The 56,887-nt window shown below is 40.7% G+C and carries 54 protein-coding genes and 1 pseudogene; 24 read left to right on the top strand and 31 right to left on the bottom strand.

Annotated features, from left to right (window positions below; all coding sequences use genetic code 11):
- The 4 genes from CYP05_RS01955 to CYP05_RS01940 form a co-directional block, all read right to left on the bottom strand.
- Positions 1 to 668: cache domain-containing protein (locus CYP05_RS01955; protein ID WP_181001150.1), on the bottom strand; the 668-nt coding region annotated here is incomplete at its 3' end.
- A 96-nt stretch (positions 669 to 764) separates the two neighbouring features.
- The gene (locus CYP05_RS01950; protein WP_103641836.1) at positions 765 to 1,961 is read right to left on the bottom strand and encodes an MFS transporter; all 1,197 of its coding nucleotides are present in this window, start codon (positions 1,959 to 1,961) and stop codon (positions 765 to 767) included.
- A 1-nt stretch (position 1,962) separates the two neighbouring features.
- Positions 1,963 to 3,165 carry a copper resistance protein NlpE gene (locus CYP05_RS01945; protein ID WP_103641835.1) on the bottom strand — a complete coding sequence of 401 codons (1,203 nt, stop codon included), beginning with the start codon at positions 3,163 to 3,165 and terminating at the stop codon, positions 1,963 to 1,965.
- A gap of 48 nt (positions 3,166 to 3,213) precedes the next feature.
- Entirely contained in the window at positions 3,214 to 3,642 is a 429-nt protein-coding gene (locus tag CYP05_RS01940; protein ID WP_103641834.1) for a copper resistance protein NlpE, read from the bottom strand.
- Positions 3,643 to 3,722: 80 nt separating this feature from the next.
- On the opposite strand from CYP05_RS01940, the gene CYP05_RS01935 reads away from it, so the two are divergent.
- Both CYP05_RS01935 and CYP05_RS01930 read left to right on the top strand, forming a co-directional pair.
- Positions 3,723 to 4,637, top strand: coding sequence for an SPFH domain-containing protein (locus CYP05_RS01935; protein ID WP_009294606.1), 915 nt, complete (start codon positions 3,723 to 3,725; stop codon positions 4,635 to 4,637).
- Entirely contained in the window at positions 4,634 to 5,026 is a 393-nt protein-coding gene (locus CYP05_RS01930; protein WP_103641833.1) for an NfeD family protein, read from the top strand. Before CYP05_RS01935 ends, CYP05_RS01930 begins: the two co-directional genes overlap by 4 nt.
- A gap of 20 nt (positions 5,027 to 5,046) precedes the next feature.
- On the opposite strand, the gene CYP05_RS01925 is transcribed toward CYP05_RS01930, so the two are convergent.
- A complete protein-coding gene (locus CYP05_RS01925) occupies positions 5,047 to 5,259 on the bottom strand; it encodes a hypothetical protein (RefSeq protein WP_021084729.1) in 213 nt (70 codons plus the stop codon).
- A 132-nt stretch (positions 5,260 to 5,391) separates the two neighbouring features.
- On the opposite strand from CYP05_RS01925, the gene CYP05_RS01920 reads away from it, so the two are divergent.
- Genes CYP05_RS01920 through recG form a run of 3 tightly spaced genes read left to right on the top strand, consistent with a single transcriptional unit; the run spans position 5,392 to position 9,472 of the window.
- Positions 5,392 to 6,438, top strand: a complete 1,047-nt coding sequence (locus CYP05_RS01920; RefSeq protein ID WP_103641832.1) for a dehypoxanthine futalosine cyclase — start codon at positions 5,392 to 5,394, stop codon at positions 6,436 to 6,438.
- Complete coding sequence (locus CYP05_RS01915) at positions 6,439 to 7,668, top strand: M16 family metallopeptidase (protein WP_103641831.1); 1,230 nt, start codon at positions 6,439 to 6,441, stop codon at positions 7,666 to 7,668.
- Positions 7,658 to 9,472, top strand: a complete 1,815-nt coding sequence (recG, locus tag CYP05_RS01910; protein ID WP_103641830.1) for an ATP-dependent DNA helicase RecG — start codon at positions 7,658 to 7,660, stop codon at positions 9,470 to 9,472. Before CYP05_RS01915 ends, recG begins: the two co-directional genes overlap by 11 nt.
- 361 nt (positions 9,473 to 9,833) lie before the next feature.
- Here recG and CYP05_RS01905 read toward each other — a convergent pair whose 3' ends face one another.
- The 4 genes from CYP05_RS01905 to CYP05_RS01890 all read right to left on the bottom strand — a co-directional run bounded on the left by CYP05_RS01905 (position 9,834) and on the right by CYP05_RS01890 (position 13,096).
- Positions 9,834 to 10,145 (bottom strand): hypothetical protein, encoded by a 312-nt coding sequence (locus tag CYP05_RS01905; protein WP_103641829.1) that lies wholly within the window; start codon positions 10,143 to 10,145, stop codon positions 9,834 to 9,836.
- 111 nt (positions 10,146 to 10,256) lie between these two features.
- Positions 10,257 to 11,030 (bottom strand): ABC transporter ATP-binding protein, encoded by a 774-nt coding sequence (locus CYP05_RS01900; RefSeq protein WP_012001386.1) that lies wholly within the window; start codon positions 11,028 to 11,030, stop codon positions 10,257 to 10,259.
- Entirely contained in the window at positions 11,030 to 12,037 is a 1,008-nt protein-coding gene (locus CYP05_RS01895; protein WP_103641828.1) for a FecCD family ABC transporter permease, read from the bottom strand. Before CYP05_RS01895 ends, CYP05_RS01900 begins: the two co-directional genes overlap by 1 nt.
- A 3-nt stretch (positions 12,038 to 12,040) precedes the next feature.
- The gene (locus CYP05_RS01890) at positions 12,041 to 13,096 is read right to left on the bottom strand and encodes an ABC transporter substrate-binding protein (protein WP_103641827.1); all 1,056 of its coding nucleotides are present in this window, start codon (positions 13,094 to 13,096) and stop codon (positions 12,041 to 12,043) included.
- A 175-nt stretch (positions 13,097 to 13,271) separates the two neighbouring features.
- Here CYP05_RS01890 and CYP05_RS01885 point away from each other — a divergent pair, with 175 nt between their 5' ends.
- Entirely contained in the window at positions 13,272 to 15,503 is a 2,232-nt protein-coding gene (locus tag CYP05_RS01885) for a nitric-oxide reductase large subunit (protein ID WP_103641826.1), read from the top strand.
- A 71-nt stretch (positions 15,504 to 15,574) separates the two neighbouring features.
- Entirely contained in the window at positions 15,575 to 16,129 is a 555-nt protein-coding gene (locus CYP05_RS01880; protein ID WP_103641825.1) for a DUF1523 family protein, read from the top strand.
- Between the two features lie 13 nt (positions 16,130 to 16,142).
- On the opposite strand, the gene ybeY is transcribed toward CYP05_RS01880, so the two are convergent.
- Positions 16,143 to 16,580 (bottom strand): rRNA maturation RNase YbeY, encoded by a 438-nt coding sequence (ybeY, locus tag CYP05_RS01875; RefSeq protein ID WP_103585628.1) that lies wholly within the window; start codon positions 16,578 to 16,580, stop codon positions 16,143 to 16,145.
- A 24-nt stretch (positions 16,581 to 16,604) separates the two neighbouring features.
- On the opposite strand from ybeY, the gene queC reads away from it, so the two are divergent.
- On the top strand, positions 16,605 to 17,303 hold the full coding sequence (queC, locus tag CYP05_RS01870; protein WP_107969206.1) for a 7-cyano-7-deazaguanine synthase QueC: 699 nt from the start codon (positions 16,605 to 16,607) through the stop codon (positions 17,301 to 17,303).
- 56 nt (positions 17,304 to 17,359) lie between these two features.
- Here the strand turns inward: queC and CYP05_RS01865 are convergent, their stop codons facing one another.
- Positions 17,360 to 18,004, bottom strand: coding sequence for a flagellar biosynthesis protein (locus CYP05_RS01865; protein WP_103641823.1), 645 nt, complete (start codon positions 18,002 to 18,004; stop codon positions 17,360 to 17,362).
- Positions 18,005 to 18,224: 220 nt separating this feature from the next.
- Here CYP05_RS01865 and hcp point away from each other — a divergent pair, with 220 nt between their 5' ends.
- Positions 18,225 to 19,553, top strand: a complete 1,329-nt coding sequence (hcp, locus tag CYP05_RS01860) for a hydroxylamine reductase (protein ID WP_021087657.1) — start codon at positions 18,225 to 18,227, stop codon at positions 19,551 to 19,553.
- 33 nt (positions 19,554 to 19,586) lie between these two features.
- Here the strand turns inward: hcp and CYP05_RS01855 are convergent, their stop codons facing one another.
- Genes CYP05_RS01855 through mobB form a run of 5 tightly spaced genes read right to left on the bottom strand, consistent with a single transcriptional unit; the run spans position 19,587 to position 24,063 of the window.
- On the bottom strand, positions 19,587 to 20,564 hold the full coding sequence (locus tag CYP05_RS01855) for a hypothetical protein (protein ID WP_009294591.1): 978 nt from the start codon (positions 20,562 to 20,564) through the stop codon (positions 19,587 to 19,589).
- Positions 20,565 to 22,487, bottom strand: coding sequence for a methionine--tRNA ligase (gene metG / locus CYP05_RS01850; protein ID WP_103641822.1), 1,923 nt, complete (start codon positions 22,485 to 22,487; stop codon positions 20,565 to 20,567). It lies immediately after the preceding gene.
- Positions 22,488 to 22,502: 15 nt separating this feature from the next.
- Positions 22,503 to 22,721 carry a hypothetical protein gene (locus CYP05_RS01845; RefSeq protein ID WP_002940116.1) on the bottom strand — a complete coding sequence of 73 codons (219 nt, stop codon included), beginning with the start codon at positions 22,719 to 22,721 and terminating at the stop codon, positions 22,503 to 22,505.
- Positions 22,721 to 23,584: a class 1 fructose-bisphosphatase gene (locus tag CYP05_RS01840; RefSeq protein WP_103641821.1), complete on the bottom strand. Its 864-nt coding sequence runs from the start codon at positions 23,582 to 23,584 to the stop codon at positions 22,721 to 22,723. The genes CYP05_RS01845 and CYP05_RS01840 overlap by 1 nt, the downstream gene beginning before the upstream one ends.
- Entirely contained in the window at positions 23,584 to 24,063 is a 480-nt protein-coding gene (gene mobB / locus CYP05_RS01835; RefSeq protein ID WP_021092954.1) for a molybdopterin-guanine dinucleotide biosynthesis protein B, read from the bottom strand. Before mobB ends, CYP05_RS01840 begins: the two co-directional genes overlap by 1 nt.
- A 121-nt stretch (positions 24,064 to 24,184) precedes the next feature.
- On the opposite strand from mobB, the gene CYP05_RS01830 reads away from it, so the two are divergent.
- Positions 24,185 to 24,664 carry a hypothetical protein gene (locus CYP05_RS01830; protein WP_103641820.1) on the top strand — a complete coding sequence of 160 codons (480 nt, stop codon included), beginning with the start codon at positions 24,185 to 24,187 and terminating at the stop codon, positions 24,662 to 24,664.
- Here the strand turns inward: CYP05_RS01830 and CYP05_RS01825 are convergent.
- From CYP05_RS01825 to gltX, 3 genes are read right to left on the bottom strand one after another with little or no spacing between them, the layout of a single operon-like run.
- On the bottom strand, positions 24,585 to 26,222 hold the full coding sequence (locus tag CYP05_RS01825) for a lytic transglycosylase domain-containing protein (protein ID WP_103641819.1): 1,638 nt from the start codon (positions 26,220 to 26,222) through the stop codon (positions 24,585 to 24,587). The genes CYP05_RS01830 and CYP05_RS01825 overlap by 80 nt on opposite strands.
- A complete protein-coding gene (locus tag CYP05_RS01820) occupies positions 26,200 to 26,493 on the bottom strand; it encodes a YggT family protein (protein WP_021084756.1) in 294 nt (97 codons plus the stop codon). Before CYP05_RS01820 ends, CYP05_RS01825 begins: the two co-directional genes overlap by 23 nt.
- Before the next feature lie 8 nt (positions 26,494 to 26,501).
- Complete coding sequence (gltX, locus tag CYP05_RS01815) at positions 26,502 to 27,797, bottom strand: glutamate--tRNA ligase (RefSeq protein ID WP_103558577.1); 1,296 nt, start codon at positions 27,795 to 27,797, stop codon at positions 26,502 to 26,504.
- A gap of 146 nt (positions 27,798 to 27,943) precedes the next feature.
- Between gltX and mscL the strand changes: the two genes are divergently transcribed.
- The 6 genes from mscL (at position 27,944) to CYP05_RS01785 (ending at position 32,807) form a co-directional block, all read left to right on the top strand.
- On the top strand, positions 27,944 to 28,351 hold the full coding sequence (gene mscL, locus CYP05_RS01810; protein WP_103641818.1) for a large-conductance mechanosensitive channel protein MscL: 408 nt from the start codon (positions 27,944 to 27,946) through the stop codon (positions 28,349 to 28,351).
- 98 nt (positions 28,352 to 28,449) lie between these two features.
- Positions 28,450 to 29,088 (top strand): Crp/Fnr family transcriptional regulator, encoded by a 639-nt coding sequence (locus CYP05_RS01805; RefSeq protein ID WP_103597354.1) that lies wholly within the window; start codon positions 28,450 to 28,452, stop codon positions 29,086 to 29,088.
- Positions 29,089 to 29,208: 120 nt separating this feature from the next.
- The gene (locus tag CYP05_RS01800) at positions 29,209 to 29,781 is read left to right on the top strand and encodes a cytochrome c3 family protein (protein WP_009294580.1); all 573 of its coding nucleotides are present in this window, start codon (positions 29,209 to 29,211) and stop codon (positions 29,779 to 29,781) included.
- A gap of 9 nt (positions 29,782 to 29,790) precedes the next feature.
- Complete coding sequence (locus CYP05_RS01795) at positions 29,791 to 31,161, top strand: multiheme c-type cytochrome (protein WP_103641817.1); 1,371 nt, start codon at positions 29,791 to 29,793, stop codon at positions 31,159 to 31,161.
- Positions 31,162 to 31,389: 228 nt separating this feature from the next.
- Entirely contained in the window at positions 31,390 to 32,475 is a 1,086-nt protein-coding gene (locus tag CYP05_RS01790; RefSeq protein WP_103641816.1) for an MBL fold metallo-hydrolase, read from the top strand.
- A gap of 44 nt (positions 32,476 to 32,519) precedes the next feature.
- On the top strand, positions 32,520 to 32,807 hold the full coding sequence (locus CYP05_RS01785) for a hypothetical protein (protein ID WP_103641815.1): 288 nt from the start codon (positions 32,520 to 32,522) through the stop codon (positions 32,805 to 32,807).
- Between the two features lie 14 nt (positions 32,808 to 32,821).
- Here CYP05_RS01785 and CYP05_RS09880 read toward each other — a convergent pair whose 3' ends face one another.
- From CYP05_RS09880 to mnmG, 5 genes are all read right to left on the bottom strand, one after another.
- Positions 32,822 to 32,965, bottom strand: coding sequence for a hypothetical protein (locus tag CYP05_RS09880; RefSeq protein ID WP_181001149.1), 144 nt, complete (start codon positions 32,963 to 32,965; stop codon positions 32,822 to 32,824).
- Positions 32,966 to 33,574: 609 nt separating this feature from the next.
- On the bottom strand, positions 33,575 to 34,615 hold the full coding sequence (locus tag CYP05_RS01775) for a c-type cytochrome (RefSeq protein WP_103641813.1): 1,041 nt from the start codon (positions 34,613 to 34,615) through the stop codon (positions 33,575 to 33,577).
- A 2-nt stretch (positions 34,616 to 34,617) separates the two neighbouring features.
- Positions 34,618 to 35,862 carry a cytochrome b gene (locus CYP05_RS01770; protein WP_002939231.1) on the bottom strand — a complete coding sequence of 415 codons (1,245 nt, stop codon included), beginning with the start codon at positions 35,860 to 35,862 and terminating at the stop codon, positions 34,618 to 34,620.
- A gap of 10 nt (positions 35,863 to 35,872) precedes the next feature.
- Positions 35,873 to 36,376, bottom strand: coding sequence for a ubiquinol-cytochrome c reductase iron-sulfur subunit (gene petA, locus CYP05_RS01765; RefSeq protein WP_002939267.1), 504 nt, complete (start codon positions 36,374 to 36,376; stop codon positions 35,873 to 35,875).
- Between the two features lie 364 nt (positions 36,377 to 36,740).
- Entirely contained in the window at positions 36,741 to 38,603 is a 1,863-nt protein-coding gene (mnmG, locus tag CYP05_RS01760; protein WP_103641812.1) for a tRNA uridine-5-carboxymethylaminomethyl(34) synthesis enzyme MnmG, read from the bottom strand.
- A gap of 171 nt (positions 38,604 to 38,774) precedes the next feature.
- Here mnmG and CYP05_RS01755 point away from each other — a divergent pair, with 171 nt between their 5' ends.
- The 6 genes from CYP05_RS01755 (at position 38,775) to CYP05_RS01730 (ending at position 46,102) form a co-directional block, all read left to right on the top strand.
- On the top strand, positions 38,775 to 42,227 hold the full coding sequence (locus CYP05_RS01755) for an acyl-[ACP]--phospholipid O-acyltransferase (protein ID WP_103641811.1): 3,453 nt from the start codon (positions 38,775 to 38,777) through the stop codon (positions 42,225 to 42,227).
- 142 nt (positions 42,228 to 42,369) lie between these two features.
- Entirely contained in the window at positions 42,370 to 43,149 is a 780-nt protein-coding gene (locus tag CYP05_RS01750; RefSeq protein ID WP_103641810.1) for an amino acid ABC transporter substrate-binding protein, read from the top strand.
- Positions 43,150 to 43,158: 9 nt separating this feature from the next.
- The gene (locus tag CYP05_RS01745; RefSeq protein ID WP_103641809.1) at positions 43,159 to 43,911 is read left to right on the top strand and encodes an amino acid ABC transporter substrate-binding protein; all 753 of its coding nucleotides are present in this window, start codon (positions 43,159 to 43,161) and stop codon (positions 43,909 to 43,911) included.
- A 9-nt stretch (positions 43,912 to 43,920) separates the two neighbouring features.
- Positions 43,921 to 44,673 carry an amino acid ABC transporter substrate-binding protein gene (locus CYP05_RS01740; protein WP_021088117.1) on the top strand — a complete coding sequence of 251 codons (753 nt, stop codon included), beginning with the start codon at positions 43,921 to 43,923 and terminating at the stop codon, positions 44,671 to 44,673.
- 23 nt (positions 44,674 to 44,696) lie between these two features.
- Complete coding sequence (locus tag CYP05_RS01735; protein WP_103641808.1) at positions 44,697 to 45,365, top strand: amino acid ABC transporter permease; 669 nt, start codon at positions 44,697 to 44,699, stop codon at positions 45,363 to 45,365.
- Complete coding sequence (locus CYP05_RS01730; protein ID WP_103641807.1) at positions 45,365 to 46,102, top strand: amino acid ABC transporter ATP-binding protein; 738 nt, start codon at positions 45,365 to 45,367, stop codon at positions 46,100 to 46,102. The genes CYP05_RS01735 and CYP05_RS01730 overlap by 1 nt, the downstream gene beginning before the upstream one ends.
- A gap of 29 nt (positions 46,103 to 46,131) precedes the next feature.
- Here CYP05_RS01730 and fldA read toward each other — a convergent pair whose 3' ends face one another.
- The 4 genes from fldA to CYP05_RS01710 form a co-directional block, all read right to left on the bottom strand.
- Positions 46,132 to 46,623, bottom strand: a complete 492-nt coding sequence (fldA, locus tag CYP05_RS01725) for a flavodoxin FldA (protein WP_103641806.1) — start codon at positions 46,621 to 46,623, stop codon at positions 46,132 to 46,134.
- An 11-nt stretch (positions 46,624 to 46,634) separates the two neighbouring features.
- Entirely contained in the window at positions 46,635 to 47,348 is a 714-nt protein-coding gene (locus CYP05_RS01720; protein ID WP_103641805.1) for a UDP-N-acetylmuramate--alanine ligase, read from the bottom strand.
- Between the two features lie 3 nt (positions 47,349 to 47,351).
- On the bottom strand, positions 47,352 to 47,663 hold the full coding sequence (locus tag CYP05_RS01715; protein WP_002939277.1) for a DUF2325 domain-containing protein: 312 nt from the start codon (positions 47,661 to 47,663) through the stop codon (positions 47,352 to 47,354).
- Positions 47,664 to 47,799: 136 nt separating this feature from the next.
- Positions 47,800 to 48,966: a sugar transporter gene (locus CYP05_RS01710; RefSeq protein WP_103641804.1), complete on the bottom strand. Its 1,167-nt coding sequence runs from the start codon at positions 48,964 to 48,966 to the stop codon at positions 47,800 to 47,802.
- 156 nt (positions 48,967 to 49,122) lie between these two features.
- On the opposite strand from CYP05_RS01710, the gene nifJ reads away from it, so the two are divergent.
- Positions 49,123 to 52,674: a pyruvate:ferredoxin (flavodoxin) oxidoreductase gene (gene nifJ, locus CYP05_RS01705; protein ID WP_103641803.1), complete on the top strand. Its 3,552-nt coding sequence runs from the start codon at positions 49,123 to 49,125 to the stop codon at positions 52,672 to 52,674.
- A 31-nt stretch (positions 52,675 to 52,705) separates the two neighbouring features.
- On the opposite strand, the gene CYP05_RS01700 is transcribed toward nifJ, so the two are convergent.
- Positions 52,706 to 53,137 (bottom strand): hypothetical protein, encoded by a 432-nt coding sequence (locus tag CYP05_RS01700; RefSeq protein ID WP_181001148.1) that lies wholly within the window; start codon positions 53,135 to 53,137, stop codon positions 52,706 to 52,708.
- A 94-nt stretch (positions 53,138 to 53,231) separates the two neighbouring features.
- On the opposite strand from CYP05_RS01700, the gene CYP05_RS01695 reads away from it, so the two are divergent.
- Positions 53,232 to 53,732 carry a DNA-deoxyinosine glycosylase gene (locus tag CYP05_RS01695; protein WP_103641801.1) on the top strand — a complete coding sequence of 167 codons (501 nt, stop codon included), beginning with the start codon at positions 53,232 to 53,234 and terminating at the stop codon, positions 53,730 to 53,732.
- Between the two features lies 1 nt (position 53,733).
- Here CYP05_RS01695 and CYP05_RS01690 read toward each other — a convergent pair whose 3' ends face one another.
- Positions 53,734 to 56,325 carry a retention module-containing protein gene (locus CYP05_RS01690; RefSeq protein ID WP_103641800.1) on the bottom strand — a complete coding sequence of 864 codons (2,592 nt, stop codon included), beginning with the start codon at positions 56,323 to 56,325 and terminating at the stop codon, positions 53,734 to 53,736.
- Between the two features lie 160 nt (positions 56,326 to 56,485).
- Positions 56,486 to 56,812 (bottom strand): annotated as a pseudogene (locus CYP05_RS01685) (Sua5 YciO YrdC YwlC family protein); the annotation flags it as partial.
- Positions 56,813 to 56,887 lie beyond the last annotated feature (75 nt).

Raw genomic sequence — 56,887 nt, 5'->3', positions numbered from 1 at the left:
TCGATTAACTTTTTGGTTAGTTTAGGGGCTGTATTTATTATATTTTTATCAGGGTGGATGATGATCTTACCATCTTTATCTGCAACAAAAGCATAGCTATAATCAGTCTTGCTGATACTCATGATCTTATCGCTAAGATCTGAAATAACGGTATTTAGCGCTGCTATACCACTATTATTTTCAAGTGGCGCTGAAAAAGCTATCAACATTTCTTTTGAAGTTGTTGAAATGTAGGGTTGTGTATATGTTGGTTTGCCATCAGCTTTTGCTATCTTATACCAGCCTCTTGTGCGTGGATCAAATCCATCTTTTAGAGTTTCATTTTGTCCATTTGATCTATACATATTACCATCGTTCTCATATCCTACAAAAACACGCTGTATGTATGCAGGAAGAATCTCTTCGGTATGGCTTAAAATTTGATTTACCTGACTTCTATCATTTAAACTAGATAGCTTTTTGGCGAGCCCATTTACTGCTTGTAGATTATCATTAAAGAATGTATTTAGCGTAATCTTTACATCTTTTAGAATTTGACGCTGATTATTTATCGCAAGTTCTATTGTCTTGTTTTGAGCGGTGTAGTAACTAGCGGCTGACATGGTCACAAACGATATACATAGAGCAACTATTAGCATTAGTGCTATTTTATTGGTGATTGACTTCACGCGGATTCCTTTATATAATGATTTGAATTTTATATCGGTTAATTATAAAATAATTGAATATTAGTTTTTAAAAAATTTAATTAAAAATAAATATTATTACCTTATCTCATACCTTTTTGAAACTACGTGGTAGTAAAAGGCTCCAACGAAAAAGAGGCTTCCCATAAAGGTTGCGATCATCTCCACGCTTAGTCCAAGCTCGTATAAAAAGCCAATCGCAAATGAGATAAGTGCGCTAAATCCAAGAAAAACCATATCGTTATACGCGATCACTCTGCCGTAAAACTCTTTTTGGCAGTTTTGCTGAAGCAGTGTGTAGGTGTAGCTCCAAAGGCTTGACGTGCAAAAACCAGCAAAGATGATGCCAATTAGCGAGAGATAAAAATTTCGCAAAGAGAGCGCCCAAATGATGATGCCAAGCCCTTGACCGATATAGATGTAGATGAGAGTTTTTTTATTCATAAATTTACTAAGTATGGCCGGTGCAAACATAAGCGAGATCGACCTTGAGGCGTTTAGTAGGCCAATAACCAGCGAGGTTGAGAGCAAATTTGCGTATTTATAATCGGCTAGAAGCGCGATCAATGCGTCATAAGCTGTGATGCCAACAAAGGCATGCAAAAATATAAGATGCACAATGAGCCTATTTTCTTTTAGGTATTTAAGCCCGTTTTTTAGCATTTTTAGAGGTTTTTCTATAAATTCTGGCTTTAGCTCGTCTAGTTTTAAAAGATATAAAAAGCCAAAACTACAAAGATAAAGAGCTCCGTCAAGCAAAAAGGCGCTTTTGATACCAAAAAAGTGTATATAAACCCCAGCAAGTCCCATGCCAGCTGTGTATGAGACCGCCCAGATGATCGAGTGGATCTCGTTTGCAAGCTTTAGGCTCTCTTTGCTTAAAATTTTTGGTAGCACGCTCATCTCTACTTGAAAATACATCCCGCCAACACCGTTTCTGATAAAAATGATAAGCAAAAGCAGCCATAAATAATCAAGCGAATTTATAAAAAGCAACATAAAAACACTTATGGTCTCAACCGCCATCATGATAACAAGCATAGGTTTTGGGCTAAATTTATCGACCAAAATGCCACTAAATGGGGCAATGACAACACCTGGGATAAACGCCATCGCCGCACTTAGCGTGAGTGCCCACACAGGAGCGTCAAGCGAGATAAGTAGCGTAAAGATGCCAGTGTGCGAGAACCACACACCAAAGTAGCACATGAGCTGGACGGTGCTTAAAAGGCGGAAATTTCTCTCGTCCTTTAAAAGCTTAAGATACTCTTTCAAACTACTGGTTCCACATGAGAGTTATCTGTTCTATTTGCGTCTCGTCTGGGATCTGGCTTAAGCTTGTTATCTCTTGTGCGAGCGGATTTTTAAGCTTTATAAGCATGTCGTGGCTATCTATTTTTAGATAGATATTGTTTGCGTCGCTTTGAAATTTAGAGATGACAAGGGCGTTTTTTATATCTTTGAAATTTGATTTTAGGCTGATATTTTCTGGAGTTTTAAACTCATTTGAGTAAATTTCAATGCTTGTTATGATGCCATTTAGCAAGGTGTATTCAAAAATTCTCTCGTTTTTATTTGTGACGATGTAGCTATTTTCTTTTTTAGTATTGTCTCTTTTTATGTTTTTTGCGCCATAAAATTTCATCACATCAGCGTTTGCTGACTCGTTTGTAAGTTTCGCAAAAAAGCCCTTGCCAAAGAGGCTAGATCTGCCTTTTTCTCTTTTGTAGTGTCCGCTTATGTGAGCATTTTTGCAAATTTTATCATTTGCGATTATGAAGATGTCGTTAGCGGTTTTATGCACGCTTAAAGCCACGCCTTTTTCATCCAAAAGGTAAAAAATGCCCTTGTCATAAAGCAGCTCTGAGTTAAATTTACAAAGTGGCGAGCCATCTTTTAGCGATGAGTAAAAGCTTATCTTTGCGCCATTTTTACTAGGCACAAGCACTAGCTCTAAAAAGCCATTTTTGTCTTTAAATTTAGAAAATCTAGCAAAAAAACTATCTTTATATGCTTTATTTACCGGCTCGTAGTTATAAATTTGAGCTAGCACGCCAACTCGCTTGTTTTTCTTATCATCAAGCTGAAGAAGTGAGTTTTTGTTTGGCACAAAGTAGCTAAGTGCGCCACTTTCATCTTTTAGCACGATAGCGCTCTCATCGACATCAAATGTGCCACCTTTTTCTACCAAAGTAGCAGCCTTATCCATCGTAAGCATAGTTTTTGTGTAGGTTTTGTCTTTATTTAGAGTTAGGATGGTCTTCACGCCCTCGCAGTTTGAGCATGGCAAGGTGGTGTAGTAGCTTGTGTAGATAGAGTTTGAAAGTATTAGTTTTTCTGGTTTTTTGGGTGTGTGTGCTTGAACTAGGGGTTTGTCTTCTTTTTTCGTATCTGGCGTGGTTGGTTTTGGCTCTAAATTTTCATTTTTCGCGCAGCCGATGATGAAAAATGAGATAAGTATGGCAAAAAGATATTTCATTTGCAACTCCTTAAAAATTGCAAAATTATATCATTTTGCCTTTAAAATTTATTTTACGCGTTTAAAGATGTATTTGTCTTTTAGCTCGCCAGTGACCTCTTTTTGATCCATGTCAAGCATCTTTAGGCTCTCTCCCTCGATCTTATAAAAGCTCTTCTCTTTATACTCATCAACGGTTGTGATAACGCCGTTTTTTACTGAGTATTTGCCCTTGCTAACGGCTTTGTAGTTGTCTTTTGACTTGTAGTTCATCACACTTTCAAATGTGCCGTCCTTTTTTAGTGTGAGGGTTGAGTCTATGCCCATGCAACTAGCGCAAGGTAAAAACGCCTTGTAAGTGCCTTCGATGTTGCTTACTGGAGCCATGCAGCTACCTTTTACTTCACATTTGCCTTGTGGGACGCTCGCGCTTTGGTTTGACGTAGCGCAACCTGCTAAAAGTAGAGCCGCACTTAGTGCAAAGATAAAATTTTTCATGCTGATCCTTTTTGAAAATAAAATTTAAAATGTATTATAATACTTAAGAAAATAACAAATTATAAATTAAAGGAGAGAAGATGCAAGTTGAGACATTTGGCGTTTTAGTCGTTGTTTTGGTTATTTTTGCATTTTTGTTTTTAAAAGCTGGCATCAAGATCGTATCGCAAGCAGATAACTTGCTGATCGAGCGACTTGGTAAATTTCACAAGGTGCTTGACGGGGGATTTCACATCATAATCCCATTTGTCGATCAGATAAGGGCGATCATAACTATAAAAGAGCAACTCGTTGATATCACAAAACAGCAAGTCATCACAAAAGATAATGTTAATATAAGTGTCGATGGCATCGTCTTTTTAAAGGTTTTTGATGCAAAAATGGCGGTTTATAATGTTGATAACTACAAGCGCGCCATTGCAAATTTGGCCATGACAACGCTTCGTGGCGAGATAGGAGCGATGAATCTTGACGATACGCTAAGCTCACGTGATCGCCTAAATGCCGCACTTCAAGTAGCTCTTGGTGATGCAGCTGGCAACTGGGGCGTAAAGATCATGAGGGTTGAAATTTCTGAAATTTCTGTCCCACTTGGCATCGAAGAGGCGATGAATATGCAGATGAAGGCTGAGCGTGAAAAGCGCGCGATCGAGCTAAAAGCCTTGGCTGAAAAAGAGGCGCTAATCCGAAACGCAGAGGCGCTAAAACAAGAAAAGGTGCTTCAAGCAGAGGCGATAGAGCGTATGGCTGATGCGAAAAAATACGAGCAAATCGCCATAGCAACGGCTCAAAAAGAGGCTATGGATATGATAAATGATAGCATGAGCAAAAACGCAAATGCGGCTGAATTTTTGCTTGCTCGTGATAGGGTCGGGGCATTTAGCGAGCTAGCCAAAAACAGCTCAAAAGATAAAATTTTAGTCCCTTACGAGGCGACTGAGCTAATTGGCTCACTTAGCGTTTTAAAGAATTTCTTAGCTAAGGATAAGGCGTGATAAGTCCTTTTATAATGATAGCCATCGGCGCGCTCTTATGCGTGGCTGAGCTTATGCTATTTTCATTTTATCTGCTCTTTTTTGGCGTCGCTTTTATCATCGTTGGGGCGATAAATTTTGGCTTTAGCTTTGAGTGGAGCTTTCAAATTTTAGCTGTCTTAGTGCTTGCATTTATCTTGCTTGTACTCTTAAAGGCGCCGTTAAAGAGTAAATTTATGGCTAAAAAAGAGAGCTTTAATGAGGAATTTTTAGACGAGCCAGGCGTTGGCGAGATCAGAGAAAATATGGTCTATTTTAAAGGCACTCTTTGGAAGTATGACGGAGCGCTAAAAAACGGCGAGAAAGTGCAGGTTTTAGGCACTAAAGGCGACAAAGTTATATTAAAATAAAGTGCCATTTGGCACTTTATCTATTTTGCGTGGGCTGGGCAGCCTGCTGGCATTTGCTCATGCATCGCACCTTGCATGCCGTGATGTGGGCAGCTTGGCATATTTTCTTGCATCATTTTTTGATGATGAGCACATCCACAACTTGCTCCTTGAGGCTTGGCTGGCTTTGGCTCATTTTTAGCACAACCAACTAAAAATAGCCCGCAGATAACGGCAAATATCACCTTTTTCATAACTTGCTCCTTTAAAGAATTTCTCACATTTTAGCCTTTAAAAATTAATTTTTCATAACGCCTGATTTATCATATTTAAAAGCATTTTTGGCTAAACTCTCGCCCAAAAATAAGCAAAATAAAAGGTTAAATTTGAAAAGACTTAGTGTAAATGAAGCCATCGATCTTATAGAAAATGCACCGCTTCACGAGCTTGGCAAGATGGCGCTAGCTAGAAAAAAAGAGCTTCATCCAGATAATATAACGACCTTCATTGTAGATCGCAACATCAACTATACAAATGTCTGCTGGGTGGATTGTAAATTCTGTGCATTTTACCGCCACGCAAAAGAAGAAGACGCTTATGTGCTAAGTTTTGAGGAGATCGGCAAGAAGATCGAGGAGCTAATCGCCATTGGAGGCACGCAAATTTTATTTCAAGGTGGCGTTCATCCAAAGCTAAAGATCGAGTGGTATGAGGAGCTTGTAAGCTACATCTGCAAGCACTATCCAAGCATCACGATACATGGCTTCTCAGCCGTTGAGATCGACTACATTGCAAGAGTTTCAAAAATTTCTACAAAAGAGGTCTTAAGACGCCTAAACGAAAAGGGCTTATACTCGATGCCAGGGGCTGGAGCGGAGATATTAAGCGATAGAGTGCGTGACATCATCGCTCCTAAAAAGTGCGACACCGCAGACTGGCTTCGCATACACAAAGAGGCGCACGAGCTTGGCATGAAGACGACTGCGACGATGATGTTTGGCACGGTTGAGAGCACTCGTGAGATCGTCGAGCACTGGGAGCATATCAGAAATTTACAAGATGAAACGGCTGGATTTAGGGCATTTATACTTTGGAGCTTTCAAGGGCTAAATACAAAGCTCATGCAAGAAATCCCTGAGATCAAAAAACAAAGCTCAAACGTCTATCTAAGGCTTCTTGCGGTCTCAAGGCTCTTTTTGGATAACTTTAAAAATATCCAAAGCAGCTGGGTCACGCAGGGCAGCTACGTAGGTCAGCTAGCGCTTCTTTTTGGCGCAAACGACCTTGGCTCAACAATGATGGAGGAAAACGTCGTAAAGGCCGCAGGTGCTAGCTTTAGGATGAATCAAGACCAGATGATCGAGCTTATAAAAGATGTCGGAGAAATTCCAGCCAAGCGCAACACAAACTACGATATTTTGGAGAAATTTTAGATGAAAATTTTAGATATCAATGTAAAAAATGTAAAAATCCCAGTCGTTTTTGAAAGCTCAAAAGCGATGCCAGTAGTGAGCCTAAAACTAGTTTTCAAAGCAGCTGGTAGTTCGCAAAATGGCAAGCTAGCAGGCCTTGCAAGGCTAAGTGCAAATTTGCTAAACGAGGGCGATATGAAGCTAGGCTCGGCTAAATTTGCTAAAGAGCTTGAAGTAAGAGCTATTAGCCTAAATGCAAGCTGCGGCTTTGAGACATTTTGCATCGATCTAAACTGCCTAAAAGAGCACTTTGCCTTTGCGTGCGGCAAGCTAAAAGAGCTTATAAGCGCTCCAAATTTAACAGATGAAATTCTAAATAGGTGCAAAACCGTCACACTTGGCGAGATCGCAGCAAATGAAAACGACTTTGACTACGTGGCAAGGCAGGGTCTTTTTGAGCTTTTATACCCAAAAAGCGTGCTTTCAGAGCCTAGTATCGGCACTAAAAAGAGCATAAAAGCGATCACGCTTGAAGATGTAAGCAAATTTTTAAGCGAGCATTTAGACCTTTCAAATCTGCTTTGCGTGCTAGGTGGCGACATAGACGAAAAGCAGACAAAAGAGCTTGCTAGCGTTTTAGAAATTTTAAAACCTGGCAAGGTGCGAAAGCTAGAGCGCTTTAGCCCAAGCGGCAAGTGCGAAAGTAGCGAGATCATCAGACAAAGCGAGCAGGCCTACATCTATTTTGGTGCGCCATTTGATGTAAAGCCAGAAGAAAAATACAAGGCCGCAGTGGCGACATTTATCCTAGGCGAGGGCGGCTTTGGCTCGAGGCTCATGGAGGAGATACGCGTGAAAAGAGGGCTTGCATACAGCGCCTACGCTAGAAATTTGCTAAATCTCTCTTACAGCCAGCTTTACGGCTACATGCAGACAAAAAATGAGAAAAAAGACGAAGCGATCGCTGTTATAAAAGAGGAAATTTTAAAATTTAGTAAAAAAGGCGTTAGCAAGGCCGAGCTTGAGCAGGCGAAGAAATTTTTACTTGGCTCGTTGCCGCTTAGGCTTGAGACGCTATTTAAACGCCTTGACATCGCGCAGGGCGAGTTTTATGAGCATGGCGAGCTTGGGGCATTTTTAAAGGACCTTGATAAAATTTCAGCCCTTTCGCTAAGTGAGCTAAATAGCTTCATAAAAGCCCACGCAGAGATCAATCAGCTAAGTTTTTGCGTCTTAAAAAATGAAATTTGAAGCAAGTGACAGAGCAAAACTTCTAAAAATAGGCGTGCTTAGCCTACTTGACCTTGCTCTCGTGCTACCAAAGGGCTTTGAGGATACGACGATCGCTAAGAGCCCAAGAGAGGGGCAGGTCTGCATAAATGTAAAGATCACCTCACTCGCCTCGCGCCCTGGCATGCTAACGGCACTTGCCTTTTGCGAGCAGTGGCAAAGTAGCGTAAAGATCGTCATTTTTAACGCAAAGTCTTGGCACTACGGCGCCTTTAAGACGGGCAAAGAGATGGCGATATATGGGCTTTGCTCCTACGCCTTTGGCTCGTGGCAGATCGTAAATCCAAAAATCACCACAAAAATAGGCCAGATCGTGCCTAAATTTAAGACCGAGCTAAAAGATGAGGAGCTAAAAAAACTCATCTTAAAATATCTAAATTTACAAAATTTACTAGCCGAAGGTTTAAATGAAAAAGAGGCTAAATTTCTAGCTGATCTGCAAAGGCTAGATGAGCAAAGCGTGCAAATTTTATACCGCCTAAAAAATGATAATGAAGGCTTAGAAATCTTAAAATTTGTAGAAATTTTTAACTACATAAAAAAGCTAAGTGCCAAAAAAACCTACTTTAAAAGCCCCAAGATCAAGCTTTTTGACATAAGCTCTTGGCTTAAGAGCTTGCCATTTACGCCGACAAATGACCAGCTAAACGCCATAAATGATATCAGAGACGACCTTAGCGCCGTGCAGGCAAAAAGGCGCGTCATAATGGGCGATGTGGGAAGCGGCAAGACGCTAGTGATCTTAGCAGCTGCTCTTAGCGTCTATCCGCAAAGTGCCATTTTGATGGCGCCAACAAGCATCTTAAGCGAGCAAATTTATAATGAAGCAAAGAGGCTGCTGCCCGCTTTTATGAACGTGATACTGGTGCGAAGCGGGGAGAAAAAGATAGACTTTAGCGGGGCAAATTTGATCGTTGGCACGCATGCGCTGCTCTTTCACGAGCTGCCAAACTCGCCGCTTGTCATGGTCGATGAGCAGCACCGCTTTGGCTCAAACCAGCGCAAAAAGATAGAGGAGCTGGCTTCAAGCGAGGATGAGCGAGCAAATTTCGTGCAGTTTTCAGCTACGCCCATACCTAGGACGCTAAGTTTAATCCAGTCTGAGATCGTAAATTTTAGCTTTTTAAAGCAGATGCCATTTAAGAAAAATATAACGAGCCAAATTTTAGGCGCTAGCGAGTTTGGCTTTTTGCTAGCTCACATCAAAAAGCAGCTTGCGGGCGGCTTTCAAGCAGCCATCATATATCCGCTAGTCGAGAGCAGCGAGAGCTCAAACTACCAAAGTCTAAGCGAGGCGCAAGGCTTTTGGCTAAAGAATTTCAAAAATGTCTTCGTCACGCACGGCAAGGACAAAGAGAAAGAGGAAATTTTAAGGCGGTTTAGAGAAGAGGGCGAAATTTTGCTCTCAACAACCGTTGTTGAGGTTGGGATCTCGCTGCCAAGGCTAAATACGATAGTGATCGTAGGCGCTGAGCGGCTAGGGCTTGCCACGCTTCATCAGCTGCGCGGTAGAGTGGGGCGAAATGGCGGCGATGGATACTGCTTTTTATTTACCAAGCTAAAAGAGGCGCCAGTAAGGCTAAAAGAATTTTGCGCGACAAATGACGGCTTTAAGGTGGCTGAGCTTGATCTGAAAAACCGACAAAGCGGCGATATACTAAATGGCTTTTTTCAGCACGGAGCGACTTTTAACTTCTATGACTACGAGGACGATATCACGCAGGCTGCAAAGGCCAGAGTGGCGGAATTTAAAAATAACGCTTAAATTTATTTTGTGGGTTGTGTTAAATTTAAGGTAGATAATTTTTTGGCTAAGAGGACTTAAATTTGCGTCAAATTTAAGATGAGGGCGCAAGCTTTTATGACTAGTTTTAAATTTGATAGAAAATGGCAACTGTTACGTGGTTGATTTAGCTTTATCGCGACTGGTCTTGTCTTTTTAAATATTGCTGTTAAAAAAGGTTGCTAACAAACTTGTCTAGGCTCTGTGGCAAAATGGCTCAGGGTTTTAAAACGTCTTTGCTTTTGCGCTATATCTAAATTTATCTTACCTAGCAAAATTTAACCTTTCGCAGGCTCTTTTTAAAATTTACATGAAAATTTGATATGGCGAGATTTTTTATCGCTCACTCCCAAACTCCCATGTTATCGCCAATTATATTGCTATCACCCTCTTTTTGACTAATCCAAACCCACTCTTTGACATTTTTAGTTATCCACTCGTTTTTAATGGCGTGTTTATAAACAAATAGACCCAAATTTGCCAAGTCATTTTCATTACCTTTTGCGTGAAAGGTATTTTTGTCAATCCTAATCAAATTACATTGTTCGGCGAGTCTGTCCAAATACTCGTAAATTACGTCTAGCTTATATTTTTTCTCTCTTAAAACCTTTTCTTCATCGATCACGATCTTTGTGCCTAGTAGCGGGTAAGCCATAGTTATCCTTTCAAATTTATTTTGCATTTTAGCATTTATGGTTAGTAAATTTAAGTAGAAATTTTTAGATAAAACGAGTGATCTGCCCTTAAAAATTAAGAGCAGATAAATTTATAGTGGATAAGTGAGGCAGCAGTTTCTTTTTACTTCGTCGATGTAGCTCACGTTTAAATTTAGTCCGTAAAGCTTGCTTAAATTTTCGCTTCTAATGATCTCATCAACCGTGCCAAATCCAACCTCGCCATCACCCTTAACAAGTGCCACATATCCGCCAAGAAGCACGGCAAAGTCAGGGTTGTGAGTGGTTAGCACGACCGAGTAGCCAAGCTCTTTTAGCCACTTGACGGTGCGTAGGAATTTATACTGGTTGCCAAAATCAAGCGCGCTCGTTGGCTCGTCAAATATGATCATCTTTGGCTGCGCAGCCATCGCGCGAGCGATCATACACATCTGCTTTTGACCGCCACTCATCTGCGTGATAAAGCGATCCTCAAGATACTCGATCTCAAGCTTTTTAGTGTAAATTCTAGCGATCTCTTCGTCCTCTTTGCTAGGTCTTGCAAAGATACCAAGGTGTGCCGCGCGACCCATCGTGATAAACTCAAGTCCGGTGTAGTCATACTCAGTAACCTCGCTTTGAGCCACGTACGCCATGATCTTAGCGCGCTCTTTGTTGCTTAGGCTATCTACGTTTTTGCCATCAAGAAAGATCTCTCCTGAAACTGGCTTTAGCGAGCCGCTTATCAAGCCTAAAGTTGTTGATTTGCCAGCTCCATTTCGACCAAGTATGGTTAAAATCTCACCTGCGCCTATCTTTAAATTTACATTTTCTAGTTTGCCAGCCCCATTTGGGTAGCTAAAGTTTAAATTTCTAACTTCAAGCATCATGCAACCTTTTTATTTCGCCATAAAACCCAGACGAAAAATACCGTGCCGATAAAGCCAGTAAGTACGCCAAGAGGCACTTCACTCACGCTTATGCTGCGCGCTAGAGTATCGACAAAAAGCAAAAATATCGCACCCATAAATATGCTTGCAGGCATGCTTTTTATGTTATTTGCACCAACTAGCATGCGCGCTAAGTGAGGCATGAGAAGTCCCACCCAAGCGACTATGCCGCTTATGCAGACGCTGCACGCTGTAAGAAGCGTAGCGCAGATGATGATGACAGCGCGCTCGAATGAGACATTTACGCCAAGTCTTGCCGCACTCTCGTCGCCAAGAGAGAGCAAATTTATACGCCAGCTCATGGCGATTAGCAAAATGGCGCAGATGATCATCACTGGGGCGATGTATTTTAAGTTGTCACTATCAAGCTTTGCAAGGCTACCAAGCTGCCAATAAACAATGTCAGGTAGCTTCGTCTCAGGGTCGGCGACATACTTTAAAAAGCCGATCACTGAGCCCATGAGGCCACTTACGATGATACCAGAAAGAACTAGCATAAGCGTGCTCGTGCGTCCCATCATCTTTGGTATGGCTAGCGTGATAGCAACGGCTGCTAGGCCAAAGCCAAAGGCAAAAGCCTGCACCCAAAATAGCGATAGATCAAAGATGATAGCAGTGGCTGCTCCCACGCAAGCGCCCGCTGAAACGCCAAGAAGATCAGGGCTAACTAGCTGGTTTTTAAAGACGCCTTGATAAGCAGCACCACTCACGCTAAGAGCGGCTCCAACAAGGATAGCTGCGATGATGCGAGGGATGCGTAAATTTTCTATCACGTTTGTGATGTTACTAGCTGCGCCCTCTCCTAGACCAATGCTATGAGCTAGCACGCTAAATACATCACCAAATGAAATGTAAAATCTGCCAACGCAAAGTGCGACAAAGGCGCAAAGAAGCGTTAGTAGAGCCAAAAAGATAACAACTATTGAAAAATTTGCGTTTTTCATATCTTACTTGCTGCTACCGTCTGGATTTAGACCTTTTAAGATATAGCCGTACTCTGTATCGCTAAGATCGTGATTTAAAAACTCTTTATAAAACTCTTTTGTTTTTACTTTCATATCGACATCTTTAAATAGATCTGGTTGGATAGTCTTTGCTGCCCATAAAATTTGAAGTGCACTCTCTGCACCATATCTATCCCAGCCAAAAACGCCTTTTGGGTTGCCATAAACTTTGCCGTTTTTAACAGCGTTTGAGCCTGAATATGCAGGATTTTCTTTGATAGCTTTTATTTGCTCGTCTGTATCAGCGCCGCCAACGATGATGATATCAGGATTTGCATTGATGAGTTCTTCAGCTGTTAGCTCGATCATAGAGCCCTCTTTTGAGACTGCGTTTTTGCCGCCAGCTAAATTTATCCAAGTGTTTATGATAGTTTTTGTGCCATCAACTTTTAGCAAATTCGCTCCGCCAAGCAAGTGAAGTACCTTTGGGCGTTTAGCATCAGGGATGCTCTTTGTTCTATCAGTTGCAAATTTAGTGTTATCTTGGATATTTTTTGTAAGTTTATCAGCCATAGCTCTAGCCTTGTCAGTGCCTATAACTTCAGCTGTTGCGTAGATGCTTTTCTCCATATCTGGGTAATCTCTAAAGATCAAATTCACAGCGCTAAAGCCATTTTTCATAAGCTCATCTTGATAGTTTTTGCTTGAGACTACGATGACATCAGGAGCAAGTTTAACTAGCTCTTCGATCTGAAGGTCTTTGCCATCAAGTGCGGCTGGGAGGGTTTTAAGCCTTGGATAGACAAGAGCAAACCATTTGTTTTTCTTGATCTGATCGGTTGTAGCTATAACTTTATCCATGCCGCCAAGCGCTAGGATGATCTCGTTGTTTGCGTGCCAAAGAGCAGCGATCTTCTCAACTTTTTCAGGCACGCCAACTTTGACGCCTTGCATATCTGTTATGCTTCTAGCAGAGTCAGCCGCATTTAGGCTAAGAGCCATAAAAAGTGAAGCAACAAGGCTAAATTTAGCTATTTTTTGTATGAAATTTGCTTTCATAAAGTCTCCTTTATTTTTGAAATATAGTTTGATATATTAATAGTATTTAGATTAATTTTGTGTAAATTTTGCGAAAATTTAATAAGATAGAAATTATCTTTTTATTGATATATGTCATTAATCACTATTTTGAAATGAGATAAACTTTCTCCTAAATTTTAAAAAAGGAGAATTGATGCGTGAATACAAAAGATACTGGCTCGCACTTGTTGCTGTGCTGGTGGTTTGCTTTAGTATTTTAGGCTACTACGGCGTTGAGGTTTATAGAAATTCGCCTCCAGTTGTAAATTTCACTGACGAAAATGGCAAGGTCGTGATCGACAAAGAGAGCATCTACAAAGGTCAAGAGGCTTGGCAAAGCATAGGCGGTATGCAAGTTGGCTCTGTTTGGGGGCACGGGGCATATCAAGCGCCTGATTGGAGTGCGGACTGGCTTCACAAAGAGCTAGTTGCCTTTTTAGAGATCAAAGCTGATGAAATTTATCATCTAAAATACGCCGATCTAAACGACGAGCAAAAGGCAAATTTAAAGGTTTTGCTTAAAAAAGAGTATAGAGAAAATAGCGTAAAGGACGATAAATTTGTGCTAAGTGCTGATAGGCTAAAGGCGATAAGTCAAGTAGCTAGCGAGTATGCCGCTCTTTTTGGAGATGATCCTAAATTTAAAGAGATAAGAGAAGCTTATGCTATGAAAGAAAACACGCTCCCAGGTGCAAGTGACAGGGCTGATCTAAACAACTTCTTCTTCTGGTCAGCCTGGGCGACAGCGACAAACAGACCTGTTAGCGAGGCAACTTACACAAACAACTGGCCGCACGAACCACTAATCGATAACGTGCCAACAAGTGAGAATATCTTTTGGTCGATTGCAAGCGTCGTGATACTTCTAACTGGCGTTGGCTTGCTTGTTTGGTTTAGCTCGTTTTACGGCAAAAAAGATGACGAAAAGCTTGAGCCTATCAGTGAAGATCCGCTTAAAAGGCTAAATTTAACACCGTCACAAAAGGCGCTTAAAAAGTATCTCTTTGTCACGCTAGCTCTATTTGTGTTTCAAATTTTAATAGGCGGCTTTACAGCTCACTACACAGTCGAAGGACAAGAATTTTATGGCATAAATTTATCAGCCTACATCCCTTATTCGCTTGCTAGAACGTGGCATATACAAGCTAGTATCTTCTGGATAGCGACTGGATTTTTAGCAGCTGGTCTATTTTTAGCTCCGATCATAAATGGAGGCAAGGATCCAAAATTTCAAAAGCTTGGTGTTGATCTGCTCTTTTACGCGCTACTTATCCTTGTAGTTGGCAGTTTTGTGGGTGAGTATCTAGCTATCGCAAACATCATGCCTATAAATTTAAGCTTCTGGCTTGGACATCAAGGCTATGAATATATCGATCTTGGACGTGTTTGGCAGATCATTTTGTTTGTCGGTCTTGTCATCTGGATGCTTCTGCTTCTTCGTGGATTTGCAGGTGGGTTTAAAAACAAAGGCGATAAAAATTTACTTGCTATCTTTGCTATGTCAGCGGTTGCGGTTGGATTATTTTACGGAGCAGGACTATTTTATGGTCAAAGAAGTCCGTTGCCAGTGATGGAGTACTGGCGCTGGTGGGTCGTGCATCTTTGGGTTGAGGGCTTTTTTGAGGTATTTGCGACGGCTTCACTCGCCTTTGTTTTTGTCTCACTGGGTCTTGTCTCAAAAAGATTTGCGACATTTCAAACGCTTGCAAGTGCGTCACTCTTTATGATAGGCGGCATCCCAGGCACATTTCACCACCTCTACTTTGCAGGCACTACAACGCCTATAATGGCTATTGGCGCTAGCTTTTCAGCGCTTGAGGTCGTGCCTTTAGTCTTGCTTGGAGCTGAGGCGTATGAGCACTACAGACTTCAGTTTGCTCAAAGCTGGGCTAAAACGCTTAAATGGCCACTTTACTGCTTCATCGCAGTTGCCTTTTGGAATATGCTAGGCGCTGGCGTCTTTGGATTTTTGATAAATCCTCCGATTTCGCTATTTTACATCCAAGGGTTAAATACAACGCCAGTTCACGGACACGCAGCGCTATTTGGCGTTTATGGATTTTTGGCGCTTGGCTTTGTCTGGCTCGTGGCTACTTATCTATATAAAGGGCAAGAATTTGATGAAAATTTGATGAAAGTTGGCTTTTGGGGCTTAAATGCAGGACTTATGCTAATGATCGTGCTTTCACTGCTTCCAATAGGCATCTATCAGGCATTTGCAAGCCTAGATCAAGGTATGTGGTATGCTAGAAGCGCTGAGCTTTTACAGCAGTCACACTTGCAAAATTTAAGATGGCTAAGGATGCTTGGCGATACGATCTTGATAATCGGTGGCATCTGCTTCTTTGCTCAGCTTTTAAAATTTATGCTTAACAAAAAGGCTTAAATTTATAGGGGCGCTTTGCCCCTTTGTTTAAGCTATCTTTTCATAAAATAGCGCAAATTTAAAGGATAGAAATGATCAAATTTATAAAAAGAATTTGCGTTAGTTTTGTCGTGCTTTTGCACCTGTTTTTGGCTCTTGTGGTTGATTATTCATTCCCTCACTACGCAAGCGTGCAGATAACTGGCGGTGACGTAAAACGCATGGACAAAGATGGCATCATAGACGCTAAAAACCCAGCCGATGGGCCTGTAAGAGATGTCTATTTTATATACGCAAAAGATGCGCAAAATGACCAAAAGGTGATGGCTTATAGAAACGAAGATACGGCGTGGGGCTTTCCATTTTATTTTAAATTTAACTCAGCCGACATCCAAGCCAAGGCTCAAGGCTTTGCAAACAGCGATAACAACGTTACTATCAAATACTACGGATATAGAATTTCTATGCTAAATGAGTTTAGAAACGTGATCTCGATAAAAGATAGCGGCACAAGTACCAGCTGGCCTATCGCTAGCTACGTGCTTTACTTCATCTTATTTATCTCGCTTGTTATCTGGATAAGAAAGATAAATAAGGCTTTTGCGCCAAAGGCTGAAAATTTAGAGACGAAAAAAGAGGCTGTATAAATCAGGGGCTTTATCAGCCCTTTTTGTTTATAAGATCAATTAGCCTAACGTCCTCACTTCTTACGATTAGGCTCTTTGGCAAGTTAAATTTAGCTATCACTTCGCACTCTTTCTCCCTCATCTGCCCGTCATCCTTTTCGTGATCATATCCCAAGATATGTAGCAAGCCATGTGTGAAAAGTAGCGCAGTTTCGGCCTCTTCGCTGTGATTTAGCTCAGCTGCTTTTTCTTTTACCATGTCTTTGTTTATGACTATTGAGCCAAGTGGGGCGTGGATGACAAGCTCAAGAGGGAAGCTAAGAACGTCGGTGGTTTTGTCTATGCCACGCTCAGATCTATTTAGCTCTCTCATCTCATCTTTATTGATAAAGAGAAGCTCAACTTCTCCGGGCGTTAGATATGAGCAAATTTGATCTAAAATTTCTGGATAACTCTCTTCGCAAAGTATCATTTTTGGCTTGTCCTTAGTAAATTTTTGTATAATTTTAGCAAATTTAAAGGGCAAAATATGAAAAAAGCAGTTTGTATAATGAGCGGCGGCATGGATAGCACGCTTTGCGCTGTGATGGCAAAGAGGGCTGGATATGATGTGGTCGCACTTCATTTTGACTATAACCAAAGGACTATGAAGCGAGAAAAGCGCGCGTTTGACGAGATCTGTGAGCGACTGGGCGTTGTTAAAAAGATAAATTTAGACGTTAGCTTCATCGCTCAAATAGGCGGAAATTCGCTAACTGATACTAGTATGCAGATAAGAAAAGATGGCGTTAGCAAGGATGTGCCAAACACTTACGTGCCGTTTAGAAATGGCGTATTTATCTCAATCGCCGCAGCACTTGCTGAAAAAGAGGGGGCGCAGGCGATCTACATAGGCGTGGTCGAGGAGGATAGCTCTGGGTATCCTGACTGCAAAGAGAGCTTTATAAAAAGCATAAATGAGGCGATAAATTTAGGCACGTCGGCTGAGTTTTCTTGCGAGATCGTCACACCGCTTGTAAATTTAAGCAAGGCTGATATCGTCTCAAAGTCGCTTGAGCTTGGCTCACCAATAGAGCTTACATGGAGCTGCTACGAGAGTGAGGATGAGGCGTGCGGGCTTTGTGATAGCTGCAGGCTAAGGCTAAATGGCTTTAAAAAAGCAAACGCCGTTGATAAGATCCCTTACAAAAAGTGAAATTTGGCTTGAAATTTAAAAGCTAGCCACTATAAATTTAGTAGCTAGCCTAAAATTTACTCTAAATTTAGCTCACTTATCTGTTTTGCAAGCTTCTCTTTGTACTCGCTCAAAGAGCTTTTGATGATATTTGCATAGTCATTTTGATTTACTAAAAGATACTCCTCTTTGCGTTTTACAACCGTGCTTAGCTCCTTGTCATTTACGCTTAAAGTGGTGCTTATATCGGCATTTAGACCAACTTTTACCGCTCCAAGCGTTAAGTAAGTCCAAAGTTTTTCTATCTTTGCATTGACGCTTATCGTATTCTTGTCTATTTCATTTTCATTTTTTATGACCTGGTAGCCGTTGCTTCTAAAGGCGTCCTCGATACGCGCCCTTACTACGCTAGTTGTCCTTTGCTTATTTTCTAAAATGACGTTCCATAGCCCCTTGCCATAGCTGTTTCTAGTTCTGCCGATGTATTTTTGCTTCTCTTTTGCGCTAACTTCATTTACATTGTGCTTGTATAAAGATGGAGTGCTTGCTTGTTTTGGGTCGTTTTCAAAGGCTCTCACATCCTTGACGCTTTCGATGTAAATTTTTGTCTTTTTGCTAATGCTTGAAGGCGCTTGCTCATCTGGCAAACTCACAAATATCCCCTTTGGAGCGCAGCCACAAAGCATAAAGGCGGCAAATACCACTAGTAATAAATTTTTCATTTTCATCCTTTTAAATAAATTTCAAATGTAAATCGTTGTTTTGTAAATTTTTTTAACTCTTTGTGACAAATTTCAAATTTATATTTTGATATCCATAATCATAAAATCTTAAATTTAACAACTAAAATTTAAATTTAACTTTTCTTGACTGCTATCAACCAAAATGGCTAGCCACCTAGGATAAAATCCGCTTAAATTTTTAAATTCACAAGGAGAAAAGATGAAAGATATGAAGATGTTTTGCCATCAGTGCGAGATGAGCGCTGAGGATGGATGCGGTGCAAAGGGCCAGCCTATGGGCACCTGTGGCAAGAGCGACACGCTAGCGCTTTTGCAAGATACGATGGTTTTTGGCTTAAAAGGTCTTAGTGCATACCGCCACCACGCACACGAGCTTGGCGCTGATACTAGCAACGTCGACCGCGTTATGGCTGATACGCTTTATTTTACGCTTACTAACTCAAATTTCAACTTCGACGAGCACATCAAACAGCTTCTTGAAGTAGGCGGTGCTGGCGTTGAGGTAATGAACCTACTAAGCGAGGCTCACACGGCTAAATTTGGCATCCCAACACCAGTTAGAGTGAGCCAAAACAAGGTTGAGGGCAAGGCGATTTTGGTAAGTGGTCACAACTTACACGCCCTAAAAGCGCTACTTGAGGCGACAAAAGACAAAGGCATCAACATCTACACTCACTCAGAGATGCTACCAGCTCACGGATACCCAGAACTACGCAAGTATAGCCACCTAAAAGGCAACGTCGGCAAGGCGTGGTTTGACCAAACTAAGCTATTTAACGAATTTAAAGGCGCGATACTAATGACAACAAACTGCATCGTGCCACTACGCTCAAACTGCACATACGCTGACAGGCTATTTGGCTACTCGATCGCAGGCACAAACGGCGTAAAACATATCGAAAACGACGACTTTACACCACTTATCGAGTGCGCTTTAGCTTGCGGCGACGTTAGCGGCTTTGATAGCGACGAGAGCCTAGTAACTGGCGGCCACTACAAGACTATCCTAACTTTAGCCCCACAAATTTTAGACGCGATAAACACTGGCAAGATTCGCAGATTTTTCGTGATCGCTGGCTGTGACGCGCCTGGCAAAGGACGTGAGTATTATAGAGAGCTAGCTGCTAGCCTTCCAAAAGACTGCGTGATACTTACTTCAAGCTGCGGTAAATTTAGATTTAACGATATCGACTTTGGCAACGTCCCAGGCACCGAGTTACCACGCTACATCGACCTTGGCCAGTGCAACGACAGCAACGGTGCGGTTAAGATAGCCCTTGCACTAAGCGAGGCAACAGGCATCGCAGTAAATGACTTGCCAGTTTCTATCGTGCTAATGTGGATGGAGCAAAAAGCGGTCATCATCTTGCTAGCGCTATTTAGCCTTGGTATCAAAAACATCAACGTAGGACCAAGCTTGCCTAAATTTTTCAATGAAGAGATCATAAATTTCTTAGTGGATAAATTTAACGTTAGACCAATTAGCGGCGACGCACAAGCTGATCTAAAATACTTTTTAGGTGAGTAAAAAACTGCCAGGGCTTAGGCTCTGGCTCTAAATTTAAAAGAGTCCGCCTTGCTCTTTGCTTTGACTAAGGCTGTCAAGTAGTTCTTCTTTTTTGCAAAGCACAAGGGCGTAGACGAAATTTTGTAGCTTCTTTATCTCGTCTAAATTTTCATAAAAAATGGCGTTTTCAACCTTTAGCGTGCTATCTTTTGGCAGGCAAAATTTAAGCTCGCTCTCACTGAAATTTCGCCTTAGAAATATACTTTCAGTCAAAAATAGTTCCTCGTCTTCTTCAGCTATCACCGCTCTAAAACTGCTGCCAAAGCCAACTGGCTTAAAGTCTTTGTCGATAAAGACTGGGTCAAAGTGCGATGAAATCCTGCTCTCTGTCACTTTAAAGCCGATATTGTTTTTCTTAAGATAGCCAAGAAGTCCGCAAAACATACCAGCAAAAACTCTAGGGATTGATAAATTTTGATAGTATTTGTCATCGTAAATGAGCGTTGTAAAAAAGATCGAGCTTGGGTTTAGCACGCTTATGTTTGTGTCAGTCCAGGCTGTCTCGTAAAGTAGCGAGAGCCTTTGAAGTATCCTTGTATCGTCGCTAAAAAATGTGTCAAACAAATTTGCATGGAAAATTTTATAAAAAAGCTCGGTTAAATTTTCAGGTATGACGTGGGCGTTTTTTTCGAGGTGCGACTTCTCTAAAAGCGCTTTTATGAAGGGATTGACCGCGCAAAATTTGATATTTTTGTGGATCGCCTCAAAGCGCATGAGCTTGATGATAGCCGTTTGCAGGCTTGCCACCTTGATAAAGGCTATCTCATCGTCGCTTGGTGTGATCTCTTCTTCGCTAATGATAGCGTAGGCACCTTGCTTTATCGCAGGTGCGATCTGATCGCTTTGCGTGGCGATGAGAGCGTAGCCTCGTTTTATATTTTTAGCCTCAAACGCGAAGCTAGTCACGCTTGAGATGCTTGGGTTGTTTAAAATTTGCCCATTTATTATGTGGGTTAAATTTTCTATCGTCATTTAGCCAACGATCGCGCCGTTTTTGACCTTGCCCTGCGTGCCAAGAAGCGTTAGCGAGCCGTCTGATGCGCTTAGGATCATGCCTTGTGAGACATATTTTTTCATCATCGTTCGCTCTTTTAAATTTGCTAAAACGCAAACTTGCTTGCCCACAAGCGAGCTAGGCTCGTAGTATTTGGCGATGCCTGATAAAATTTGACGTGGCTGCTCCTCGCCAAGATCTATCTTAAATTTAAGCAGCTTCTCACTGCCCTCAACTCTCTCACACTCGAGCACTTCGCCTACTTTTATCACGATCTTGGCAAAGTCATCAATGCTAATGATATCTTCTTCTTTTTTCTCCTCTTTTGGCTCAGCTTTTGCCTCTACTTTTGGCTCTTTTGCCTCGCCCATTAGCTCTTTTTCTATCCTTGGGAAGAGTGGCTCAGTAGCTTTTGCCACAAAATTTGAAATTTCATTTTTTAAGACAAGGCTCTCATAAGAAGCCGTATCTATGCTAAAGCCAAGCGTGTCAGCTATCTTAGCGCAAGTTTTTGGCATAGCTGGGCTAAGCAGTATCGCCACTTTTGCAAGTAAATTTGCGCAAAGTGCCACGAGTGCGTTTGCCTCGTCACTTTTGCCAGCTTTTACAAGTGACCATGGCTCATACTTCGCAACGGCTGCGTTTGCAAGCGTTACGACCTTCCAAAGATCCTCTAAATAGCGGTTTGTAGCTAAATTTTCTAAATTTTTTATCGCCTCATCAAGATAGCCCTTCGCCTCATCAAGCTCGGCTTTGTGGAATTTGATCACATCTTTTGAGTCGATCTTGTAGTCGCTATACTTTGCACTCATGCCCACAATTCGGCTTAGCAGGTTGCCAAGTCCGTTGCCAAGCTCTGAGTTTATGCGTTCGATCAAGGCTTTTTGGCTGTAGTCGCCATCTTGTCCAAAAGGCACCTCTCTAAGCAAAAAGTATCTGAAATTTTCAAGTCCATAAGCGTTTGCGACCTCTCTTGGGTTTATGACGTTGCCCTTGCTTTTGCTCATCTTTTCGCCATCTATCGTCCACCAGCCGTGCGCTGCGACGTGTTTTGGTAGTGGCAAGCCAAGGCTCATCAAAAATGCCGGCCAATAAACCGCGTGAAAGCGCAAAATGTCCTTGCCAACGATGTGCGTCGTATGCGGCCAAAAGTCCATTCTAGCGTTATCTCTTGAGTATCCTAGTGTTGTTAGGTAGTTTATGAGCGCGTCAAGCCAGACGTACATAACGTGTTTGTCGTCGTTTGCGCTCTTTGGTAGCTTTATGCCCCAGTCAAAGCTCGTTCTTGTGACTGAGAGGTCTTTTAGTCCGCCTTTTACAAAGCTTACGACCTCGTTTTTCTTGCCCTTTGGGATGACGCAAAGCTCGTCATTTTCGTACCATTTTAAAAGCGCGTCTTCATATTTTGAAAGTTTGAAAAAGTAGCTCTCTTCTTTAACTAAAGATGTCACGCGGCCGCAGTCTGGACAGCGGTTGTCCTCTAGCAGGTCTCTTTGGTTAAAAAATGTCTCGCAGCTAACACAGTAAAAGCCCTCGTATTCGCCCTTGTAGATATCGCCGTTTGCTTGCATCTTTTCAAAGACATTTTGCACGGTTTGCTTGTGCTCTTCGTCGGTTGTCCTTATAAAATGGTCGTAGCTTATCTCAAATTCATCCCAAAGCGATCTAAATTTCGCGCTGATCTCATCAGCGTATTCTTTTGGAGTTTTGCCTCTAGCGCGAGCTGCTTGCTCGATCTTTTGACCATGCTCGTCTGTGCCAGTCATGAAGTAGGTCTCTTTGCCTTGCAAGCGGTTAAATCTAGCTAGCGTATCAGCGATGATAGTCGTGTAGGCGTGACCGATGTGTGGCACGTCATTTACGTAATAAATCGGAGTGGTTATATAAGCTTTTTCTTTCATATTTTTCCTTTAAATTTAAAAATCAAATCCGCCGTCACTGCCGGTGTTGCCTTTTGACATCGAGTTGTAGCAGCTATTTACATACTCTATCCTAGTCTCGCAGTCAAAAAATGCCTCGCAGTTAAAACAGCTTTTGCGCCCTTTTTGCTCTTGGCACTCTTGCATGATTTTAGCCTTTTGTTTTAGGGCTAGCTCAAATGCGTCAAGTGGCTCGTTTGCTTGTGCTTCTTGCATTATTTTTGCTCGTAAAATTTATGCAAAAGAGAAATTTCATCACGTGAGCCAAAGAAGCATGGCGTAGTTTGGTGGATTTTTTCTATTTTTATATCAAAAAGTGTTTGGTTTTTGCCGTTTGAGGTTGCGCCCTTTGCGTTTTCATATATAAAGGCAAATGGCAACACCTCAAAGACAACCCTTAGCTTGCCATTTGGATGATCGCTCGTTGCTGGGTAGCTAAAAAGACCGCCGCCTTTTAGTAAAATTTGATGCAAATCGCTCACCATCGCACCTGAGTATCTTAGCCTGTAGCCCTCGTTAAATAGCTCGTTTATGAAATTTCTATGCGTTTGACTCCAGCCTTTTTGCGTAGCTCCCGTGGCGTTTAGCTTGCCTTTTTCTTTTAGCTCAAGCTCTTTTACAAATTTAAACTCGCCATCTTTGCCAAGTCTATAAAATTTAGGCAAAGCGCCCTTTTTCTCGGCAATTACTAGCTCAAGTCTTGGACCATAGATGCTGTAAGCTGCGGCTATTAAATTTTCTGGTTTTACCTCGTCTTCGTATATGCCAAAGATCGAGCCAACGGCGAAATTTACATCAACTAAGCTTGAGCCATCGAGTGGATCGTAAGCGATGATAAATTTAGCGTTTTTATTTATCTCAAGCGCGTCCTCTTTCTCTTCGCTAATTAGCGCTTTTACGCATGAAAGCTGCTTAAATTTAGCCGTGATGATCTCATCACTTTTAACATCAAGCTTTAGCTGGGTGTCGCCAGTTGCATTTTCGTGAGTTGTGTAGCCAAGATCGGCGTATTTTATGACCTCGCTTATCTCTTTTGCGATATCTTTAATGGTGTTAAAAATTTGGTTTAGTTCTTGCATTATACAGCCTTTGCATTTTTTATTATCCACGCACAAATGGCGTCTATATCGTCTAAATTTAGATTTGTGATCTCGTAGGGGATCTGCTTTTTATAAGTGGCGATCGCATCTGAAAAGCTAAGATAAGCTTCATCGATCTCACCTCTAAAGACGCTTAGTCTTGGCAGTGGCAGTGTCTTTAGCCCCTCGACTAAGAGCATGTCAAACTCGCCGATCATCCTTATGACCTCGTCTATGCCTTGCGAGCTTTGCGAAAAATAAGTCGTTCTAGTCGGACTCATCACAACTACGTCAGCTCCTGCCTGAGAAAATTTAAAGCTATCCTTGCCTTCAACGTCAAATTTGGCTTTGTCGCCTGGGTCGTGCTTGACTACAACGACCTTTAGCCCATCATCTATAAATTTTTTTGCGACTTTTAAGATAAGCGTCGTTTTTCCGCTATTTGAAGGGCCAGAAAAAGCAATGGCAAGTCTTTTCATAAGAGCCTTTTTCGTTAAAATTTCTTGCGATTATAGCTCATATTGGCTTTAAAATTTATGAGTGAAATTTAAAAAATAAAATGCTAAAATGCGAGAAAATTTAATATTTTAAGAGTTTTTTATGAGAAAATTTACACTATTTTTTATATTTATTTTGATGATATTTGGTTGCGCTAGCGAAAAAGTGATCGTGCATGAGCCACTAAAAAATGAGCTTTTAGCCTACACAAGCAAGAGCGAGATCATTGATGGCACCGATAGAACGCTTATAATCGCAACCTATCTAAATCCAATATACAACTCAAATTTAGACGAGAGCAAAGAGCACTTTTTAGTAGCGATAAACCCAAAAGAGCATGCACAAATTTTGAGCAACATAAAGGTAAATGGCGACTCAAATGCCACAAATGCAAGGCTGCTTGATGAAAGTGACGAGATGCTTAAATTTGCTGGATTTTCTATGCCTTGGGCGGTTTATTATGAAGTGACCGCACCAAGTAAGCAAAGTGACGATCTCGCGCTTAGTTTCGAAATTTATCAGTCAAAGCCGGTTTTGTTAAATTTTCGAAAAGTTGCGAAATCTTTATACTGGAACCATTAAGCGCCATATAGATCACGTAGTTTGCAAGCACCTTCTTGCCGTAGTTTCTAGTCTCTGCCACAGGGACTAGCTCGATTGATAAAAACGGCTCAAATTTACCCTCTTTAAACATATCATCTCTTGTGATGACTTTTTTGGTAAAACCGATACCGCCGTTATACGCGTAGGCCGTAAATAGCGGATGATAGAGAAATTTATCAAGGTAGTTTAGGTGGTGATTTGCAAATTTAAAGGCAATATCTGTTTTAAAAAGATCGTCTTGGTCAAAATTTGGAATTTTTAGCTCTTTTTTGCCGATCGCATTTGCAAGAAATGGCATAAACTGCATCATACCAAGGGCGTATGAGGTAGAAACGACGCTTGGGATAAAGAGGCTCTCTTGTCTTGCAAGTGCGTAGATCATTGACTTTCGCTCAGTGCTGATGCCCTCAAGCTCAGGCGAGTTTGGCATCAAAAAGTACTGCTTCTCCCAGCCATGCGCCTTTTGCATGAAGTATGCGTATGCGCCGATGCTCTCGTTTGTGTAAAATCTCATCGCAAATTCGCTTGCTTGTGTGGCATTCATATCCTTTGCAAGGGCAGCGGTTTTGTTCCATAAAAATGGATCGCTCACATCAAAATTTTCGATATTTTGCTTGCTAGGTCTTGGCACGATCACCTCAAGTGGCTCGCCACCGACCAAATCTCTTGCGTAAAGTGAGTAGATATTTGCATCTTTGCTAGCACTTAGCTCTTTTAAAAAGTTCTCATCGCCGCTTAGCTCATACTGCCAAAATGTGGCATTATCCCTTTGCCAAGCCCTATCAAAGGTGTTTTTAGCTCTTGTGAAAAAACCAAATGCAACGTCATTTTGACCAAGCAAGATGGCGTTTAGACCAAGTGTAAATGCGTCGCTTTTTTCAGTGACTGCAGGATCTATGCTAAGTAAATTTCTTCTAAAGCTTTCATATTTTTTATTAAACACGACGTCGTTTAATAAATTTGTAAAGCCCTTTTGCATGTAGAGCTTGTTCATAAAATTTGCTTCAAAATTTACGCTAAAAAGGGCATTTTTACTTTGCGGATTTGAAGCATTAAAAAGCTCTAAAAAGCTCTTTGCATCGTTTGCATTTGCAAAGCTAAGAGCCGGGTTTGGCTCGTTTAAAGTGCGTAAAATTCTAGCTTTTTCTGGATTTGTATGTGCAAGATTTGCCGCTAAAATTTCACGAGTTTTGCCATCAAGTTTTAGAGAAAAGCTCATCGTTGTTAGTAAATTTTGGCAAGCCAAGCTAGCAGTTGTGATGTTGCTTGCGCTTATGCCAGGGCACTTGCTAGGGGCTGCTTTGGGAGGTAAAATTTTATTGATTGATTTTTGAACTAAGCCACTTTTTCTAAAAACGTCGCGTGAAAGCTCGGCTATCTGCTCTTTTGTGTAGCTGCCCTCGTTTATAAGGCGGTTTATATAGTAGTCTTTTGCAAGGCTTTTTGGCTCGTTTTTTAGCTCCTCGTAGGTGTAAATTTTAGCTAAAAGAGCAACGCAGGCTAAAGAGAGGATACTAAAGTGACGCAGCAAAAACAAATAAAAGCCTTATTAAAAATTGATCTATGAGTTGAAGTGCTAAAAGCACGATGAGTGGGGCAAAGTCTATGCCGTTAAATTCTGTTTTGATGTAGCGTCTGATGAAGCTATAAACAGGATCAGTCAGCCTATAAAGTAGCTGCACGACTGGCGAGCTAGGATCAGGCTTAACCCAGCTAATGAGAGCCGCTGCGATGACGATCCACGTATAGACCGTGATGATAAGGTGCAAAATGTTTGCGACCGCTGAAAATAGGGTAGAAAGTATCATTTTTGCTCCTAGATTAAAATTTTGCCTAGATCATCTTTGATGAGCGGATAGAGCTCGCTTAGCTCAGGGCCGTGAAGGTCGTTTGTAAGCAGCGCACGTAGCGGCATGAAAAAGTTTTTACCTTTTAAATTTGTAGCGCTCATAAGCTCTTTTTTAAACTCATCAAATGTTTCGCACGGTTTTAAATTACGAGCTGCTTTTTTGATGATCTCAAATTCATTTTTGTACTCATCTGGAGCTATTTTAGGTGAGTAAATAGCCTCTACTTTTGCCTTTATCTCAGGCACTAGTGAGCTTTCTTGAGTATAAAATTTAACTAGCTCAACCTTGCTATCATCCACGCCAAATATCTCTTTTATGCGCTCTTTTGAAGCAAGTTTGATGTGCTCTCTATTTATCTGCTCAAGTTTTTTCACGTCAAATCTAGCAGGTGAGCGTGAAATTTTGGTTATATCAAACCACTTTACCGCATCTTCGATGGTAAAAATTTCAGTTGGAGTTTTGTTGCCAAGAAGTATCAAGTAGTTTGCGATCGCCTCAGGTAAAAATCCCTGCTCAAAGAGCCATTTGACGCTTGATTCGTTCTCGCGTTTGCTCATTTTTTTACCCTCTATATTTAAAAGGATAGGTAAATGCGCGTAGTTCATCTTGCCAGTGTAGCCAAGACCCTCGCGTATGAGGTCTTGCTTTGGTGTGTTGCTCACGTGATCCTCGCCACGTATGACAAAGGTCACGCCCTCAAGCATATCATCAACTGCGCAGGCGAAGTTATATGTTGGAGTCTTGTCCGCTCTCATGATGACAAAGCTATCAACAGCGTCTGGCTCGAAGCTTAGCTCGCCTTTTATCGCGTCTGTAAAGCTCATTGTGCGTGTTGGTTTTTTCATGCGGATGACAAATGGCTTTTCGCAGTTTAAAACTTCAGCGTCGCTTAGCCTCTCGCAGGTGCCGTCATATCTATATGCCACGCCTTGCTCTTTTGCCTTTTGTTTTTTTGCCTCAAGCTCTTCTTCAGTGCAAAAGCAAGCAAAGGCCTTTTTATCTATGAGAAGCTTTGATGCAAGCTGTCTGTGGAATTTTAAATTTTCACTTTGGATGTAAATTTGCTCTGGTTTTATGCCAAATTTGCTCAAAATTTCTAAGATATCTTTCTCTTTTCCCTCGATATTTCGCTCTTTGTCGGTATCTTCTATGCGTAAAATAAAGCCACTTTTATCTTGCAAAGAACAAATATAGTTAAAAATAGCAGCACGTAAATTTCCTATGTGCATATCTCCTGTTGGAGAGGGTGCAAAACGATACATAAGCTCATTCCTTACGTTAAATTTGAAGTTTGGATTATAACACTAGCTTGATAAATTTAAAGTTATGTAATTTTAAATTTTTAGGCCAAGCAAAGCATATTTTTTATAAAATCCGCACGAAAATTTAACTATTTATAGGAGAAAGAATGAGTTTTATCAGCGAATTTAAAGAATTTGCGATGCGCGGAAATGTCATAGATATGGCAGTTGGTGTTGTTATCGGTGGGGCATTTGGAAAGATCGTTTCATCGCTAGTTGGTGATATTATCATGCCAGTTGTCGGTGTTATAACAGGCGGTGTAAATTTCACTGATCTTAAGCTAACACTAAAAGAAGCAGTTGATAGTGCGCCTGCTGTTACGATAAACTATGGCTCATTTATACAAACAATGGTTGATTTTTTAATCATTGCGTTTTGTATTTTTTGCGTCATCAAAGCTTTAAATACACTTAAAAATAAACTACCAAAAGAAGAAGAGACAGCTCCTGCAGAGCCTGAAACTCCAGCTGATATAGCACTTCTGACTGAGATCAGAGATCTTCTTAAAAAATAAATTCTTCAATCAAAGGGAGAAAGCTCCCTTTGAAATCCGTTAAATTTTGTCCTATTTTTTATGCTAAAATGCTTTTTCATCTTAAAAGCGAGTGAAACATGATAGAACAAATCCCATTTTTTCAAGGTCTTAGCGCCGATGACCTAGCCAAACTTGAAGCCATAAGTGTTGTTAAAAAATATAAAAAAGGCGAGTTTTTATTTATAGAGGGCGAGGAGCCAAAGTGGCTTACATTTTTGATAACTGGCTCGGTTAAACTTTATAAAACTACGGCAAATGGTAAAGAAATTTTTATCCATCAGCTTGCACCTATGAATTTTGTAGCTGAAGTTGTAAATTTTGAAAATATCCCTTATCCAGCGAGCGCCATTTTTACTATCTCTGGCGAGGTTTTAAAGATAAATTATGAAAAATTTGAAGCACAATTTTTAACAAAGCCAGAAATTTGTATGAAATTTCTAAAATCAATGGCTCAAAAGATAAGAATAACTACAAATTTACTCCACCAGGAACTAATACTTAGCTCCGAAGAGAAGGTGGCTAGATTTATTTTAAATCACGAAGATCTATTTAATGAACTAAAGCATACAAAAATTTCATCGATACTCAATATGACTCCAGAAACTTTTTCGAGAATTTTAAATAAATTTAAAACAAATGGTTTGGTCAAACTTGATGAGAAGAACCAAATTTTGGAAAAAAATGTAGGTGGGCTACAAGAAATTTATTCTTATTGAAAGTTAATATCAAATAAATATTTTCATTTACTTAAAGAAAAAATTTATATTTTTTTAGATAACATTCACTTAAAATTTTCGTAAAAATTTACGATATATTGATAAATTCAGGAGGAAAATTTGGCTGAAGTTAAGAAGAAATTTTTTGTTTGGTCATCTGTGATAATAGGCATCGTAATCGGCCTTATCGCTTCTATGGGCATAGCTGATGCACTTCATGCTACTGGTAGCGGCTACATCTGTACCATTTGTCACACGATGGATCCTATGAATGCTGCATATCATGAAGATGTACACGGCGGCAATAACAAGCTTGGCATAAAAGCTGAATGTTCAGCCTGTCACCTAAACCATACAAGTGCCTATACCTATGTACTTACAAAACTTAAAGTATCGATAAATGATGGCTATAAGACATTTTTTACAGATACAGACAAGATCGACTGGCGTAAAAAACGTGAGCATGCATCTCACTTTGTCTATGATAGTGGATGTTTGACTTGCCACTCAAATTTAAAAAATGTTATTCAAGCTGGTAAATCATTCTTGCCACATAGAGATTATTTCGTTCTTGGAAATCCTAATAAGAAATCATGTGTTGACTGCCACGAGCATGTTGGTCACAAGAATTTAGGACTACAAATCGATAAATTTGAAGCAATTAAAAAACAAGAAAACAATAAAACCAAGTAAGGAGGAGAGATGTTTAAAAAGTCGCTAATGTTATTAGCCTGTCTAATGTCTTTTGGCTTTGCCGCAAACATGGATGCAAATAAATCTGACGCTTTAAACCTTAATGTTGTAAAAAACATTAAAGTTGCTCACAAAATGTCAGACTTATCAAAAAGCTGTGTTGAGTGCCACGCTAAAGAGACACCCGGCATAGTTGCCGATTGGAAAAATAGTCGCCACGCTCACGTTGGCGTAAGTTGTATGGATTGTCACTCTGTAAATGCAGATAATCCTATGGCTTCAGTTAAGGTGCATCCAAAAGATTCTAACAACCATGTTTCAATGCTAGTTAGCCCAAAAACTTGTGCTAAGTGCCACGAAAACGAAGTTGATGAACTAGTAAAGAGCGGTCACGCAAGAGCTGCTATGCAAATGTATGCTAATCCTGCAATGGTGAAACTAATGTATCACTATGAGGGAGCAGATCATCCTGACTTTAAAATGGCTCCAGATGCCACTGGTTGTTCTCAGTGCCACGGAACCGTCATCAAACTAGACGCTGATCACAAACCTACAAAAGAGACTTGGCCAAACTATGGTATAGGCAATGTTTATCCAGATGGTGGCGTAGGTAACTGTAAATCATGCCACAGCGCGCACACATTTAGCGTAGCTGAAGCTAGAAAACCAGCTGCTTGTGCATCTTGCCACCTTGGACCTGATCACCCAGATATTGAGATCTTTAACAACTCAATGCACGGACATATCTATAACAGTGAAGCTCACAAATGGAACTTTGATGCTGCTCCTGATACATGGGATGTACCAGACTTTAGAGCTCCAACTTGTGCAGCTTGCCACATGAGTGGTGTTGGTGAAACAACAACAACTCACAACGTTTCAAGAAGACTAAAATGGAACCTATGGGGCATCAGCAGTAAGCTAAGAACAGCTGGTGATGAACAAGCTGCTGCTATTTACGAAAAAACTGGCAAACTAAACATAGGAACACCTCTAGCAGGTCACCCAAGTGGCGATCCTGAAAAAGCACGTGCTGAGATGAAACTAGTTTGTAAAGCTTGCCACTCTACAACTCACACAGATAACTTCTTCATTATGGGTGATAAACAAGTAGAGCTTTATAACGTTTATAGCGCTGAAGCAACTAAGATGCTTGAAGAGTTGAAAGCTAAAAACCTACTACTAGAAGATGCTTGGTCAGATGAATTCCAAGATGTCTATTATCATATGTGGCACCATGAAGGTCGTCGTATGAGACAAGGCGCTCTAATGGGTGGCCCTGACTACTCACACTGGCATGGTGTATTCGAAGTTAAAAACGATATAAGAAAACTTCGTGAGATCTATAAACAAAGAATTGAGACTGGTAAAGTTAAATAATTCTTTATAAAGGTGGGAATTTTCCCACCTTTTTATTTTTAAATTCTAAAATTTTATCTTTTAGTTATTATCCTAAAGTAAATATCTTTTAACAATTATTTTTGTAAATTTAAATCATAAAATCATACGGCTTAGCACTACAAATTGTTCTAAATAATTAATAAAATTTATAATGTAAATTTAAAAATATAAAATATAATCCAACCTTTAAATTTAAAAAGGTTATTGATGGAAATTTTTATAGTCATAGTTTTATTTATCGCTTCAGTTTTTGCTTTTATGAAATTTGCCCCTGTTTTTGGTGGTAGACCAGATGCCAAGAGCCAAAAGCTGATAGAGGCTTCGCCAAATTTTAATGGCAAAGTTTTTATAAATTTAGAGCCGACAATTGATATGGTAAAGAAAAGTCCGCAAGCGTCTATGTTAAATTACGTCCCTCAAGCGCTCTTTCCACCAAAAGGCAAGCTACCAAAGTGCCCTTTGCCAAATTTAAAATTTGACGCAAACACCCTCAAAAATGGCGAGTTTATCTGGCTTGGGCACGTTAGCCTAATCTGCAAGCTTGATGGCAAAATCATCATCACAGACCCCGTTTTGCACCGAGCATTCCCTCTCCCACTTGGCGGCAAGCCCTTTGCCTACGAGCACGCCATCACCGCTAGCAACTACCCAGAGGTGATCGACGTCGCCCTCATCTCGCACGATCACTACGATCATCTTGACTATAAAACAATCCTTGAGCTAAAGGGTAGGATAGCCAAATTTCTAGTGCCACTTGGCGTCAAGGCTCACCTCGTAAAATGGGGCGTAGATGAAGGCAAAATTTACGAGTTTGACTGGTTTAACGAGCAAAAAATAGGAAATTTAAACTTCACTTTTTGCCCTTCAAGGCACTTTAGCGGGCGCACATTTAAAAGAAATACCACGCTTTGGGGCGGTTGGGCGGTAGAGAAGGCAGACTTTAGCTTTTATTTTAGCGGTGATGGCGGATACGGCAAGCATTTTAAGATGATAAATGAGAAATTTGGCGGATTTGATCTAGTTTTTATAGAAAATGGCGCTTACGGCGATGGCTGGCCTTACGTGCATATGAAGCCAGAGGAGTCAGCGCAAGCACTAAAAGATCTTGGCACAAGGCTTGGCGTGCCGGTGCATTGGGGCAAATTTGATCTTTCTTATCACACTTGGGATGAGCCGATCAAGCGCTTTGAAAAGGCAGCTACAAAACTTGAGCTAAACTACGCAACACCGATGATCGGAGAGGTTTTTACCGCACAAAATCCACCTAGAAAAAAATGGTGGGATGAAATTTAGGAATAAAATTTGCTCTAAATTTTAAAATCCAAAAGGAAGTGCAGATGAAAATTTCTGAAAATTTATCAAATTTAAAAAATGCCATCGACAAGGCAGCAAAAAACGACCTTGATGCGAGCGCGACTGGGAGCTTTTTGCAAAATTTAGAAAAAGCGAACAAAGAGACAGAAAAGATCTACGAAAAGCTTGAAAAAGAGATAAAAAGCGATGCGCAGATGTTTAAGCAGTTTGACTTCATGCAGATGATGACAAAGCTTCAATACGGCAACCTAAAATCAAGCGAGCGTGAAGAGCTGATAAATAAAATGAGCAAAATCGCCAAGGAAATTTAGCCGTTAGCGTGGCTTTACGGCAAGCTAAATTTGGCTGTTTTGCGTAAATTTGTGTGGTTTTTGCTGAGTAAATTTGCTAGAAAATGTAAATTTACTCGCTTAGCAACTGTTAATATTCTTGCATTTGCCGCATCTTTTGTTAAATACCTGTTGCACACTAGGTATGCAAGACAGCATCGGTATATCACATGCGCAAAATTCAAGCAAATTTCTCAAATGCTTTTATTAAGCTAGTCAATAAATAAAGGCAAATTTTAAAATTTCATGAGTGAGTAATTTCGGCTCTAAAATTTGAGCTAAGCTATAAGCGAAGCCAAATTTTAGTAGTCAATTCTTAGGGGTGAGTGAAAGTTTTAAAATTTGCAAAGACAGCTTTATTAAATTTGTAAATTTCTTTTTATTCAAAAAGGGAGACAAGGGGACTTGAATTACGAAGCCGTCCCCTTATCCCCCTTTTAAAATCCCCTAAACCCCTCGCACGTTCAAAGTGCATGCGATAGCGCTTTGCGCCGCATGCGTTTTAAAACTCGGATAAATTTTAAAATTTCATGAACGAGTAATTTCGGCTCTAAAATTTGAGCTAAGCGATAAGCGAAGCCAAATTTTAGTAGTCAATTCTTGCGAGTGAGTGGAATTTTAAAATTTGCAAATTTGTTTTTTAAACCATGTTAGTGTCAAATAAATTTAAAAATTTAAAAAATCACATACCTAATTTATATATGTAAATTTACTAGAGAGAATTTAAGAGCCAAGAAGGCTCTTAAATTTTAGTGGAGTTCGCTCCAGACTTTGCGCTTCCAAAGCCAAGCAAAAATTCCTAAGATGAAGAAGTATATCATCACGTAAATGCCTGTGCTCTCGCGCTCAGCCTTTTTGCTGTCGCCTACTTTTTCTATGTAAGATACTATGTCGTCTTCAGCAGCTTTGTTTAAGCCAACTCTAGGCATCGCAGTGCCTGGAAGCATCTTTTGAGTATCGTTTATAAATTTATGCAAGTAGTCAGCACCTTTTGAGCGGATCATCATAGATAGATCAGGTGGGTTTGAGCCCATATAAGCTGCAAGGCTTACTTTGTTGCTAAGAGTATATTTTTTATCATACTTCATATCGTGGCATCTTTGGCATGCATCAGCAAAGACTTTCTCGTCAGTGATCTTGCTCTTTGCATCCGCGTCAGCTGATACCTTTTTAAGATAAGCAACTATGTCAGCGATCTCAGCGTTTATATCGCCACCAGCACCCATAAATGCAGTCATCGGATAAGGATGCTCGTCGTTAAATTTATGTGATAGTTTTACAGCCATAGTTGGATTTTTGATAAGTGCAGCCAAAAATCTCTCGTCATAAATTTTACCAGCTGTGCTAAGATCTGGTGGCACCACACCAAAGCTTTGGCTAGCTGTCTCAGCGTCCATGCTGGCTGGCATACCAGCTGCTTCGATGCCGTGACAGCCTGTACATCCAGCTGCGCCAAATGTCTCAGCACCTTTTGCAGCGTCACCTTTTGCAAGGTCGATCGAATTTATATCAGCCCAAAAAGCTGTGTAGTCATCAAGAATTTTTTGTGCTGTCTCAACATCTTTTGTAGCCGCTTCTATGCTAGCTTTGTTGCCGCTAGCTTTTGCAGCCTCAAGCGCCTCTTTTTTCTGCTCTAAAAAGTGCTTTGCGTAGTCAGTATCTTCTTTTGAGAAGTTATACTCAGCATTTGCAGTGTGCGGATGAAGCTTTGTGTGAGCGTAAGGCTCGATGCCCCAGTATAAAATACCTGAAAGGATAACAACGATGGCAAAAATTTTAAGCTCTTTCATGATTAGCCCCTTTTTCTTTCAAGTATTGTGATAACTGGAAGTGCGATTATAAATAGCACTAAAAATAGCAGTGAAGCGTAAAATCCTATCCAGTCGTTGATGCCGCCTGTTGGAAGCTTGCCATATATAGATAAGACGATAAGGTCAGCAACTAGCACCCAAAACCATACAAAAAATAGTGGTCTTTTGTGCGCTGGAGCTACAAGGTCGCTTCTATCAAAAAGAGGTATAAGCATAAACGCAACACCTGCGAATGCAAATGCGATAAGACCGATGTTATAAGCTGAAATTCCAGCTATATCAAAGAAGAAGCCACGTAAAATTTCATATTGCCACAAGAAGTACCACTCTGGATAGATGTGTGGTGGAGTTTTTAGTGGATTTGCTGGCTCAAAGTTGATAGGATCCATCGCAAAGTTGAAGTGATAGCAAACAAGATATATGACAAAGATCATAAAAAATGATACATACATGAAGTCTTTTGCCAAAAATCCTGGCCAAAATGGTATGACTTTAGCTTTTGCTCTGTCGCCATGCAAGTACTCTTGCGCCTCTACTTCAAAGTCGATATCTTCGCTTGTTAGGTTATTTACGTGAGGAACTCTTAATGAGTAGAAGTGGATAACCAAAACAACGATAGTTACAAGTGGTAGCAAGCAGACGTGAAGCATAAAAAATCTAGTAAGTGTTGAGTCGCCAACCGCGTAATCGCCTCTAATCCACTCAACCAAAGCATCGCCGATAACTGGCACACCACCAAAAAGCTGAGTGATAACAGTCGCTGCCCAGTAGCTCATCTGTCCCCATGGGAGCATATAGCCGCTAAATGCCTCTGCTGAAAAGCAGATAAATAGCACCATACCGCTTACCCAAATGACCTCTCTGCCTCTTTTGTATGAGCCGTAGTAAAGTCCGGTAAGCAAGTGGATATACATGATAAGAAATATCGTAGAAGCTGAAACTGCGTGGATATGACGCCAAAGCCAGCCATACTCGACCTCTTGCATAATAGTGTAATTTACGCTGTCAAAGGCCAAATTTACATCTGGTTTGTAATACATCATAAGCAAATAGCCAGTGATGATCAAAAGTAAGAAAAGCGTCGTTAGGATAACGCCCATCGCCCAAAGGAAATTTATATTTTTTGGGATCCAGTATTCGCTAACTAGAACCTTCATAAGCTTTGTAAAAGCTAGGCGCTGGTCAAGCCAGTCAATAACGCCAGTTGATTTATGAGATAAAGACATCGCTAACCTCCTAAGCTTTAGCTACTAATTTTTCGTATTCTGGGCTTGTTTCGCCTAGAACTAGCTTGGTTCCATCGATCTTAAATGGTGGGATATCAAGCGGTCTTGGTGGAGGTCCGTATGTCTGCACGCCATCAACGTTAAATTCGCCGCCATGACAGGCACAGACAAACATTTGCTTGCTAGCTTTATACTCAGGGATGCATCCTAGGTGTGTGCAAAGTCCGATAAGAACTACATATCTTGCATCTCCAACGACTACATCTCTCTTGTCATTTTTAGCCATATCTGGGCTTTTTTTGAGGATGAAAATAGGCTTTTTACGCCACTCAACCTGTCTCATCTCGCCATCTTTGATCGGACTTAGATCGACAGTTGTAAAACCAGCAGCTTTTACGCTAGGGAGCGGATCCCAGGTCTTTTTCATGGCAACTAGTGACATCGCGCCACCAACAGCTGCCACGGCACCAAACGCAAGGCCGATAAAGCTTCGTCTTTCTTGCTTTACTGACATTAATTTCCTTTCTATAAATAAAATTTAAACGATTATACTCTCAAAAAATTAAAAAACTATAATCTCACAATATAGTTTGTAAAAATAAAGTGAATTTAAGCTTTTTTTACACTAAAATTTGAGATAAATTTATCTAAAAATACCTATATATCGTGACTTTAAGCTTTTTATAAAAGAGAAATTTGATCTAATGTCTAAACGTTAAGATAAAAAAATTTTCTATTTTAGCTCCCGTAAAATAGAAAATTTTAATAATAAAAATTTATTAAACTTAAAAAATTATAAATAGCAACTATTAAAAACGAGAAGCTTTGTTTTAAATTTTAAATGTTAGTTAAATTTTAAAACCATAAAAGGCTTAAATTTAAGCCTTTTTCTCGCTCATTTTTATATAAATATGTAAGATGTCAATCGCTGCTGGCGTGATACCTGAAATTTCACTCGCTGCAAAGAGCGTTGGCGGGGCAAATTTCTCAAGCTTTTCGACCACTTCGTTGCTAAGTCCGCTTATGCTTCTAAAGTCGAAATTTTCAGGGATTTTCACATCCATCATATCTTTCATTTTCTCGATCTGATTTTTTTGCTCGCTGATGTAGTGCTGATACTTGCACTCGGTTAAAATTTGATCCATACTCGCATCGTCTAAATTTACAAATCTCTCATCAAGCTTTCTTAGTTTCTCAGCCGTAAAGCTCTTTCTAGCGACTATCTTTTGTAGGCTCACATTTTGGCTGATCGGCTCTTCATCAAGGCTTGCTAAAAGCTCTAAATTTGCCTTACTTGGCGTGATCTGAGTCTCATTTAAAAACTCCAGCCCCTCTTTTAAATTTCTTCTTATATTTTCTATCTTTTTAAAAGTCTCATCATCAAGCAGCCCAAGCTCATGGCCATATCCGCCAAGCCTTAAAATGGCATTTTCCTCACGCAAAAGCAAGCGATACTCTGCCCTACTCGTAAACATCCTATATGGCTCTTTTGTCCCTTTTGTGACAAGATCATCTATTAAAACGCCGATATAGGCCTCGTCGCGGCGCAAAACAAGCGGCTCTTTGTCATCCAGCGAAAGCGCTGCATTTATACCAGCCATTAGCCCTTGAGCGCCGGCCTCCTCGTATCCTGTCGTGCCGTTTATCTGCCCAGCCAAGTATAGCCCTTTTACTTTTTTGGTCTCTAAGCTATGTTTTAACTGCGTTGGCTCGACGTAGTCGTACTCGATGGCGTATCCATGTCTTACGATTTTGGCGTTTTCAAAGCCCTTTACGGAGCGGAGCATCTGCACTTGCACCTCATAAGGCAGGCTTGTTGAAAAGCCGTTTATGTAGTACTCTGTCGCTTCAAGGGTCTGAGGCTCAATGAAAAGATGGTGCCTATCGCGGTCGCCAAAGCGGTTTATCTTATCCTCGATACTAGGGCAATACCTCGGTCCGATACCCTCGATCTGACCTGTAAAAAGTGGCGCTTTGTCGAAATTTGAGCGGATTATCTCATGCGTGGTCTCGTTTGTGTAGGCGATGTAGCATGGTAGCTGCGTTGGGGAGAAATTTTTAGTTCTAAAGCTAAATGCAACTGGCTTTGCATCGCCATCTTGCTTCTCTAAAATTTCAAAATTTATCGTTTTTGCGTCGATCCTTGGGCATGTTCCAGTCTTTAGCCTGCCTAAATTTAGCCCAAGCTCCCTTAGGCTAGAGCTTAGATCCTTTGCGCTTAGCTCGCCCACACGGCCAGCTTCAAGTTTGTTAAATCCAACGTGGATTAGCCCGTTTAAAAATGTGCCAGTTGTAATTATCACTTTTTTTGCGTTATAGATGTTATTTAGGTGGGTTTTAACGCCAGTTACTTCGCCATTTTCGCTTAAAATTTCAGTGGCGATCTCTTGAGAAATTTCTAAATTTGGAGTGTTTAAAAGCAAATTTCTCATATAAACTCGGTATCTATCCATATCGATCTGAGCGCGGCTGCCACGTACTGCTGGGCCTTTGCTCTCATTTAGCACGCGAAACTGGATGCCAACAGCGTCAGTCGTAAGTCCCATTTGACCGCCAAGCGCGTCGATCTCTTTTACAAGATGTCCTTTTGCAAGGCCTCCGATGGCTGGATTACAGCTTGCAGCGCCTATTTGCTCAGCTAAGATAGTAATAAGTAGAGTTTTTTTGCCCATTCTAGCAGCCGCAAGACTTGCCTCAATGCCAGCATGTCCGCCGCCAACGACGATGATTTCATAGTCCATGATAAATTTTTCCTTATTTTTGATAGGCGGATTTTATCAAAAAGCATATAAAATTTAAATTTTTTCAAAGAAATTTAACCACAAAATTTATGGCTAGAGTTTTTTATTAATGATATTTTAAATATTTTGCTGTTAGATTTACAAAATTTTAAATCCAAAAAGGCTTTATTCATGAGGAATTTACTAAAAGTCACTGGCTTTTTGCCCTACCTTGCGATCGCATTTTTAAACGCAAGTGTCGATCTAGCACACAAAATAACTATCCAAAACGTCCTTTTAAAGACCTACTCAGGCGACACGCTTTTTATCCTAACAGCCGTTATAAATGCGATGATCTTGCTTCCATTTATATTTTTATTTTCGCCTTCAAGCTTTATAAATGACAAATTTGCAAAGACAAAGGTTATTAGAATTTGCGCCGTCTTTGGCGTTGTTATCAGCGTTGCGGTGCTTATTAGCTACCTTTTAGGTGCCTTTGGCGTGGCATTTGCACTCACGCTCATACTGGCTGCTCAAAGTGCGATCTACTCGCCTGCAAAATACGGCATCATCAAAGCGCTTGTCGGCACTGAGCGACTTGGCACAGCAAACGGCGTCATCCAAGCGCTTACCATCGTAGCGATACTTGTTAGCTCATTTTTGTTTTCATTTATATTTGAAAATTTATACATCCAAGGCGAAAACTCAGAAGAAATTTTAAAAAGCGTCTATCCTATCGGCATCTTTTTAGTTGTATTTAGCGCACTTGAAGCATTTTTTGCCTACAAGCTACCTTATATCAGCGAAACGAACGAACAAAGCGGAGAATTTGAGCTTAAAAGATACATCAGCCTTAGCTACTTAAGAGAAAATTTAAAAGAGGTAAGATCAGATAAAAATATCTGGCTAAGCATCGCTGGTCTTAGCATATTTTGGGGTATTTCTCAGATCATAATAGCAGCCTTCCCAGCTCACTATAAAGCAGTTTTTAACGACGACAGCTCTCTAGCAGTCCAAGCGATCCTTGCAGTAAGCGCCATAGGCATCGCATTTGGCTCATACGTGGCTGGCTCTATGTCAAAGCTTCACATCGAGCTTGGCATCGTGCCGATGGGTGCTATTGGTATATTTTTCTCGCTATTATTTTTCGCATTTGGCTCAAATATCGGCGTAGTGAGCCTTAGCTCATTTGCATTTGGTTTTTTTGGAGGCATATTTATAGTGCCGCTAAATGCGATGATCCAGTACTTTGCCCCACAAAAAAATACCGGCAAGATAATGGCGGCAAACAACTTCTTACAAAACGTCTCAATGCTACTATTTCTAGCCATTGGCATAGGCTTAGTATATTTTGAAATTTCAACTACTGGACTTTTTGTCTTTACAGCGCTTGTTTGCTTAGTTGGCAGTTTTTACGCCATTTTACAGCTTCCACACCTTTTTACAAGGCTGCTTTTGTTGCCATTTTTAAAGACAAAGTACCGCTTTTTCGTTGAGGGACTTCAAAATTTACCGCAAAGTGGCGGTGCGCTACTTCTTGGCAATCACATCAGCTGGATCGACTGGCTCGTGCTGCAAGCTGCAAGTCCAAGGGGCATAAGATTTGTCATGTATAGAACAATCTATAACAAATGGTATCTAAAGCAAATTTTTAAATTTTTTAAAGTGATCCCAATAGGCGCAGGCGCTAGCAAAGAGTCCATAGAGCTAGTTAGAGAGTGCCTAAAAAATGGCGAAGTGGTCGCACTTTTCCCAGAGGGCCACATCAGCTACAACGGCCAGATCAATGAATTTCAAAAGGGCTTTGAGCTTATCATAAGAGATCTAGAAGAAATTTGCATCGTGCCATTTTACCTTCGTGGCCTTTGGGGATCTAGCTTTTCAAGGGCTAGTAAATTTTACAAAGACCTCACTTCTAAAAATGGCAGACGCGACATCATCGTCGCCTTTGGCAAGCCAATAACTACATTTATAAACGCTGCAAAGATGAAGCAAAAGGTGCTTGAGCTTAGCTTTTCATCGTGGGAGAGCTTTATCTCAAGGCAAAAACCACTAACGAGCGAATGGCTAAACAACGCAAAAGAGGATAAATTTAAAGAGTGCGTGAGCGACAGCACTGGGTTAAATTTAAGCAACTTGAAATTTATAACAGCTGTTTTAGTCTTTATCAAAATTTTAAAACGCGAGCTAAAAGATGAGAAAAATATAGGCATCTTGCTGCCTAGCTCAAGCATCGCAGCAATAGTAAATATGGCGCTTCTTGCCATGGGCAAAGTGAGCGTAAATTTAAACTATACGCTTAATGTTACCTCGCTAAATCACGCCCTAAGAAAGGCAAATATAAACACAGTCATAACCTCTAGCAAATTTCTTGAAAAGCTCGCACTTAAGGGCTTTGATCTAAAAGATGCGATGAGCGGCAAGGCTAAATTTGCAGAAGATCTCTCAGCCAGCGTCTCAAAAAAAGAGAAATTTTTAGCGCTTTTAACTGCCTTTTTTGCTCCAACTTGGCTCATCAAGCTTTGCTATTTCAAGCGTGTAAGCTTAGAAGATACAGCTACCATTTTATTTAGTAGCGGCAGCGAAGGCGAGCCAAAAGGCATCGAGCTAAGCCACAAAAATTTACTTGCAAACATTAAGCAAATAAGCGAACTTCTAAATTTCAAAAAAGATGACGTGATCTTAAACTCACTCCCAGTATTTCACTCATTTGGACTAACAGTCACCACGCTCATGCCGCTTTGCGAGGGCATAAAAATGGTAAGCGTGCCCGACCCAACAGACGGAGCTACTATCGGCAAAATGGCTGCAAGACACAGCGCTAGCATCATCTTTGGCACCTCAACGTTTTTTAGGCTCTACACCAGAAACAAAAAGCTTCATCCGCTGATGTTTCAAAGTGCCAGAATGGTTGTAGCTGGGGCTGAAAAGCTAAAACCTGAGATAAAAGATGAGTTTAGGCTCAAATTTGGTATAGAAATTTATGAAGGATATGGCGCGACCGAAACGGCGCCGGTAGCTGCAGTAAATATGCCAAATATCCTAGAAAAAGAGAGCCTAAAAGAGCTTACATTTAATAGACCTGGCAGCGTTGGCATGCCTCTGCCTGGCACTATCATCAAGATAATCGACCCAGAGACGCTTGAAGAGCTAGAAACTGGCACAGACGGACTCATCGTCATCGGCGGATCGCAGGTGATGAAGGGCTATCTAAACGACGAAGCCAAAACAAACGACGTCATCACGCACATTGATGGCGTAAGATACTATAAAACTGGCGATAAAGGCCACATCGACGAAAACGGCTTTGTATTTATCGTAGATAGATACTCAAGATTTGCCAAGATAGGCGGCGAGATGATAAGCCTTGGAAGCGTCGAAGAAGAGCTTGCAAAGGTACTTAGGGGCGACGTCGTCTTTAGCAGTGCAAACGTGCCAGATAGTAAAAAGGGCGAAGCGATCGCACTTTTAGTAAAAAGTGGCACAGAGCCTGAAAATATCGAGCAAATTTTAAAAGAGAGCAACTTAGCTCCGATAATGATGCCAAGCTATATATTTATCGTTGATGATATCCCAACACTTGCAAGTGGCAAGGTTGATTTTAAGGGGGTAAAAGCTCTAGCGGTCTCACTTTTAGAGGGGTGAGGCGCCGCCCTTTTATTTTTGTGATAAAATAGCGCCAAAATATTACTTAGGTCGCAGTTGCGACTGACATTTGCATAAATCTTAAATTTATCTTTTTTTGCAAATTCCGTTATTGATTTTATTTTTTTATAAGGAGTTTTGTATGAAATTTTCTAGTGCTTTTAAATTTGGTGCGCTCTGCGTAGTTGGCTGTTTGCTCTCTTTAAATTCTGCCTCGGCAAATTCTTACGAGCAGATCAAAAAAGATGGCGTCATAAGGATAGCAACAGAGGGCGTTTATTCGCCATTTTCATTTCACAATGAAAAAGATGAGCTAATGGGCTATGACGTGGAGATAGCAAGAGCCGTGGCTAAAAAACTAGGCGTAAAGCCAAAATTTATCGAAGCTTCATGGGATGCGATGCTTGCGGCATTTGACGCTGGCAAGGCGGACGTGGTGTTTAACCAAGTAAGTATAACCGACGAGCGAAAGAAAAAGTATGACTACAGCGTGCCATATATGGTCTCTTACTCGGCCATCGTCGTGCATAAAGATAATAACGACATCAAAAGCTTTGCCGATCTAAAAGGCAAAAGAAGCGTGCATTCAGTAAATAGCATGTGGATACCAACCGTTGAAAAGTATGGCGCCAAGCTAGTTGTAGCCGATAGTTTGAGCGATCAGATAAATTTGATCATCACAAAAAGAGCCGATGATACGATAGATGATGCGGTAATGTTTTATGACTACATCAAACAACATCCAAACGCCCCTATAAAGATCATCGAAGCTGGCGATGAGCCGATGTATACGGCCGCGATTGTTAAAAAAGGTAACAAAGAGCTACTAAATAAGATAAATAATGCCCTAAATGAGCTTAGCAAAGAAGGAGTTTTAAGCGAAATTTCGCTTAAATACTTCGGCAAAGACATTTCTAAATAAGGAGAATTAATGAATTTTAAGCCCATTTTTGGCTTTATCGCAGGTGCTTTTTTAGCTTTAAATTTAAATGCTTCAACTATCAAAAAAGGCGAACTTATAGTCGCAACTGAAGGCACTTACTCGCCTTATTCATTTTATGATGAAAAGGACGAGCTAGTAGGCTATGACGTAGATATCGCAAGAGCTGTTGCAAAGAAGCTAAATTTAAAGATAGGATTTCTAACAGCCCCATGGGATGCGATGCTAGCTGCATTTGACGCTGGCAAAGCGGACGTTGTTTTTAACCAAGTTAGCATAAACGAAGATAGAAAGAAAAAGTATGATATGAGCGTGCCTTACACCATGCCATATCCAGTAATAGTCGTGCATAAAGATAATAACGACATCAAAAGTTTTGCTGATCTAAAGGGCAAAAAAAGCGTGCATTCTGCAACTAGCAACTGGGCAGCGATAGCTGAGAAAAACGGCGCAACAGTGGTCGTAGCCGATGGCTTTAGCAAAGGCGTGGAGCTTATCATCTCAAAAAGAGCTGACGATACGATAAATGATAATGTCACATTTTTTGACTACATCAAACAGCGCCCAAATGCACCACTAAAGATCGCATATACTAGCAACGAGCCGATGCCAACAGCTGCACTTCTTAAAAAAGGCAACACCGAGCTACTAGAAGCGATAAACAAAGCGCTTGATGAGCTAAAAGCCGAAGGCAAGATAAGCGAAATTTCGATGAAATATTTTGGAAAAGATATTTCAAAATAAAGGATCAAAATGAAATTTACAAATTTATTAAAAGTAGTAGCAGTGCTTGCAATGGCTCTAAATTTGCAAGCAAAAACTATAAAAGATGGCGTGCTAACAGTAGCAACAGAAGGCACTTACGCGCCTTTTACATTTTATAATGACAAAAATGAGCTAGTAGGATACGACGTAGATATCGCAAGAGCAGTAGCGCAAAAGCTAAATTTAAAGGTTGAGTTTCTAACAGCTCCTTGGGATGCGATGCTAGCAGCATTTGATGCTGGCAAGGCAGACGTTGTATTTAACCAAGTAAGTATAACTGATGAGAGAAAGAAAAAATATGCTTTTTCAGTGCCTTATACTGTGACATTTGGTGCTATCATCACTAGAAAAGACAATAACGATATAAAAAGTTTTGCTGATCTAAAAGGCAAAAAAGATGCCGACTCAGCAACTAGCAACTGGGCAAAAGTAGCCGTAAAATACGGTGCTGAGCACGTCGTAACAGATAGTTTTGCTAAAAGTATGGAGCTTCTTATATCAAGGCGTGTAGATGCTGTTGTAAGAGATAACATCGTATTTTACGACTTCATAAAAGAGCGTCCAAACGCACCTGTAAAGATAGCTGCCTCACTTGATGAGAAAGACTACACAGCAGCAGCTGTTAAAAAAGACAACGCCGAGCTTGCAGAGCAAATTTCAAATGCTTTAACTGAGCTTTCAAAAGAGGGCAAACTAGAAGCTATCTCTAAAAGCTACTTTGGCAAAGACGTCTCAAAATAAATTTATAAACCAACAAGGCAAAAATGGAAAATTTAGATAGAGTGATCGAGCTTGTTTCAAGCTCGACACTACCGATGATCATCGCGCTTTTAAAAGTGACGATCCCACTTACTTTGCTCTCGTTTTCGCTAGGGCTTGTCATCGCCATTATCACAGCAGTAGCAAGGCTTTCAAATATAAAAATTTTAAAATTTATATTTGCCACCTACGTTTGGATATTTCGTGGCACACCGCTTCTTGTGCAACTTTTCATCATATTTTACGGGCTTCCTAGCATCGGTGTCACGCTTGATACTTGGAGTGCGGCCACTATCGCATTTAGCCTAAACGTGGGCGCTTATGCCTCTGAGTCTGTAAGGGCTGCCATACTTTCTGTGCCAAAAGGTCAGTGGGAGGCTGCCACATCGCTTGGCATGACACACTATCAAATTTTAAAGCGCATCATCGCACCTCAAGCAGTGAGGATCTCGCTACCACCGCTTTCAAACACATTTATAGGCCTTGTTAAAGACACTTCACTAGCAGCTTCTATAACGATAGTAGATATGTTTATGGTCGCTCAAAGGATCGCAGCAAGAACCTTTGAGCCACTCATCCTATACATCCTAGCAGCGCTCATCTATCTAGTGGTTTGCACACTTTTAACCTATCTTCAATCAAGGCTTGAAAAAGCTGTCTCAAGGTATGTCTAATGGCTATAAATTTTAAAAATATAAGCAAATCTTACGGCGATCATTTGGTACTAGATAATATAAATACAAGCTTTAAAGAGGGGCAAACGACCGTGATAGTTGGCTCATCTGGTTGTGGCAAATCAACACTTCTTAGATGCATAAATTTACTTGAGATCCCGCAAAGTGGCACTTTAGATGTAGATGGCAGGAGTGTAAATTTTAAAGAGAAGCTAAGTTCAAAAGAGCTTTTAGAAATTCGTAAAAAAACAGGCATGGTCTTTCAAAGCTTCAACCTCTTTCCGCACCTAACAGCGCTTCAAAATGTCACCGAAGCTCCGATCTACGTTCAAAAAAAGGATAAAAACGAAGCGATAAAAGAGGCAAAAGAGCTTTTGGCTAAAGTGGGGCTTAGCCACAAAGAAGACACCTATCCAAACAGGCTCTCAGGCGGACAAGCACAGCGTGTGGCCATAGCAAGAGCGCTAGCTGTAAATCCATACTTTTTGCTACTTGACGAGCCTACAAGTGCGCTTGATCCAGAGCTTGAGGCTGAAGTTTTAAAGGTCATCTTATCTCTTGCAAAAGAGAAAAAGTCTATGATCATAGTCACTCACAATATGAATTTTGCTAGAAAGATAGCTGATAGAATTTTGTTTTTAGATAAAGGCGTGATCGCCTTTGATGGCTTGGTAGATGAGTTTTTTAACAGCCAAAATGAGAGGATAAAAAGCTTCATCTCGGCTATGGATATATAATTTAGCTAGAAGATCTAGCTAAATTTGGATTAAATAAAGTGTGGTTTTATCTGCTCGATCCAAGCTGAAATTCTACCCTCGGTTTTGTCGCTCTGGTTATCAGCATCAAGCGCTAGACCTACAAATTTACCGCCTCTTACGGCATCAGAGCCATCAAATGTATATCCATCAGTGCTAACTTCGCCAACTACTTTTGCACCTGCTTTTACGACCTCATCGTAAAGCTTTGCCATGCCGTTACAGTACTCATCAGAGTAGCTCTCGCTATCGCCCATGCCAAAAACTGCGACCGTTTTACCGCTTAAATTTAACGCTTTAAAGTCAAACGCATCCCAGTCATCTTGAAGATCGCCGCTACCCCAAGTCGATGTGCCAAGGATGAGCTTATCAAAGCTATTTAGCTTCGCTGCGTCCACGTCAGAGACGTTTAAAAGCTCGTTTTTAAGACCTAGACCCTCGCTTATAAGTTTTGCTGCATCTTCGGTGTTTCCCATGCTGCTTCCAAAAACTATACCTATCATTTTTATCCTTTTTAAAAAATTTTACTAATAATCGTATAAGGCACGAGCTTTATGCACCCTCTTGCAAAGCAGTGCCTAACCTCAACGTGCCGTCTAAATTCCTCATTTCTAGGGCAGACTATATAGACCATCTCGCACTCTCTTTGCAAGGCGCAAACGGCTGCATCGATGTCGTCGTTTAAATTTCTCATATCATCAAAGCTCACCCTTTTAAAGCTTGGCATGACATTGAGCAAATTTTTGCCACCCTTTTTGACCGAGATGACACCACCATTTAGCACGACCTCTTTGTCCTGATGGCGGAGGCGTATTTTATCATAAACAAACTGGCAAAACATCTGCGCTGCGTCAATGAAAAACTCAAATTCCCCGCTTCTATAAAGCATCTTTATCATCTTTGCAGCTGCCATTTTTGGCTCTTTTGCTACAAATCTCAACCCTTTAAAATCATTTTTCAAATAAGCATTTATAACGATGTTTGAAGGTATGCAAAAGCTATCAACTGGTTTGAAATTTAAAAATTTATCACGCAGTAAGAAATTTATCCTAGCCTCAAAAATGTCCTTGAAATTTAGAAATTTAGCGTAAGAAAGCGGGATCTTTAGCTCGCTTTCAACGCCAACATTATAAAGTGCGATGAAAATTTTCGCACGCGAAAGCTTGTCAAGCTTTGCAAAAATACTTGGAGTTATTTCGCCAATATCTGATAAAAACCCGAACTTCATCGATTATTCTTTGCATCCAAATTCCTTATCTAGGCCAAAGACCTTACAATACTCGCAAAATACGCAACTAACGCTTCTTTTCGCACAAACGATAGGGATATTTCTCTTTTTTGCTTGAGTTTTAATAGTCTTCATCGTGTTGTGGTTTAAAAAGCTAGTTAGCATCACCACGCACTCGGTGTCCTGCGGGATCGGCTTGCGATTTACGCGGTTTTCGTTTCTAGCGTCCCAGTGCTCTATCTTCTCAGCTCCCAAATCATGCAAAACCGCCTTAATAGGCGTGATCTCATCTGCTCCGATAACTAAAACTGACATAACAAGCTCCTAATTTTTATTTGTTTTCTGATAACGATTATAAAAAAGCTTAGCTAAAATTATTCTTAGTTATGATATTTATTATCACTTATTTGTAGAAATTTGTAACGTTTTTGGTTGTTTAAGAAGGCTAAATTTAATTAGTCTTTTTGAATTTAACCGCCGCAACGAGAAAGATGACAAGTCCAACCGCTGCAAAAAGGCTACCAACGTTGCCGATATTTTGCTCGCCAAGATAAACTATCGTTTGATGACCTATTAGTGCGCCAGCTCCTATGCCGATGTTATAAATAGCTGAATATATCGCCATCGCAGCGTCCGTGGCATTTGAGGCTAAATTTAGCACCTTGATCTGAAAGCTCATATTTATCCCAGCTATGCCAAGCCCCCAGATAAAGGCAAGCGCAAGCATCAAGCTCTCATTTGTAGCGATCAAATTTAGCACAAGCAAGCAAGCTAAAATGATCGCTATTGAGGTAGCTGTAAAAGCATTTGGTATGAGCTTATAAAATTTAGAGAAAAGCCAGCTTGCTACGATGCCAGCTACGCCAAACAAAAGCAAAAACATGGTGATAAATTTACCATCAAAACCGCTTATATCTTTAGCAAATGGCTCGATGTAGCTATAGGTGCTAAAATGCGCGCTGATAACGATAGCAGTTAGCAAAAATATCACCATCAAAAAGCCATTTCTTGCAAGCTCCGGCAGGCTCTTTAATGAACCTGAGTTTTTGCTAGGCAAAAGCGGCAAAATTTTATATAGCCAAGCGCCAACACCCACAGCAAAGATCCCTATAAGTCCAAATGTGACACGCCAGCCCAAGCTATCGCCTAAAATCCTGCCAAGTGGCAAACCAAGTATCATCGCCATCGATGTGCCAAGCGCTAAAAGTCCCAGAGCTTGCGAGCTTTTATTGATAGGTGCCACCCTAACGGCAAGCGAGGCGGTGATCGACCAAAATATGGCGTGTGAGATAGCTATTAGCACGCGAGCTATGACTAAAACAGTAAAATTCCAAGCAACAGCGCAAAGTGCGTGAGAAGCGACAAAAATGATAAAAACTTTTAAAAGTAGCGATCTTCGCTCTAAATTTGCAGTTAGCAGCATAAAAGGTAACGAGAGTATCGTCACACTCCACGCATATATCGTGATGATGAGCCCAGTATCAGCCGTACTCATGCCAAAATCCTTTGCTATGTCGCTTAAAAGCGGCACCGGTACGAACTCGGTTGTATTAAATATAAAAGCTGCAAAAGATAGCGCGATAACCCTTAGATAGGCTATTTTATGAATATTTATCAAAATTTCATCCTTTTTACTTTGCCTCTACAATATTAAAATTTGACTTACATCTTAGTTATTTATAAATTTTAATTTTTTAATGATAGAGATTAATGACAAATTTTGGATTTTTCTTTTATAATAAAGCCATTTTTAAGATAATTTTAAGGCGGAAATATGTCAAAAATAATGAAAACTATGGACGGAAACGAGGCCGCAGCTTACGCGTCATACGCATTTACCGAAGTAGCTGGAATTTACCCTATCACTCCTAGCTCGCCTATGGCTGACTACACTGACCTTTGGGCAGCGCAGGGCAAGAAAAATTTATTTGGTATGCCAGTAAAAGTAGTCGAAATGCAAAGCGAAGGCGGCGCAGCTGGCACGGTGCATGGCTCGCTACAAGTTGGCGCGCTAACTACGACCTACACAGCTTCTCAAGGCCTACTTTTAAAAATTCCAAATATGTATAAGATAGCAGGCCAGCTCCTCCCTGGCGTCATCCACGTCTCAGCTCGCTCGCTAGCTGCGCAGGCACTTTCAATATTTGGCGATCACCAAGACATCTACGCCTGTCGCCAAACTGGCTTTGCTATGCTAGCAAGCGGCTCAGTGCAAGAGGTGATGGATATCGCTGGCGTGGCGCATTTAGCGGCGATCAAGGGCAGAGTGCCATTTTTACACTTCTTTGACGGCTTTAGAACTAGCCATGAAATTCAAAAAGTAGAAGTGATGGACTACGCGCACTTTGATAGACTTCTTGACAGAGAGGCGCTACAGAAATTTAGAGACGAAGCGCTAAATCCAGAGAGCCCAAAAACAAGAGGCACAGCGCAAAACGATGATATCTACTTTCAAACAAGAGAGCTAAGTAACCGCTTTTATAACGCAGTGCCAGATATCGTGGCAGAGTATCTAGCTGAAATTTCAAAGATTACTGGTCGTGACTACAAGCCGTTTAACTACTACGGCGATCCTGAGGCCACGCGCGTCATCGTAGCTATGGGCTCAGTGACACAGACCCTTGAAGAGGTCGTTGATTATCTAAACGCAAAAGGCGAAAAGGTGGGCATCATCAAGGTGCATTTGTACCGCCCATTTAGCACAAAGTATCTCTTTGATGTGATGCCAAAAAGCGTGAAAAAAATAGCCGTTCTTGACCGCACAAAAGAGCCTGGCAGCCTTGGCGAGCCACTATATCTTGATATAAAAGCTGCATTTTACGGCCAAAAAGACGCTCCAGTCATAGTTGGCGGCAGATACGGCCTTAGCTCAAAGGACGTCGATCCTGCGCAAATGCTAGCTGTATTTGAAAATTTAAACCAAAACGAGCCAAAAGATGGCTTTACTGTGGGCATCGTCGATGACGTCACTTTTACCTCGCTACCAACTGGAGAGAAAATTTCACTAAGCGATGAGAGCGTTAAAGAGTGCTTATTTTACGGCCTTGGAGCTGACGGCACCGTGGGCGCAAACAAAAACTCTATAAAGATCATCGGTGATAAGACTGACCTTTATGCGCAGGCATATTTTGCCTATGATAGTAAAAAATCAGGCGGCTACACACGCTCGCACCTTCGCTTTGGCAAAAAGCCGATCCGCTCGACCTATCTCGTCTCAAACCCGCACTTTGTAGCCTGCTCAGTCGCAGCATATCTTGAAATTTATGATGTCATTGACGGCATCAGAGAAAACGGCACATTTTTATTAAACTCTATCTGGGACGCGGAGCAGACGATCGCTAAACTGCCAAATAAAGTTAAGAAAATTTTAGCTAGCAAAAATATAAATTTCTACATCATAAACGCAACAAAGCTAGCACATGACATCGGCCTTAAAAACCGCACAAATACCATAATGCAGTCGGCATTTTTCAAGCTTGCAGACATCATACCATTTGAAGATGCGCAAAAATATATGAAAGAGTACGCGCACAAAGCCTACGCTAAAAAAGGCGAGGCGATCGTGCAGATGAACTACAACGCTATCGACGTTGGCGCAAATGAGCTCATAAAAGTGACAGTCGATCCTGCGTGGGCAAATTTAGCAGACGATGAGCAAAAAGATGAAAAACATATCGGCAACAGCTTCATCGAAAACGTCGTAAAACCGATAAATGCAGCCAGAGGCGATAGCCTACCAGTCTCAGCCTTCATAGGCTACGAGGACGGACACTTCGAAGCTGGCACGACGGCCTACGAGAAGCGCGGCGTTGGCGTCATGGTGCCAAAATGGATCGAGCAAAACTGCATCCAGTGCAACCAGTGCGCATTTGTCTGCCCACACGCTGTCATCAGGCCATTTTTGATAGACGAAAACGAGCTTAGCATAGCCCCACAAGGCGTGCAAGATCACGTCCTAGAAGCAAAAGGCAAAGAAGTAAAGGGACTAAAATATAAAATCCAAGTAAGCCCGCTAGACTGCACCGGCTGCGAGCTGTGCGCGCAAAACTGCCCAAGTAAAGAAAAATCGCTCGTAATGGTGCCGCTTGAAGAAGAGCTAGGCAAAAACGAGCAAGAAAACGCTGATTATCTATTTAAAAAGGTCGCTTACAAAGACGATCTCATGAATAAAGAGAGCGTTAAGGGCGTTGGCTTTGCTAAGCCACTCTTTGAATTCCACGGCGCTTGCCCGGGATGTGGCGAAACTCCGTATATCACGCTTATAACAAGGCTATTTGGCGAGCGTATGATCGTAGCAAACGCGACTGGTTGTAGCTCGATATATGGCGGCTCTGCCCCATCTACTCCGTACACCACAAATGACAAAGGTAAGGGCGTTGCGTGGGCAAATTCGCTATTTGAAGATAACGCCGAGTTTGGCATGGGTATGAACGTAGCGATGGAGACCATGCGCCACCGCATCGAAGATATAATGAGAAACAACATAGATAGCGTACCAAACGCACTTTCAGCGCTTTACAACGACTGGATAAATTTCAAAAATGATGGCGTTAAAACGCAAGAGATCACGAAAAATTTATTGCCTATTTTAGAGCAAAATTTAAGCGCACCAGGCGTAAAAGAAATTTTAGAGCTTAAGAAATTCCTCGTCAAAAAGTCACAATGGATCATCGGTGGCGACGGCTGGGCGTATGACATCGGTTTTGGCGGACTTGACCACGTGCTAGCAAGCGGTGAGAACGTAAATGTGCTAGTGCTTGACACCGAAGTTTATTCAAACACTGGCGGCCAAAGCTCAAAATCAAGCCGCGCAGGCTCGATAGCGCAATTTACGGCTAGCGGCAAGCCAGCTCAGAAAAAAGACCTTGGCTACATCGCGATGACTTACGGCAACATTTTCGTGGCCCAAATCAACTCAAACGCGAGCCAAGCAAACGTGATAAAAGCGATCGCAGCAGCTGAAGCGTATGATGGCCCAAGCCTCATCATCGCCTACTCTCCGTGCATCGCTCACGGCATCAAAGGCGGCTTATCGCAGTCAGGCGGCCAAGGCGAGCTCGCCACAAAATGCGGATACTGGCCGACATATCTATACGATCCGCGCCTTTTAAAAGAGGGGCAAAATCCTCTAAAAATCACCTCAAAAGAGCCAGACTGGTCGCTTTATGAAGAGTTTTTGCTAAACGAAGTTCGCTACAACTCGCTTAAAAAGACCAACCCTGAGCACGCAGACGAGCTACTAGCTAAAAACAAAGCTGACGCACAAAGACGCTACCGCCAGCTAAAACGCCTTAGCCTAGCTGACTTTAGCGACGAAATCAATTAAATTTTAGGTGCTTTTGCACCTAAAATTTACTCTAGCAGCTAGAATATATCTTGCTTGAAATTTTTTTAAATTTAATACTGCATATCTCGTCAAAAGCAAAATGACGCTCCTTAAGATCGCCCATCATATATGAAAAATAAAATTTATTTTCCGCAAAAGCCACTTCACTGGATATGATCTCTCCAAGAGCGCTGTCGTCTATATGAAAATTTTTAAAAAGGGGACTTAGCTCGAAGTAGCCATTTTGCAAGTCTCCGATATAAAATTTAACCCTAGCGCCACTTTTCATAAAGGCAAAAGATACTATCTTTGCATCACTAAAATTTATATCTACAAAAACTCTCTCAAGCGTCTGTAGCTCGCCATAAAAAGACTTTATATACGAGCTATAATCCTCTATCCTCTTTTTAAACTCATCATCATCCAGATCGCCACCTATCCAGCTCTTATCGAAAAACCTCATCTTGCGCCAAGGCACTGCAGCTCCTTAAATTTAACTTCTAAAGCAAATTTTTATATCATTATCTAAAATTATTCATAAATTTAAAAGGCAAAATATGAGCCAAACGCACCCTTTTAAGCCAATCTTTGATAAAAACTCTAAAATTTTGATCCTAGGCTCATTTCCCTCTGTCATCTCGCGTAAATTTGGCTTTTATTATACAAATCCGCAAAACCGCTTTTGGCGGGTGTTGGCTGGGATTTTAAACGCTCCACTGCCAGAAAGCATTGATGAAAAGATAAAATTTCTACTCTCTCACCACATCGCGATATATGACGCGGCGATATCATGCGAGACAGAGGGCTCAAGCGACGCAAAAATGAGCAAGATCGTGCCTATAAATTTAAAGCCTTTATTTAAAGAGGCAAATATCAAGCAAGTCTATGCAAACGGCGGCAAGGCTTATGAAATTTGCAAAAAATACTTAGAAAATGAAATCATAAAAGCGACAAAAAATGAAGTGATAAAACTACCATCGACCAGCCCTGCAAATGCTAAATTTAGCCTTGAAAAGCTCGCAAAAGAATGGTCGGTGATAGTTAGAGAGTTAGAATAGATCAGAAACTTGAAACAACTTCGTCTTTGATCTCTATGCTTATGGTGCCATCAAGGCTTGCATACTTCGTGTAGCCTCCAGCACTTACAGCTGAGTGCTCATCAAAGCCATCAAGCTCAAGCCTATCGCTACTATCGCCATCTATTTTTAATACTGTCTTTCCAGTATCACGCAAAATGTCTTTAACATTGGCAGCACTTAGTCTCAAATTTGCACTCTCACTATCCACTATACTACCATCGCTTTGCACATCACCACCAAGAGATAGTTTTTCGAAATTTTTAACCTTTGAAAAGTCGATGTTATTTTCTCGAACTATCAACGTATCTTCACCGCTTCCACCATCAATAGAGACATTATTTAAAACTGCACCTTTTTCCACATTTACGATATCGTTGCCAGTTGCTGACCACTCGTTGCCACGGTCATCGCCATAAATTCCAGTATTATTTAGTGTCGCACCACTTTTTATATTTATAACGTCGTTGCCATCCATGCCCCATATCTCGGAGTTATTTATAATAGCACCATCTTTTACATTAAAAGTGTCGTTGCCTATCTCGCCACTCCATTCGCCATAAATTTTAGAATAATTTACTACCGAACCACTCTCAAAATTTACTACATCATCGCCATTCCCACCAGTGATAACATCAGACAAATATCCAACTCTCACATCGTCAAATTTACCATCAAGTATGCCTTTGATATTAAATATATCACTACCTTGACCACCTTGAAAGGCAAAAGTGCCTGGCCCACCATAGCCATTTTGACTCACAGCGACATTTTCTATATTAAAAACATCAGTATCCAATCCTCCATAAAGAGTTGCTCCTTTTTTTATTGTCACATTACTAAGGTTGAAAGTATCTTTATCTATCGGGCTTATGCCAGCAAGCCCATCCGTGCTTATATAGCTATTGATAAGCGTTGCATTGTTTATATTTAAGGTATCATTGCCAGTTTGCATCGCAATCTGAACATTTCTTATAATAGCGCCACTATCTATATTTAAAATATCATTTCCGCTTGAGGTATTGATGTTACTAAACCCAAGGCGTGTAGCATCAATATTACCATGGATATTTATCACATCTTTGTTGCTGCTACCATATATGGCCGTATCAAAAGCGCTTGAGCCTTTTTCTAAATTTAGTTTGATTGGTCCAGGACCTGACATGCTACCACCAAATGATGGTCCATATATAGTGGCCTTTGTTAAAACTGAGTTGTTTATTATATCTATTGTCTGAACCTTACTACGATCGTTTGGATCATAGTAAAGATTGCTAGTTCCGACATCTATGGTGCTATTAATGATCTTTGAGTTATCTATCACCACATGGTCCTCACCTGCCCAAGTGTTGATCCGTGAGCCATTTTTAAGCTCGGAGTCTTTTATCAAAACATCATCTTTATCGCCCATTTCTATCATGGTATTATCTAGCGTCGCACCTTGAAGCATTAGTTTATTATCGCCGTAATATCCCTCTCTTATATGTGAGTCTTTGATCTTTGCGGTTACTACTAATGTCTCATCGCCAGTTTTTGTATCTAAATTTATGCCTTCTACATCTTGATCTATAAAAAAGTTATTGTCATCGTCTATTATCCCGCTTTTCGTGCTAGTAGTTAAAATTTCGCTATTATCGCTAGTGATGCTTAGACTAACCTCTCTTCTATAATCTCCAAAATTTTTAATACCAGCTGCAATATCCGCCCCTAAGTCTTTTACCATTTCGCCTTCGTTTTGATATCCTGGAGTTTGTCCATAGTCATTTAAGACATGGTACCTGACTTTCAAATTTGCAATATCATTTGGATCATTAAGATATATCTGATCACTAGTTAACATAAACCAGTTTAGCCCACCGTCAAGAGAGTAGTAACCGTCATCATAATCTTTGCCTCTCACACCGCTAAAATTTAAATTTAAAGTAGTTGGCGTAACGCTTAGGGCTGAATTAAGTGAAAAATCAAAAGTAAGATATTTACTATCGCCAAAACTATATGCATTTTCTTCTCTTGCATCTTGCCCTGCTCTTATAGAGACAACAGATACTGGCACTACAGGTGTTATCACATCAGCACCAGTAGCTCCATCAGCATAACCGCTAACCGAGCTTATAGGTGCTTCAAAATTTCTACCAGAGTCATTTAAATTTCTAAAATTTTCATTGATATTTGAGTAGTGTCCGCCCTCGGCAAATCTAGCCTCACCAAGACTCACCCCATCACCACTAGCATTTCCACCAGCATTTCCACCGGCTGCGGTCTCTTCAAGTGCGTTTAGGTCTTTACCGCTTAAAATCGCCTTTTGTAAGTCATCTATACTGGCTATAGTTTTGCCACTTGAGTTTTCAGTACCAAATAAATTTTGATCCAAATTTAGGCTATCTTTGCCTATTAAGGTTGCCTCTTTACCATTAGTTGTAGCGATCGTTATCTTAGAGTTAGCATCATCAGTCACTATCTTTTCGCCACTATAAACTATATCTCCTACGTGAAGTTCTCTTGTCTCACCCAAGTTATTTATAGCTTTTGCACCCTCGCCAGATATACTTTTTACTACTGCGATCTCGTTTGACATGATATTTTCCCCTTTACTAATTTTGACACACCAATATGTTTCTTATGGCAAAATTATATCGTTTTGAAAGGGATTGTACATTGTACTAAAGTACGATAAATTGGGTATTATAGTTATAAAAGAGTAATAAGATTATCTTTGTTCAAAAGTTTAAAAATTTTTAACGGAGCTTTTTTAGTTTTGACTTTGAAATTTTATAAATTTTTGATGGCGTATCTTCAAAAAACCGTTCATTAACAACTTCATCAGCCACGCTTCTAGCCCAAACTTCGTCAAATTTCATACCATTTTTGTTTGCGCTGCTTGAGTAAAGCCAGTCAAATTTGGTTAAAAATTTCTCATGTTCGCACTCTTTTACGACCCTGATCGCCTTTAAATTTGGATATAAAAATGTCGTCTTTCTCGAGCGGCGGATGAAATTTTTATACTTTTTTGGTGCTCTAGCAAGCCCACGTAAAACGCTAAATTTAGCCTTTAAAAGCTCACAAAGGAATGGCAAATCATAGCCAAAAATTTAAAAGAGCAATTTTAACCCTTAAAAGAAAAAATTTAAAAACTATTC

The sequence above is a fragment of the Campylobacter concisus genome (assembly GCF_002913545.1).
Lineage (GTDB): Bacteria > Campylobacterota > Campylobacteria > Campylobacterales > Campylobacteraceae > Campylobacter_A > Campylobacter_A concisus_AV.
Note: the sequence above shows the minus strand (reverse complement) of the source record. Positions and strands in the feature narration are given on the sequence as shown.

What these genes read in the sequence shown, in the direction of transcription:
- CYP05_RS01945 (WP_103641835.1), bottom strand. Translation starts at nt 3,165, where the DNA reads ATGAAATATCTTTTTGCCATACTTATCTCATTTTTCATCATCGGCTGC.
- CYP05_RS01940 (WP_103641834.1), bottom strand. Translation starts at nt 3,642, where the DNA reads ATGAAAAATTTTATCTTTGCACTAAGTGCGGCTCTACTTTTAGCAGGT.
- CYP05_RS01935 (WP_009294606.1), top strand. Translation starts at nt 3,723, where the DNA reads ATGCAAGTTGAGACATTTGGCGTTTTAGTCGTTGTTTTGGTTATTTTT.
- CYP05_RS01925 (WP_021084729.1), bottom strand. Translation starts at nt 5,259, where the DNA reads ATGAAAAAGGTGATATTTGCCGTTATCTGCGGGCTATTTTTAGTTGGT.
- CYP05_RS01915 (WP_103641831.1), top strand. Translation starts at nt 6,439, where the DNA reads ATGAAAATTTTAGATATCAATGTAAAAAATGTAAAAATCCCAGTCGTT.
- recG (WP_103641830.1), top strand. Translation starts at nt 7,658, where the DNA reads ATGAAATTTGAAGCAAGTGACAGAGCAAAACTTCTAAAAATAGGCGTG.
- CYP05_RS01905 (WP_103641829.1), bottom strand. Translation starts at nt 10,145, where the DNA reads ATGGCTTACCCGCTACTAGGCACAAAGATCGTGATCGATGAAGAAAAG.
- CYP05_RS01900 (WP_012001386.1), bottom strand. Translation starts at nt 11,030, where the DNA reads ATGCTTGAAGTTAGAAATTTAAACTTTAGCTACCCAAATGGGGCTGGC.
- CYP05_RS01895 (WP_103641828.1), bottom strand. Translation starts at nt 12,037, where the DNA reads ATGAAAAACGCAAATTTTTCAATAGTTGTTATCTTTTTGGCTCTACTA.
- CYP05_RS01890 (WP_103641827.1), bottom strand. Translation starts at nt 13,096, where the DNA reads ATGAAAGCAAATTTCATACAAAAAATAGCTAAATTTAGCCTTGTTGCT.
- CYP05_RS01885 (WP_103641826.1), top strand. Translation starts at nt 13,272, where the DNA reads ATGCGTGAATACAAAAGATACTGGCTCGCACTTGTTGCTGTGCTGGTG.
- CYP05_RS01880 (WP_103641825.1), top strand. Translation starts at nt 15,575, where the DNA reads ATGATCAAATTTATAAAAAGAATTTGCGTTAGTTTTGTCGTGCTTTTG.
- ybeY (WP_103585628.1), bottom strand. Translation starts at nt 16,580, where the DNA reads ATGATACTTTGCGAAGAGAGTTATCCAGAAATTTTAGATCAAATTTGC.
- CYP05_RS01865 (WP_103641823.1), bottom strand. Translation starts at nt 18,004, where the DNA reads ATGAAAAATTTATTACTAGTGGTATTTGCCGCCTTTATGCTTTGTGGC.
- hcp (WP_021087657.1), top strand. Translation starts at nt 18,225, where the DNA reads ATGAAAGATATGAAGATGTTTTGCCATCAGTGCGAGATGAGCGCTGAG.
- CYP05_RS01855 (WP_009294591.1), bottom strand. Translation starts at nt 20,564, where the DNA reads ATGACGATAGAAAATTTAACCCACATAATAAATGGGCAAATTTTAAAC.
- metG (WP_103641822.1), bottom strand. Translation starts at nt 22,487, where the DNA reads ATGAAAGAAAAAGCTTATATAACCACTCCGATTTATTACGTAAATGAC.
- CYP05_RS01845 (WP_002940116.1), bottom strand. Translation starts at nt 22,721, where the DNA reads ATGCAAGAAGCACAAGCAAACGAGCCACTTGACGCATTTGAGCTAGCC.
- CYP05_RS01840 (WP_103641821.1), bottom strand. Translation starts at nt 23,584, where the DNA reads ATGCAAGAACTAAACCAAATTTTTAACACCATTAAAGATATCGCAAAA.
- mobB (WP_021092954.1), bottom strand. Translation starts at nt 24,063, where the DNA reads ATGAAAAGACTTGCCATTGCTTTTTCTGGCCCTTCAAATAGCGGAAAA.
- CYP05_RS01830 (WP_103641820.1), top strand. Translation starts at nt 24,185, where the DNA reads ATGAGAAAATTTACACTATTTTTTATATTTATTTTGATGATATTTGGT.
- CYP05_RS01820 (WP_021084756.1), bottom strand. Translation starts at nt 26,493, where the DNA reads ATGATACTTTCTACCCTATTTTCAGCGGTCGCAAACATTTTGCACCTT.
- gltX (WP_103558577.1), bottom strand. Translation starts at nt 27,797, where the DNA reads ATGTATCGTTTTGCACCCTCTCCAACAGGAGATATGCACATAGGAAAT.
- mscL (WP_103641818.1), top strand. Translation starts at nt 27,944, where the DNA reads ATGAGTTTTATCAGCGAATTTAAAGAATTTGCGATGCGCGGAAATGTC.
- CYP05_RS01805 (WP_103597354.1), top strand. Translation starts at nt 28,450, where the DNA reads ATGATAGAACAAATCCCATTTTTTCAAGGTCTTAGCGCCGATGACCTA.
- CYP05_RS01795 (WP_103641817.1), top strand. Translation starts at nt 29,791, where the DNA reads ATGTTTAAAAAGTCGCTAATGTTATTAGCCTGTCTAATGTCTTTTGGC.
- CYP05_RS01790 (WP_103641816.1), top strand. Translation starts at nt 31,390, where the DNA reads ATGGAAATTTTTATAGTCATAGTTTTATTTATCGCTTCAGTTTTTGCT.
- CYP05_RS01785 (WP_103641815.1), top strand. Translation starts at nt 32,520, where the DNA reads ATGAAAATTTCTGAAAATTTATCAAATTTAAAAAATGCCATCGACAAG.
- CYP05_RS01775 (WP_103641813.1), bottom strand. Translation starts at nt 34,615, where the DNA reads ATGAAAGAGCTTAAAATTTTTGCCATCGTTGTTATCCTTTCAGGTATT.
- CYP05_RS01770 (WP_002939231.1), bottom strand. Translation starts at nt 35,862, where the DNA reads ATGTCTTTATCTCATAAATCAACTGGCGTTATTGACTGGCTTGACCAG.
- petA (WP_002939267.1), bottom strand. Translation starts at nt 36,376, where the DNA reads ATGTCAGTAAAGCAAGAAAGACGAAGCTTTATCGGCCTTGCGTTTGGT.
- mnmG (WP_103641812.1), bottom strand. Translation starts at nt 38,603, where the DNA reads ATGGACTATGAAATCATCGTCGTTGGCGGCGGACATGCTGGCATTGAG.
- CYP05_RS01755 (WP_103641811.1), top strand. Translation starts at nt 38,775, where the DNA reads ATGAGGAATTTACTAAAAGTCACTGGCTTTTTGCCCTACCTTGCGATC.
- CYP05_RS01750 (WP_103641810.1), top strand. Translation starts at nt 42,370, where the DNA reads ATGAAATTTTCTAGTGCTTTTAAATTTGGTGCGCTCTGCGTAGTTGGC.
- CYP05_RS01745 (WP_103641809.1), top strand. Translation starts at nt 43,159, where the DNA reads ATGAATTTTAAGCCCATTTTTGGCTTTATCGCAGGTGCTTTTTTAGCT.
- CYP05_RS01740 (WP_021088117.1), top strand. Translation starts at nt 43,921, where the DNA reads ATGAAATTTACAAATTTATTAAAAGTAGTAGCAGTGCTTGCAATGGCT.
- CYP05_RS01735 (WP_103641808.1), top strand. Translation starts at nt 44,697, where the DNA reads ATGGAAAATTTAGATAGAGTGATCGAGCTTGTTTCAAGCTCGACACTA.
- CYP05_RS01730 (WP_103641807.1), top strand. Translation starts at nt 45,365, where the DNA reads ATGGCTATAAATTTTAAAAATATAAGCAAATCTTACGGCGATCATTTG.
- fldA (WP_103641806.1), bottom strand. Translation starts at nt 46,623, where the DNA reads ATGATAGGTATAGTTTTTGGAAGCAGCATGGGAAACACCGAAGATGCA.
- CYP05_RS01720 (WP_103641805.1), bottom strand. Translation starts at nt 47,348, where the DNA reads ATGAAGTTCGGGTTTTTATCAGATATTGGCGAAATAACTCCAAGTATT.
- CYP05_RS01715 (WP_002939277.1), bottom strand. Translation starts at nt 47,663, where the DNA reads ATGTCAGTTTTAGTTATCGGAGCAGATGAGATCACGCCTATTAAGGCG.
- nifJ (WP_103641803.1), top strand. Translation starts at nt 49,123, where the DNA reads ATGTCAAAAATAATGAAAACTATGGACGGAAACGAGGCCGCAGCTTAC.
- CYP05_RS01700 (WP_181001148.1), bottom strand. Translation starts at nt 53,137, where the DNA reads ATGAGGTTTTTCGATAAGAGCTGGATAGGTGGCGATCTGGATGATGAT.
- CYP05_RS01695 (WP_103641801.1), top strand. Translation starts at nt 53,232, where the DNA reads ATGAGCCAAACGCACCCTTTTAAGCCAATCTTTGATAAAAACTCTAAA.
- CYP05_RS01690 (WP_103641800.1), bottom strand. Translation starts at nt 56,325, where the DNA reads ATGTCAAACGAGATCGCAGTAGTAAAAAGTATATCTGGCGAGGGTGCA.